Consider the following 56922-nt stretch of genomic DNA (forward strand, 5'->3'; position numbering starts at 1 on the left):
CGTGGCGGCGAGAACGTGCAGTCGGAGAACGCCGAAGAGCAGCGCCAGGCGCTGGAGAAGTACACCATCGACCTCACCGCGCGTGCCGAGAGCGGCAAGCTCGACCCGGTGATCGGCCGTGACGAGGAGATTCGCCGCACCATCCAGGTGCTGCAGCGTCGTACCAAGAACAACCCGGTGCTGATCGGCGAGCCCGGCGTGGGCAAGACCGCGATCGTCGAAGGCTTGGCCCAGCGCATCATCAACGACGAAGTGCCCGAAGGCCTGCGCGGCAAGCGCGTGCTGTCGCTGGACATGGGCGCGTTGATCGCCGGTGCGAAGTTCCGCGGCGAATTCGAGGAGCGCCTGAAGGGCGTGCTCAACGACCTGGCCAAGAGCGAAGGGCAGATCATCCTGTTCATCGATGAGCTGCACACCATGGTCGGAGCGGGCAAGGCCGACGGCGCGATGGATGCCGGCAACATGCTCAAGCCCGCACTCGCACGCGGTGAACTGCACTGCGTCGGTGCGACCACGCTGGACGAATACCGCAAGTACATCGAAAAGGATGCAGCGCTGGAGCGCCGCTTCCAGAAGGTGTTCGTGGGTGAGCCGACGGTGGAGGACACCATCGCGATCCTGCGCGGGCTGAAGGAAAAGTACGCAGTGCACCACGGGGTTGAGATAACCGACCCGGCCATCGTCGCCGCGGCCACCCTGTCCAACCGCTACATCACCGACCGCCAGCTGCCGGACAAGGCCATCGACCTGATGGACGAAGCCGCTTCACGCCTGCGCATGGAGATCGACTCCAAGCCGGAGGAACTGGATCGGCTGGAGCGTCGCCTGATCCAGTTGAAGATCCAGCGCGAGATGCTGAAGAAGGAAAAGGACGATGCCTCGCGGCAGCGTCTGGCCGACCTGGAAAACGATATCGACGCGCTGGAGCGCGAGTTCTCCGATCTCAACGAGGTCTGGAAGTCGGAGAAGGCCGCGCTGCAGGGCACGACCAAGCTCAAGGAACAGGTCGAGCAGGCCAAGGTTGAACTGGAGTCTGCCCAGCGCCGGCAGGATTTTGCGCGCATGAGCGAGATCCAGTATGGCGTGTTGCCGCAGCTGGAAAAGCAGCTGGCTGCCGCTCAGGAAGTGGAGAACCACGACTTCAAGCTGGTGCAGGACCGCGTCACCGACGAGGAGATCGCCGAGGTCGTCTCGCGTTGGACCGGCATCCCGGTCAACAAGATGCTCGAAGGCGAGCGTGACAAGCTGCTGCGCATGGAAGAGGTGCTGCACAACCGCGTGGTCGGCCAGGAAGAGGCGATCAAGGTGGTGTCCGACGCGGTGCGTCGTTCGCGCGCTGGCTTGTCCGATCCGAATCGACCGGGTGGCTCGTTCCTGTTCCTGGGCCCGACCGGCGTGGGCAAGACCGAACTGTGCAAGTCGCTGGCCGAGTTCCTGTTCGACAGCGCCGACGCGATGATCCGCATCGACATGAGCGAGTTCATGGAGAAGCACAGCGTCGCCCGCCTGATCGGTGCGCCCCCGGGCTATGTGGGCTACGAGGAGGGTGGTTACCTCACCGAGGCCGTGCGTCGTCGCCCGTATTCGCTGATCCTGCTGGATGAGGTGGAAAAGGCGCATCCGGATGTGTTCAACATCCTGTTGCAGGTGCTGGACGACGGTCGCCTGACCGACGGCCAGGGCCGCACGGTGGACTTCCGCAACACCGTCATCGTGATGACCTCGAACCTGGGCTCGCACCAGATCCAGGACATGAGTGGTGATGACACGCCGGAGGCCTACACGCAGATGAAGGCGGCGGTGATGGGCGTGGTGCAGGCGCACTTCCGTCCGGAGTTCATCAACCGTCTGGACGACATCGTGGTGTTCCATCCGCTGGACAAGCAGCAGATCAAGCAGATCGCGCGCATCCAGATGCGTGGCCTGGAAAAGCGCTTGGCCGAGCGTGGCCTGAAGCTGGTGGTGTCCGATGCGGCGTTCGATCTGCTCGGCAACGTCGGCTTCGATCCGGTCTACGGTGCGCGTCCGCTGAAGCGTGCGATCCAGGCACAGCTGGAAAACCCGCTGGCGCAGCAGATCCTGTCCGGTGCATTCGCCAACGGCGATACCATCGAAGTGGGCAACGACGGCGGCCATCTGGTGTTCGCCAAGGCCTGAACCAAGCGGGGCGCTGCATGATCGCAGCGCCCCGTTTCCGTTGTAGCGACCGGCCACATCCGGCGCATGCCGGCAATGCTCAGAACCGGTGCGTATACCCGGTCATCAAGCCGAACTGGTTGGCCTTCTGCACGATCGGGCTGTCTGCCGCATCGCCCAGCAGGCGGGTGCCTTCCACGGCGATGTACCAGTTGCCGTTGCGACCGGCGCGATGGCTCCATTTCATGCCCAGGCCGGCGCTGACCAGCCCGGCCTTGGGCTTGTGCTGGGCGAAACCGGTGCGAGCGGCCTGATCAGGGCTGACGCCGTACCAGGTCTGCATGTAGCCGCGGTTGCCGTAGTCGGTGGAGACGCTGCCGCTGACCACGCCACCGGCCAGATCGAACAACGGCATCTCCAGGTTCAGATGGATCTGCTGGGTGGCAAGGCCGTTGTCGCCCTTGTCGTCGTCTTTCAGCGTGTACTGCCACGAACCACTCAGTACGGCCTCACCCAGCGTATAGCCAGCTGCCAGGCCCACCAGGGGCCGGGTATCGATATCGCCCATGCCACGCAGGAAGTCCGAGCCGCCGAGGATCGAGTTCTTCTGGCGGCGGCTGCCGCTGCCACCGACGTAGGCACGCACGCGGGTGTGTTCGCCGATCGCCGTACCCCAACCCGCACCGCTGGTACCCAGAAACCAGCCGCCCGGCGAGGTCACGTCGAAGGACAGTGTGGGTGCGGCCTGGAATTCCTCGCTGCCACTGTAACGCGGGGCGACACCGCCGCCAGCAGCAAGCTCGAAGGTCCACTGGTCATCCTTGGCATGCGCTGCGGACGTTGCGAACAAGGGCAACAGGGCCAGGCCGAGCAGGGTGGGGAAACGGCGAAGGTGGGACATGGCAACTCTCTACATTGGGAGGAAGTGCAGCGCGCGCATCCGGCGCGTGCTGCAGGGTCGCCAGCGTGGCGGGACGCCGGCGACCAATCCGTCCGCAGTTGTGCGGGAGTTGTAAGCAACTGTAAGCGCGGCCTGCGCCGTTCAGCTGGCAGCCATTGGCCAGTGCATTTCCAGGCGCGCGCCACCGAGGGTTGCGCGTCCCACGCGGAGCTCTCCGTGGTGACGAACCGCGATGCGCCCGGCGATGGCCAGGCCCAGGCCGAAGCCACCCGTGTCGCGGCTGCGGCTGTCATCCAGACGGGTGAACGGGCGCAACACCTTCTCGCGATCGCCTTCGGCGATGCCGGGGCCATCGTCGTCCACGCGCAGGCAGGCCTTGCCGGCCACGCTGACCAGTGACACCTCCACACGGGTGCGTGCGTAGCGCATCGCGTTACCGACCAGATTGCTCAGGGCCAGCTGCAGCAGACGTGGCTCGGCATCCACGCGTGGCAGCGCACTGGGCCAGACCTGCAGTACCAGGCCCGTGCGCTCGGCATCGCGCCGCGCGTCTTCCATGCAGGCCTGCAGCCAATCGTTGGCTTCGATCCGCTGCATGGGCTCGGCGTCGTTGGGATGCTCCAGACGCTCGTAGGCCAGCAGCTCGCTGACCAACCGGTTGAGCTCGGCCAGATCGCCATGCAGGCCGGCAGCGAGGTGTGTCCGCCGCGCTTGGTCGTTGCTGTCCTGCATCAGGTCCAGGCCGAAGGCCAGGCGTGCGATCGGCGTGCGCAGCTCGTGGGAAATGGCATGGGTGAGATCGCGCTGCCGTTGCACCAGTTCGGCCACGCGCGCTGCCATGCGGTTGGAATGCTCGACGATGACGCGGATCTGCGAGCGCGGTGATACCTGCGCACGCGCCTGCAGGTCACCGGCACCGATGCGGTCTGCATGACCCCGCAGCGCCTCCAGGTCGCGCCACAGCAGGCGTACCCACGCGTAGAGGCAGGCGCCCACCAGCAGCAGGATGCACAGGTACGCGGCGACGGTCATGTACAGGGTCATCTGCACTTCGCCGGGAAAGCGCAGTTGCAGCCAGCGTCCATCAGCGCCGTCGATGGGCAGCAGTACCTGCTGGTAGCGGTTGCGGACGATGAAGCCGTCCCCTTGCAGGGCAGCGCGCTCTTCGTCATCGAGTTGCGGCGGTACATCCAGCAGTGACAGTGCAATGCCGTAGTGCGGTTGCCATTGCGCCACACGCTGCTCTTGCTGCTGGCGGTCCAGACCGGCCAGTCCGCTGCGCAGCGCGTACACCTGTCCGCGCACCTGTTCGGCGAAGACACGTTCCTGCAGGGGCGTGTAGATGCGGTCCAGCAGATGGTTGAGGCTGAACACCGACACCAGCAGGCAGGCACCAGTGACGAACCACAACCACAGGAACAGGCGCTTCACGCCGACCAGGCCGACGGGTTGAACTGATAGCCGCGGCCCCAGACGGTCTTGATCCGCCGCGGTTCGCGCGCATCGTCGCCCAGCTTGCGCCGCAGCTTGCCGATGCAGACATCCACGCTGCGGTCCAGGCCATCGAAGCCGATGCCACGTGCCGCCTGCAGGATCTGGTCGCGCGAGAGGATCTGCCCGGGCTGGCTGGCCAACAGCCATAGGATTTCGAATTCGGTGGTGCCCAGTTCCACCGGCTGCCCATGCAGGTGAACCTCGCGCTGCACGCGATCGATCAGCAGTTCGCCATGCATCAGCCGGCACGGCACCCCGGCAGGGCCGCTGCCATGGCGACGACGCAGCAGCGCGCGCAGGCGTGCCAGCAGCAGGCGCGGCTCGATCGGCTTGTGCACGTAGTCATCGGCGCCGGACTCCAGGCCCAGCACCTGTTCGATATCGTCCTCGCACGCCGTCAGCATCAGGATCGGCACGTCGGAAAAACTGCGGATCTGCCGGCACACATCAATGCCACCGAGGCCAGGCAGCATCAGGTCCAGCACCACCAGTTCCGGCGCGTGCTGGCGACAGGCCGCGCTGGCCAGGTCGCCACGCGGCACGTGCTGCACGGCAAATCCATGTTCGCGCAGATAGTCGCTGACCAGCTCGGCCAGGCGGCGGTCGTCCTCGACCAGCAGCACCTGGGTCGGGGTGCCGGCGGCGGGAGTCCACGGGGAGGGCTGCATTGGGTAGGGCGTCCTTGTCCGGGGCGAAGGGCCCGGCGGCGAAGCCTAGCAATGGCCCATGACGTCTGCCTGAATCCCGGGCAACCTGATAACCGCCGGTACTGGCGTCATCGCCAGGGGCTCTCAGTGGCGGTCGGAGGCTGGCCTATCGTGGGTGTTTCCCCGGATGGAGCCTGGCGCAATGAGCGACCCGCAGTGGCAACTGGAAACCCTGGCCGTGCACGGCGGCTACCGTCCCGACCCGACCACCCGCGCGGTGGCGGTGCCGATCTACCAGACCGTGGCCTACGCATTCGATGATACCCAGCACGGGGCGGACCTGTTCGACCTGAAGGTGCCGGGCAACATCTATACGCGCATCATGAACCCCACCACCGACGTGCTGGAGCAGCGCGTGGCGGCGCTGGAAGGGGGCATCGGCGCGTTGGCACTGGCCTCCGGACAGGCGGCGATCACCTATGCGATCCAGACCATCGCCGAGGCCGGTGACAACATCGTCGCCGCCAGCGCGCTGTATGGCGGCAGCCTCAATCTGCTGGCGCACACACTTCCGCAGTACGGCATCCAGACGCGTTTTGCCGATCCGGCCGACCCATCGGCGTTCGCCGCCCTGATCGATGAGCGCACCAAGGCCGTGTTCGTCGAGTCCATCGGCAACCCCCGTGGCAACGTCACCGACATTGCCGCGATTGCCGACGTCGCGCATGCGGCCGGCGTGCCGCTGATCGTCGACAACACTGTGGCTACGCCGTTCCTGCTGCGTCCGTTCGAACACGGCGCCGACATCGTGGTGCACTCGCTGACCAAGTACCTTGGCGGCCACGGCACCAGTCTGGGCGGGGCAATCGTCGATTCCGGCCGCTTCGACTGGACGGCGCAGCCGCAACGCTTCGCCCGCTTGAACCAGCCCGACCCGAGTTATCACGGTGTGGTCTACACCGAAGCACTCGGCGCGGCGGCCTACATCGGCCGCGCGCGGGTAGTGCCGCTGCGGAATACCGGTGCCGCGTTGTCACCGTTCAATGCCTTCCTGATCCTGCAGGGCATCGAGACCCTGGGCCTGCGCATGGAGCGGATCAACGCCAACGCGCTGGCCGTGGCGCAGTACCTGCGCGCGCATCCGAAGGTGGCGTGGGTGCGCTATGCCGGGTTGCCCGACGACCCCGAACACGCGGCGGCGCAGCGCTATCTGGGCGGCCACGGCTCCGGCGTGCTGACCTTCGGCCTGCCGGGCGGTCGCGTTGCCGGCGCGCGTTTCCTTGATGCACTGAAGCTGTTCACCCGGCTGGTGAACCTGGGGGACGCGAAGTCGCTGGCCACCCATCCGGCGTCGACCACCCATCGCCAGCTGGATGCGGCTGAGCTCGCCAGGGCAGGGGTCAGCGAGGACACCGTGCGCCTCTCGATCGGCATCGAGCACATCGGCGACCTGCGCGCTGACCTGGAGCAGGCCCTGGCCGGCACCTGAGGGCAGCCAATCGCGCAGGATCGGTTACGCACGCGGCCAGCGGATCAGGCAGGATCGCAGCCATGTCCTCGACCGGAGATGGTCATGAAGCGGCTTGCAGGCCTGCGCCAGGCGCAGGGAATCGAACGGGTCATCGACCATCTGCAGGCCTGCCTGCGTGAGCAGCAGGCGCTGCCGGATGTGGCGGCACTGGCGACGGTCGCGCATCAGTCGCCCTTCCATTTCCAGCGCCTGTACCGGGCGCTGACTGGCGAAAGCCCGGGGCAGACGCTGGACCGCCTGCGCCTGCTCAACGCCCTGCAGGCGCTGCAGCAGCCCGGTGCAAGTGTCACCGACGCCGCGTTGGCCGCAGGCTATGAAAGTGCGCAGGCCCTGGCGCGGCGCTGCCGGCAGCGCCTGGATACCACCCCGCGTGCCCTGCGTGCCGATGCAGCGCTGCGGCAGCAATGGCAGCAGGTTTTGGCACAGCCACCGGCCGACGTGGACGCAGAGACCGCTGCCCCGTTGAAGGTGGAAGTGCGCGCGCTGCAGCCATTCGAGGTCGTGCTGTTGCGCGCACAGGGTGCCTTCGGTGATCTCGACGCCAGCTTCGGTCGCCTGTTCGAATGGGCGCAGACGCAAGGCCTGGCCGACGATCTGCTGCACCTGGTGGGCATCGCCATCGATGACCACCGGGACGTATCGGCACGGGCGCACCGCTTCGACTGCGGCATGGGATTTGTCACGGGGTTGCCGTCACTGTCATCGCCATTGCGACGGCAGGCCCTCGGGGTCGGGCCGCATGCGGTTGTCCACCATGTCGGCCCCTACGAACAGCTGCAGGCGGTGGGTGATGCACTGCTGCGCGACTGGTGGCCCGACAGTGGGCACGCGCTTGCCGAAGCGCCCCTGTATTTCCACTTCCTGGATGATCCCGAACAGGTACCTGCCCACCAGCTGCGCGCCGACGTGTGCCTGCCGCTGGCCGGCTGATAGCCACCGGCTTGGTTGTCATCGCCAGAGGCGATCACCACCGCTGCAGGAACGCGCTACGGTAGAGACGCTCTCCAAGGGCGTGGCGATATCATCCCCGGCCGATGCGGGTCGGCCGGGGATTTTTTTGGGCGCAACGAATCCTGGTGGATTCACGCCATGCGTGGATGAATCTCAATCGAAATCTAATTCTTCTACGATTGAACGAAGAGCATCCACGCATGGCGTGGATCGACGTGTCGACCAAGGTCGACACCTACCAACAGCCACGGGAATCTGTCGAAGGCGGGGTGGGTCCGGTTGCGGGAGTGTCCGCGGCATGGATGCCGCGGCCAAGCCCCCATGGACGGGTTTACGGCGTCTCCCGCAACCGGACCCACCCCGCCAACCCACAGGAAGCCAGCTTCCGCTGTTGCTGTTGCTGTTGAGGTTGCCGGCCAGCGGCCGGCACTACCGCGGGTGCAGGGCGCAGCCCTGCCGCACACCTCTCACACCACCGGAATGCTGTGCTGCCCGAGGCTGCGATACGGCGGGGTCGCCATCACCATTTCCGCCAGCGAGTAAGCCAGCTCGCGCTCGGCCATCACCGTACCGTCGGCACCGTGTTCAAGCAGATGCTTCACTTCGGCATCGCTGTGAGCACGCGCCAGCAGGGTCAGGTTGGGGTTGATCGCACGCAGCTTGGCCAGTGTCTCACCGGCTTCCAGCGGCTGCGGGATCGCCAGCACCGCGATCTTCGCGCGCTCCGGATGGGCCTCGGCCAACACCTTGTCCGAAGCGGCGCTGCCACGGATGCCGGGCAGGCCCGCCGCATGCGCTTCGGCAACATGTTCCTTGTTGTCGTCGATGATCATCACCGGTACACCGCGATCGCGCAGCACCTGCGCCAACGCGCTGCCAACGCGGCCGTAGCCGATGACGATGGCGTGGTCGTGCAGATCAAGCGAGGGCCCGGGTGGCAGCTCGGTCTCCACCGCCGCAGGCGTGGTCTCCTGGTGTTTCAGCAGCCAGCGGTCAAGCAGGCCGAACACCAGCGGATTGAGCATGATCGAGATCAGCGCACCGGCCAGCACCAGCGCCTGGCCGGTGGGCGGCAGGATCTTCAGGGTCACGCCGAGGCCGGCGATGATGAAGGCGAACTCGCCGATCTGCGCCAAGCTGGCCGAGATCGTCAACGCGGTGCCGGTGGGATGGCCGAACGCGCGCACGATGAAGAACGCCGCCGCCGATTTGCCGAACATGATGATGCCGGCGGTGGCCAGCACCTGCCAGGGATGTTCGATCAGGATGCCGGGATTGAACAGCATGCCCACCGAGACGAAGAACAGCACCGCGAATGCATCGCGCAGCGGCAGTGAATCGCTGGCTGCCTTGTGGCTGAGTTCGGATTCATTGAGCAGCATGCCGGCGAAGAATGCGCCCAGCGCGAACGACACGCCGAACAGCATCGCCGAACCGAATGCCACGCCGAGTGCGATCGCCAGTACCGACAGGGTGAACAGTTCGCGCGAGCCGGTACCGGCGATGCGCTCCAGGATCCACGGAATGACCCGGCGGCCGACCACCAGCATCACCGCCACGAACAGGCCCAGCTGCACGAACGTCCAGCCGATGCTGGCCAGCACACTGCCGATGGTGTGGTGTTCGTTGGCCGCGTCGGGCCCGAACACCCCGGCCATCACCGGCATCATCACCAGTGCCAGCACACAGGCCAGGTCTTCGACGATCAGCCAGCCGACTGCGATCTTGCCGCGCTGGGTTTCCAGCAGGCGGCGCTCTTCCATCGCGCGCAGCAGCACCACGGTACTGGCCGTGGCCAGCGCGAAACCGAACACCACGCCATGGATGACCGGCCAGCCCATCAGCGCCGCGAGGCCCCAGCCAAGCAGGGTGGCGACCAGTATCTGGCCGATGGCACCGGGAATGGCGATGGCCTTGACCGCCATCAGGTCCTTCAGCGAGAAGTGCAGGCCGACGCCGAACATCAGCAGCATCACGCCCAGTTCGGCGAGCTGGTTGGCCAACGCCTGGTCGGCGACGAAGCCCGGGGTGAACGGACCGACGCAGATGCCAGCAACCAGGTAACCGACCAGAGGAGACAAGCGGAGCTTGTTGGCCAGCGCGCCGAAGATGAAGGCGAGCCCGAGACCAACGGCAACGATGTTGATCAGGTCGGTGTCATGGTGCATCGGCTCTCGCAGGAAACAGGGGGGGTACCCCGATTTTCACCGATGCGGCCAGATACGGCAAACCCGCAGGCCTCGATCCGTGCCCTGCGGGTTTGCGCTCGCCTTGTTGCCGGCCAGCGGCCGGCACTACCAGAGCAGCCGCCGGGCATGGCCCGGCGCTACCGCCACCGCTTACCAGTTGTACTTGATCCGCCCGTACACATACGCGCCGTTGAAGCCGAACGGCGAGTAGTTGCTGTACGGCAGCATGCCGAAGGTCGAGTTCTGCAGATCTTCGGTGCGGTCCGGGTACTCGTTCAGCAGGTTGTCGGCACCCACCGTCAGCGTCCAGTTCGCACTCGGCTTGTAGCTGGCCGAGGCATCCAGCACCCACTTGTCGCCGTAGGTCTGGTCACGGGCGGCAGTGGCCGAGTTGCGCACGGTGAACTTGCCGTAGCGGGTCGCCGCCAGGCCCAGCTCCCAGTGATCCGAACGCCAGGTGCCGCTGAGGATGGTCTTGTCGTGCGGGTAGCTGTCCTCGATGCGGCCGATTTCATCGCGGCCGATCAGCGACTGGGTCAGGCCCAGCGTGCCGAACACCGCCGGCGTGCCGCCCACGCGCTGCACTTCGGTGTCGTTGTAGCTGTACGCCGCGGTCAGTTCCAGGCTGCTGGCGCTGAACGGCACGGTGTAGCTGGACACGAAGTCGACGCCGCGGGTGCGGGTGTCCAGACCATTGGTGAAGTACGAGAACGCGGTCACCTGCGGCAGGCCCAGCCCGGACAGCAGCGCACTGGAAGCAGCGTTGGTGGTGATGCTGGACGACAGCGCGATGCGGTTGTCGATGTCGATCTGGTACGCATCGACGGTGATGTAGAGGCGGTCGACCGGCTGCAGCACCAGGCCCAGGCTGTAGGAGGTGGACGTCTCGGCCTTCAGCGGCGAAGCGCCCAGCGCCTGCGCGGCCTGGCTGGTGGTCGGGAAGGTGCCGCGTTCGACGAACACGCCGTTGGTGAACTGGCTGGTCACCGCCTGGTAGCCCTGCTGCGGCAGCGACGGTGCGCGGAAGCCGCTGGAGGCGGTGGCACGCAACGCGACCTTGTCAGTGAACGCGTAGCGCGCAGACAGCTTGCCGGAGAAGCGGTCGCCGAAGTCCGAGTAATCCTCGTAGCGACCGGTGATGCCGGCCGAGAACTTCTCGGTCAGGTCCGCTTCCAGGCCCGCATAGACCGCGTAGTTGTGGCGGTCGGTGTGTACTTCGTTGGTCGGGGTGAAGCCGGCGAAGCCCTGCGCGCCGGTGCCGGTGTAGGAGTTCAGTTCACCCGGGTTCTGGTCCCACTTCTCGCGACGGTACTCACCGCCGAAGGACAGGGTGACCGGATAGGCCAGGCCCCAGTCCAGCGACTTGGTCAGGTCGGCGTTGAAGATGTCCTGCTGGTACTTCAGCGTGCCGTCGTAGAACGAACGCGGGCTGGTGGCGCCCAGGCTGTAGTTGATGCTGTTGCGGGTGTGGAAATCCAGGGTGTTCTCGCCGTGGTTCAGGCTCAGGTCCCAGGTCCAGCCGTTGTCGGTGTTGCCTTTGACGCCGGCCACCAGCGAACGGTCCTTGGAGTACTGGTTGATCTGCGGCACGTAGCCATCCGGGTAGGTCTGCGCCAGCAGCGCGCTCTGCCCACTGTGGTTGCGCGAACGGTAGAACGCGAACGAGGTGATGTCGCGGTTGCTGAGCAGCGCGCTGGCGTAGCCGGTCACGTGGTCGCTGAAGTCATAGCTGGCATTGACCGAGGCAGCGGTGGCGTCGACCTTCGGGTCGCCGACAATGAAGGTGGTCTGGCCAACGCTGGGGAAGTTGCCGGTGTTCGGCGTGGTGCCGCGGTAGGGGCCGGCGCGGTCGCTCTCGTCCTGCTGGCTGATCTGGCCGGCCACGTGCACGCGACCACGGCCGTTGCCGAATTCCACGCCGGTATCGCCAGAGAGCTGGTACTTGTTGCCGTCGCCGGCCGAGTACTGGCCGTAGTCGACGGCCAGGCTGCCGCCACTGCCGCTGCCCTTCAGCACGATGTTGATGACGCCGGCGATGGCATCCGAACCGTACTGTGCGGAGGCGCCGTCACGCAGCACCTCGACGCGCTCGATGGCGGCGATCGGGATCGCGTTGATGTCCACCGCCGACGAACCACGGCCGATGCTGCCGTTGACGTTGATCATCGCCGAGGTGTGGCGGCGCTTGCCGTTGACCAGCACCAGCACCTGGTCCGGCGACAGGCCGCGCAGCTGTGCCGGGCGCACACCGCTGGTGCCGTCGGTCAGTGCCGGGCGCGGGAAGTTCAGCGACGGCAGCGCGCGCGACAGCGCGGTGGCCAGCTCACCGGTACCGGTGGACTGCAGGATTTCGGGGGTGATGATGTCGATCGGCGACTGCGATTCGGCGACCGTGCGGTCGGCCACGCGGGTGCCGGTAACGATCACCGTATCCAGGGTGTTGGCGGCGGTGCCGGCCTGCTGGGCGGCGGCAACGAACGGAGAACCACCGAGTGCGACAGCGACGGCGGCGGCGATCAGGCTGGTCTTGCGGGTCATCGGGAGGGGGCTCCGGTTGGCGGGATGGCACCGGAATCGACATCACGGAGGTGAGCGGACGACGGTTGTTGCGGTGCGCAATACAGGAATTAACGGGATATTCAGTGCCTGTCAAATGCCGGTCATCAGAAAAAACGTTGCAGCAGCAACCATTTAGCTGCGACAGGCAGTGACGGGGGAGGGGCCCGGGAGGCGCGCGGACAGGACGTGGGAGAGAGGAACGTCGCCCGCCGCGCATCCCGGGGCGCGTCAAGTATTCGTTAACGTTAGAATTGCGTCGCAGGAACAGTGCTTACCAGCACATTCCATTCGGTTATATGGACGCCTCCCCCCATGATTTCGCTTCGTAATTTCGCCTTGCGCCGCGGCGAGCGGCTGCTGTTGTCCAATGTCGACCTGACGCTGCACGCCGGTTACCGGGTGGGTGTGGTCGGCCGCAACGGTGCTGGCAAGTCCAGCCTGTTCGCGGCGGTGAAGGGCGAGCTGGAGGCCGACAAGGGTGACGTCGACCTGCCCGGCAAGATCCGCATTGCCAGCGTCGCCCAGGAAACCCCATCCCTGCCGGACCCGGCGCTGAGCTTCGTGCTCGGCGGTGACGTCGAGGTGGCAGCGGTGCTGGCCGCCGAGGCCGAAGCCACCGCCCGCGAGGATTGGGAAGCGGTGGCCGAAGCGCATACGCGCATGGCCGAGCTGAACGCCTACGACGCCGAAGCGCGCGCCGGCAAGCTGCTGCACGGCCTGGGTTTCCCGGCCGAAACGCACCACCGCGCGGTGTCCTCGTTCTCCGGCGGCTGGCGCGTGCGCCTGAACCTGGCCCGCGCGCTGATGATGCCCAGCGACCTGCTGCTGCTCGACGAACCGACCAACCACCTGGATCTGGACGCGGTGTACTGGCTGGAACAGTGGCTGCTGAAGTACCCGGGCACCCTGCTGCTGATCTCGCATGACCGCGAGTTCCTCGACAACGTGGCCACCCACACCCTGCACCTGCACGGTGGCGGCGCCAAGCTTTACCCGGGCGGCTACACCGACTTCGAGCGCCAGCGCGCCGAACAGCTGCGCCAGCAGCAGATCGCGCACGACAAGGAACAGGCCGAGCGCGCCCATCTGCAGAGCTTCATCGACCGCTTCAAGGCCCAGGCCAGCAAGGCCGCGCAGGCGCAGAGCCGGATGAAGCGCCTGGCCAAGCTGGCCGGTACCGAAGCAGTGCGCGCCGAGCGCGAGTTCCGCATCGAGTTCGCGCCGCCGGCCAAACTGCCGTTCTCGCTGATCCGTCTGAACCACGTCGAGGCCGGCTACGGCAGCGACTCGGTGATCCTGCACAACGTGGGCTTTGGCCTGGAAGCGGGCCAGCGCATCGGTCTGCTGGGCCCCAACGGCGCCGGTAAAACCACCCTGGTGAAGACCCTGGTGGGCGAGCTGGCACCGATCGCCGGCGAGCGCGCCGCGCACCCGGACCTGCGCATCGGCTACTTCGCCCAGCACACGGTCGAGTCGCTGCATGAAGGCCAGTCGCCGATGGAACACTTCCGCGACCTGGCCCCGGATGCACCGAACCAGTCGTTCCGCGATTTCCTCGGCAAGTGGAATTTCCCGGGCGACCGTGCCTTCGAACCGGTGGACGGCTTCTCCGGCGGCGAGCGCGCGCGCCTGGCGTTGGCGCTGATCGCCTACCAGCAGCCGAACGTGCTGCTGCTCGACGAACCGACCAACCACTTGGATCTGGAAATGCGCGAAGCGCTGGCCGAAGCACTGGCCGATTTCGACGGCGCGATCGTGATGGTCTCGCATGATCGCCATCTGATCGGCCTGGTCTGCGACACTTTCTGGCGTGTGGCCGATGGCGTGGTCGAGCCGTTCGACGGCGACCTCGACGCGTATGCCGCTTGGCTGCGTACGCGCCCGCAGGCGCAGGGCACCAAGGTACGCATGGAGCAGGTGGAGGAACCGGTGGTGGTCAAGACCGCACCGGTCGCGCAGATGGTGCAGAAGAAGCCGGTCAACCCGCACAAGCTGGCCAGCGCCGAAGCCAAGGTCGCCGAGCTGGAAAGTGTGCTGGCCGAACTGGATCGGCAGCTTGCCGACTCGAGCAACTACGCCGATGCCACGCGCATGGCCGTGCTCGGTCGCGACCGCGAAGCTACCGCCGCGCAGCTGGAAAAGGCCGAAGCGGCCTGGATGGAACTGCTGGAATCCTGATCGGTAGTGCCGGCCGCTGGCCGGCAATGCGATGCGCCCACAATGATCAAGGGGGTGCCGGCCAGCGGCCGGCACTACCTACGCGCCCTGCGCCTGCAGCCATTCACGGAACCGCTTGGCCGGTTCTCGCTCTGCACGTGAGCGCAGCCGGGTCAGCCAGTAGCGGCCCAATTCCAGCGTGGTGGCAAACGGTTGCAGCAGCCGGCCCTCGGCCAGATCCGCCTCGAACATGCGCAGCGGCAGCAAAGCCACGCCTGCGCCACCGGCCGCGGCCACGGCCAGCGTCAACGACGAATCGAACACCGGTCCGCGTGCTTCCACGCCGTTGACCCCCGCTATCTGCAGCCACCGTGGCCATTCGTCGCTGCGGTACGAACGCAGCAGCGGCAAGGTCGCCAGGTCGCGCGGATGCTTCAGCCGCCGCGCCAGTGCCGGTGCACACAAGGGGGCGAACGGCGCGTCCAGGATCGCCGTGCAGGTCTGCCCCTGCCAGTCGCCATCACCGAAACGGATCGCCAGGTCCAGGCCTTCACCGGCCAGGTCGATGCGGTTGTTGTGGGTCTGCAGCCGCAGCTCGATATCCGGGTGCGCGGCGTCGAACGCAGCAAGGCGCGGCAGCAGCCAGCCGGTGGCGAAGGTGCCGACCACGCCGATCGTCAGCACTTCCCGTGCCGGGCCGCCGGTGTAGCGGGCGATGCTGGCTGAAATGCGCTCGAAGGATTCATTCAGCACCGGGTACAGCGCTGCTCCTTCCTCGGTTAACGCCACGCCGCGGGGCAGGCGATGGAACAGGCGGACGCCCAGCCGGTCCTCCAGCCCGCGAATCTGGTGGCTCAGCGCGGCCTGGCTGACACACAGTTCCAGAGCCGCCCGGGTGAAGTTCTGGTGCCGGGCAGCGGCTTCGAAGGCGCGCAGCGCATTCAGCGGCAGGGTAGGGTGGAGCATGCGTGAGCCGTGAGCCGGAATGATGGCTGATCGTATCCGGTTGGCGGGTTGCTTTGGAATGGCGGCAGACTATTTGCGAAAGGCATGAATACAGCTCATGGCTTGTACTGAAAATTCGTGCTGGTAGTGGTCGCAGAAGGGCTTCAATAATCGGGATCACGCCCAGGAGAACTCCGAATGCTCGCTCGTCGCCGATTCCTGCAGTTCAGTGGTGCTGCCGCCGCTTCCGCGCTCGCGGCACCGCTGCTCGCCCGTGCCTCCACATCGACCATGGCCGCTGCGCCAGCCCCTGCCGCCATCGCCGCCGCCGCCGATTTCGCCGCATTGGAGAAGGCGTGCAGCGGTCGACTCGGGGTGACCCTGCTCGACACTGGCAGTGGTCGCCGCCTCGGTCATCGCCAGGATGAACGATTCCCGCTCTGCAGCACCTTCAAGAGCGTGCTGGCTGCCACAGTGCTCAAGCAGGCGGAGCGCGATCCGGCACTGCTGGACCGCCGCCTGCCGGTACGGGCCACGGACATCCTCGAGCACGCGCCGGTTACCCGCCGCCATGTCGGCAAGGACCTGACCGTGCGTGACCTGTGCCGGGCCACGCTGATCACCAGCGACAACACCGCTGCCAATCTGTTGTTCGCAGCGATCGGTGGGCCGCCGGCAGTGACTGCGTTCCTGCGCGTCAGCGGCGACACGATCACCCGCAGTGATCGCTTGGAGCCGGAACTGAACAGCTTCGCCATCGACGACCCGCGCGACACCACCACCCCGGCGGCCATCGCTGCGACGCTGCAGCGGCTGGTGCTGGGCGATGCGCTCAAGCCGGCCTCGCGCCAGCAGCTGGCCGACTGGCTGATCGACAACGAAACCGGCGATGCCTGCCTTCGTGCAGGCCTGGGCAAGCGCTGGCGGGTGGGCGACAAGACCGGCAGCAATGGCGAAGACGCCCGCAACGACATCGCCGTGTTGTGGCCAGTGCAGGGCGGTTCGCCGTGGATCCTGACCGCCTATCTGCAGGCGGGCGCGATCAGCTTCGAACAGCGCGCGGCGGTGCTTGCGCAGGTCGGCCGCATCGCCGATGGGCTGATCGCCTGACCGTAACAGCTGTGCACGGAGGCTGCGCAACAGGGGCCACTTTTCAGCAGTGTTCTACTTGTCGCGCCGCGCGCAGGCGTGCATCCTGCGCGCGTTCGATCCACACGGAAGTCCCCCATGAGTCATGAACTGGTCTACCTGCTGCTGATCTTCGCGCTGCTGGTGATCCCGCGCGCGCTGCAGCGCTTCAGCCTGCCCGCGCCGCTGACCTGCCTGCTGTTCGGCATCATCGGCATGCTCTGGCTGGGCGACCAGGCGCACGACGCGGTCATCGGACTGCTGGCCACGCTGGGCATCTCTTCGCTGTTCCTGTTCGCCGGCCTGGAAGTGGACCTGCAGGCTCTGCGCCGCGGCATGTGGCCGCTGCTGGCGCATCTGGTTATCCGCAGTGCGACCCTGTTCGGCGTCGGCTGGCTGGCTTGGCGTTATGCCGGTCTGCCATGGCAGGCAGCGGGGCTGCTGGCGCTGGCGCTGCTGACCCCGTCCACCGGTTTCATCATGGATTCGCTGTCGCGGCTGGGGCTGAGCGAGGACGAACGGTTCTGGGTCACCAGCAAGGCCATCGCCGGTGAACTGCTGGCCCTGGCGGCGTTGTTCATCGTGCTGCAGGCCGGCGATCCGGCGCACATGGCGCTGTCCAGCACGGCGCTGCTGGCGATGATGATCGGCCTGCCGTTGGTGTTCATCGCGCTTGGTCGCTGGGTTGCGCCGCATGCGCCGGGCTCGGAATTCTCGCTGCTGGTGATGGTCGGCATGGTGGCGGCGTACATCACCTACCTGCTGGGCGTGTACTACCTGGTCGGCGCCTTCATCGCCGGCCTGGTCGCGCGGCTGCTGCACCAGCGCATGCCGCTGCTGGCCTCGCACGAAAACCTGCATGCGCTGCGACTGTTCGCCTCCTTCTTCGTGCCGTTCTACTTCTTCAACGCCGGCACCAAGGTGCCCAGCGAAGCGTTGAGTTGGGAAGCACTGGGGCTGGGCATCGTCATCACCCTGGTGGTGCTGCCGCTGCGCATCGCGGTGGTCTGGCTGCAGCGCCGCGTGATGTTCGGCGAGAGCTTCCGCAGCAGCCTGCGCGTGTCGCTGGCGCTGGCACCGACGTTGATCTTCACGCTGGTGCTGGCCGCGATCATGCGTGATCGCTTCCAGATTCCGGCGGTGCTGTTCGGCGCGTTGCTGCTGTACGCCGCATTGACCACGCTGCTGCCCTCGCTGGTGTTCCGTACGCCGTTCGATGTCGACCCGGTGGAGCAGGAACCGGCAGGGCAGGGCGAAGATGCGCCGGTGGCGGCGACGGAAGTGGTTGCCGCCGCCCCTGCAGCCGAGCGCTGAGGCAGATCCAGGGAGTGCGGTTTGCGCGCATCGGCCATGGCCGTTAGGGTTGGGGCATGAAACTGATCGCCGCTGTTGCTTCCGCCATCGCCCTGCTCGGCCTCGCCGCCTGCTCGCAGCCATCGCACACGGTCAACCACGATCTGGCGACCGCGCCGGCCGACGCCTTCATGGCCGCCATCGCAGCCCATTGCGGCCAGGCCTACGAGGGCAAGGTGGTGGAAGACACGCCGGCACCGACCGGCGAGGATCCCTTTGCCGGGCAGAAGCTGGTGATGCATGTGCGTGGCTGTGCGGACCCGGGGCATGAGCTGCGCATCCCGTTCCACGTGGGCGATGACCATTCGCGCACCTGGGTATTGACCCGCACCGAGCACGGCGTGCGCCTGAAGCACGATCACCGCCACGCCGATGGCAGCCCCGATGCGATCACTCTCTACGGGGGCGACAGCAAGCCGCCGGGTACCGCCGAACGCCAGCAGTTCCCCGCCGATGGAGAGTCGGTGGCGATGTTCCGTCGTGCCGACATGCTGGCCTCGACCCACAACACCTGGGCGATGGAGATCGAGCCGGACCAGCGCTTCGTCTACGAGCTGACCCGTCCGGAGGGCCGTCGATTCCGGGTCCAGTTCGACCTCAGCAAGCCGGTCGCATTGCCGCCGGCGCCTTGGGGCGATCAAGCTTCGCCGGCACCCTGATTGCGGGGTCGGGTCCCTCCTGTGGAGGGCTCCGACCCCAGCATTGCACGCACCCGAGGGGCAGAGCGCTGGCCGTCGGCCAGGGTTCCGACCCTGCCCTCAACGCGTGCCGAAGCGCGCCCGGCAGCCATTGCTGACCCACACGTTGCCGCGCGAGTAACCCCAGGTCCGGCCTTCCTGGCAGGCACTGCCGGACAGCTGCTGCTGCAGCACCGGCCGGCCTTGGCGGTCGTCCCAGTTGCAGCTCTGCTGGCGGTTGTTGTTGCTGCTGCAGGTCACGGTGTAGTTGCTGTTACCGCCACCCCAGCCGCCGCCATTGCCCCCACCATTGCCGCCGCCCCAGCCACCGCGGGCTTCGGCGAACTCGGCGCGGCAGCCGCGGTTGACCCAGATCGCGCCGTTGCGCACGCCCCAGTTCTGGCCTTCCACGCATTGGGTACCGGAGATCTGCCGGACCACGCGCGCGTTGCGCCAGCCGACCGGGCAGCTGCGTTCGCGGTTGTCCTGGCTTTCGCAGCGGACGGTGCCGCCGTTGCCGTTGCCGCCGCCCCAACCGCCACCGTTGCCGCCACCCCAGCCGCCGCGGCCCTGGGTGAATTCGGCGCGGCAACCGTTGTTGACCCAGATGCTTCCATTGCGGGTGCCCCAGGTGCGGCCCTCCACGCAGGCCGAGCCGGACAGTTGGCGGACCAGCTGGGCGTCGCGCCAGCCGGTGTTGCAGACACGTTCGCGATTGTTCTGGCTCTCGCAGCGGACCACCCCGTTCTGCGCGGCGGCAGGGGCGGAGGGCAGGGCGAGCGCGGTAAAGGTACCGAGGATCACGGCCAGGCTGGCCAGGGACTGCGGTTTCATGGCGACATCCCCATACGGGAGTAGGTGCGCGACTATAAGGATCGGGGCGATCAAGCCCGCGTGACCGTCCGCATTTGCCCCGGCCGGGGCCTCGGCCGCAGAATAAGAGGCTTTCCGGCCCCCATCAGGCGTCGGCGTTCTCCAGCGGAGCTTTCCCCCCATGCGTACCCACTTCTGCGGCCTGGTCGATGAGACCCTGATTGGCCAGACTGTCACCCTCGCCGGCTGGACCGACGTGGCCCGTAACCAGGGCGGCGTCTGCTTCATCGATCTCCGCGATCATGAAGGCATCGTGCAGGTGACGGTGGAGCTCGACAACGCCGAAGTGTTTGCCGTGGCCGCCAGCCTGGGCTATGAGGACGTGCTGCAGGTGGAAGGCGTGGTGCGCGCCCGCCACGCGGTCAACGACAAGCTGCGCACCGGCAAGGTGGAAGTGATCGCCACCGCCATCACCGTGCTGAACAAGGCGGCACCGCTGCCGTTCCATGCGCACGAGAACCCAGGCGAAGAAACCCGCCTGAAGTACCGCTACCTGGACCTGCGCCGTCCGGAAATGCAGCGCATGCAGCGCACCCGCATCAAGCTGGTGCAGGCCCTGCGCCGCCACCTGGACGAAAAGGGCTTCCAGGACATCGAAACCCCGATCCTGACGAAGGCCACCCCGGAAGGCGCACGCGACTTCCTGGTGCCGGCGCGCATGCACCCGGGCGAGTTCTACGCCCTGCCGCAGAGCCCGCAGCTGTTCAAGCAGATCCTGATGGTGGCCGGCTTCGACCGCTACTACCAGATCGCCCGCTGCTTCCGCGACGAGGCCCTGCGTGCCGACCGCCAGCTGGAATTCACCCAGCTGGACATGGAGTTCGCCTTCGTCCGCGAGCGCGACGTGCAGGACTTCGTCGAAGACATGATCCGCGGCATCTTCAAGGAAGTGGTCGACGTCGAGCTGGAGGCCAGCTTCCCGCGCATGACCTGGGCCGAGGCGATGCGTCGCTACGGTTCGGACAAGCCGGATCTGCGCATCGCGCTGGAACTGGTGGACGTGGCCGAACTGGTCAAGACCAGCGAATTCCCGGTGTTCACCGCTGCTGCCAACGATGCCGATGGCCGCGTCGCCGCGCTGCGCATCCCGGGTGGTGCCAGCCTGTCGCGCAAGCAGATCGATGAGTACGCCGCGCACGCCGCCAAGTACGGTGCGAAGGGCCTGGCCTACATCAAGGTGGGCGAGAACGGTGAAATCAGCTCGCCGATCCAGAAGTTCTTCAGCGAAGAGGGCTTCGCTGCGCTGGTGGCCCACGTCGGCGCCGGCAACGGCGACATCGTGTTCTTCGGTGCCGGCGGCTACAACAAGGTGTCCGACTTCATGGGCGCGCTGCGCCTGAAGGCTGGCAAGGACTTCGGCCTGGTCGCCGACAGCTGGGCGCCGCTGTGGGTCACCGACTTCCCGATGTTCGAGTGGGACGAGGAAGCGCAGCGCTACGTCGCCCTGCATCACCCCTTCACCGCGCCGGCCGTGGACGACATCGCCGATCTGCGCGCGCACGCCAAGACGGCCGTTTCGCGCGGCTACGACATGGTGCTCAACGGCAATGAAATCGGCGGCGGTTCGATCCGTATCCACCGCCCCGACATGCAGAGCGCGGTGTTCGAGCTGCTCGGCATCGGTGCCGAAGAAGCCCGTGCCAAGTTCGGCTTCCTGCTCGACGCGCTGAACTACGGCGCGCCGCCGCACGGTGGCATCGCCTTCGGTATCGACCGCATCGCCGCGCTGATGGCCGGCACCGAGTCGATCCGCGACGTCATCCCGTTCCCGAAGACCACCGGTGCACAGGATCTGATGACCGACGCGCCGTCGCCGATCGTGGACGAGCAGCTGGCCGAAGTGCACATCCAGGTTCGCCCCAAGAAAAACTGATCAGGAGATCCAGGCAATGACCGAGTTTGCGTTTTCGCTGGAGTGGGAAAAGCTGGGCAATGAAGGCTCCGAGGCCAACCTGGTCACCGAGCGTGCACGTGTCTTCGGTGGTTGGCTGGTCCGCGTCGGTACCAACCCGTCGGCCATGGCCCTGACCTTCGTCGCCGACGGCGAAGGTCGCTGGGACGGTGAAGACTTCGGCGTCGAGGATTACGAAGACGACGAAGAGGAAGAGGAAGAGTACGACGAGGACGAGGAAGGCGAAGAAGAGGAAGAAGGCGAGGAAGAAGAGGACGACGAGGAATACGAAGAAGAAGAGGAAGAGGAAGAAGACGGCAAGGAACCGACGGAGCGGGCTTGACCCGAACCGTTGTCCTGACGTCAACTCGACCCATGTATTCGATCCGCCGCGCCACTGTGGACGACGCGCCGACCCTGTCGGCGCTGGCTGCGCGCACGTTCACTGAAACCTTCGGACATCTGTATCCGCCGCAGGATCTGCAGGACTTCATCGACGCGTCCTACACGGTCGAGCGCCAGCGCACGATCCTGGCCCACCCCGATTACGCGGTGTGGCTGCTGGAGCTGGATGGGGAGGCGGTCGGCCATGCCGCCGCCGGCCCCTGTGGTCTGCCGCATCCGGACGTGAAGCCCGGTGACGGCGAACTCAAGCGCCTGTATCTGGTGAAGACGCAGCAGAGCTGCGGCTGGGGCAGCCGCCTGCTGGAAACCGCGCTGGCCTGGCTGGAGCACGACGGCCCGCGCACGCTGTGGCTGGGTGTGTGGTCGGAAAACTTCGGCGCGCAGCGCTTCTACGCCCGGTATGGTTTTGAAAAGGCCGGCGAGTACCTGTTCCCGGTGGGCGATACCAACGATCTTGAGTTCATTCTGCGCCGTCTGCCGCATCCGGCCTGAAGTCGTTCACCGCCGCTTGCCCCTGGCTTCTGTTCAATCACCGTAGTTCCGCCCCGCTGACCGCCAGGCTGTTGCACATGACTCCCCCCGTTCTGTTGTTGCATGGCATCTGGAATGCCCGTGCCTGGGTCGGGCCGCTGGCCTGGCGCCTGCGCGCGCGTGGCTTCCAGGTCCATACGTTTGGCTACTCGTCCGTATTTGGCGGCCCCGATGTAGCCGTCCCGCAGTTGCTGGAGCGGCTGGCTGATGCAGGCCCGCTGTCGCTCGTCGGGCACAGCCTGGGCGGCCTGTTGGCGCTGGAAGCCCTGCGCCGGCAGCCGCAGCTGCCCGTGCAGCGCGTGGTCTGCCTGGGTTCGCCACTGCGGGGCAGTGGCACCGCACGCTCGTTGTCCGAACATGGTTGGGGCCTGGCCCTGGGCCGCAGCAGCGAACTGTTGCTGGATGGGCTGCCGGACTGGCAGGGCAAGGCCGCAGTCGGCCTGATCGCCGGCTCGGTGCCGCATGGGCTGGGCAGTCTGCTCGGGGCGCTGGATGATGATTCCGACGGCACCGTCGCGCTGGCCGAAACCCGCCTGCCGGGCCTGTCCGACCACTGCGTGGTGCGCACCAGCCACAGTGGCCTGGTGGTGTCGCCGGATGCCGCGCGGCAGACCGCACATTTCCTCCGCCATGGCCAGTTCGACCATGGCCGGGACGCCGCTGCAGCGTAAGACGGTTCACCGGGCATGGCCCGGCGCTACCGGCCTGCCTTGGTGGGTGTGAACCGTCCTGCCTTGGTGGGTGTGAACCGTCCTGCCTTGGTGGGTGTGAACCGTCCTGCCTTGGTGGGTGCGAACCGTCCTGCCTTGGTGGGTGCGAACCGTCCTGCCCTTGTGGGTGCGAACCGTTGGTTCGCACGCTCTTGGCCGGGCCATGCCCTGCGGCATCTGCCCACCCTCGACACGGTCACCGGGCCCGATCAGGTAGAATCCGCGGCCTTATCCATCAACGCACGTACGGAAAGACCCATGGGTAGAGGCCCCTCCATCGAGAACCGCAAAAACGCGTCTGACGCGAAGCGCGGCAAGATTTTCACCAAGATCATCCGTGAGATCGGCGTCGCCGCGCGCGGCGGTGGAGGCGACCCCAACAACAACCCGCGCCTGCGTGTGGCCGTGGACAAGGCGTTGACCGCGAACATGTCCAAGGACGTGATCGAGCGCGCCATCAAGAAGGCCACCGGTGAACTGGAAGGCGTCGAGTACGAAGAGATCCGCTACGAGGGCTACGCGCCTGGTGGCGTGGCCGTCATCGTCGATTGCCTGACCGACAACCGCGTGCGCACCGTGGCCGATGTCCGTCATGCGTTCAGCAAGTGCGGCGGCAACATGGGCACCGAAGGCTCGGTCAGCTTCATGTTCAAGCGCGTGGGCGTGCTGCATTACGCTGCCGGCGCCGATGAGGACGCCATCTCCGAAGCGGCCATCGAGGCCGGCGCCGATGACATCGTGGTCTACCCGGAGGATGGCGCGATCGACGTGCTCACCGCCGCGGACAGCTTCCACGCGGTCAAGGATGCGATGCAGGCCGCTGGCCGCACGCCGGACCATGCCGAGCTGACCTTCCGTGCCGACAACGACATCAAGGTTGAAGGCGACACCGTCCTGCAGGTCAAGAAGCTGCTGGACATGCTGGAAGACCTCGACGACGTGCAGGACGTTTACTCCAACGCCGATCTCGGCGCGGACGCCTACGCCTGAACGGACGCTCCGCCGGTCGCCTTTGGCGGCCGGTGAGCGGACAATGCGGACCATGATGACCCCAGACGTTTCCAGCCATCACCGCCGCATGCGTCCTTCCCGGATCAGCGGCGCCCGCGTGTGTGCCGCATGACCCGTATTCTCGGCATCGACCCGGGTTCACAACGGACCGGGGTCGGCATCATCGATGTCGATGCCAGCGGCCGGGTCAGCCACGTGCATCACCAGCCGCTGGTTCTGCTTGGGGCAGATGACTTCCCGCAGCGCATGAAGCTGCTGGTGCTGGGCCTGGCCGAGCTGTGCCACGAGTACCAGCCGCAGGAAGTGGCCATCGAAAAGGTGTTCATGGCGCGCAACCCCGATTCGGCGCTGAAGCTGGGCCAGGCCCGTGGCGCGGCGATTTCGGCGGTGGTGCTGCGCGACCTGCCGGTGCACGAATACGCCGCCAGCGAGATCAAGCTGGCGGTGGTCGGTCGTGGCGGCGCCGAAAAGCAACAGGTTCAACACATGGTCGGGCTCATGCTCAACCTGAAAACCAAGCTGCAGGCCGACGCGGCCGACGCGTTGGCCGTGGCCATCACCCATGCCCACGTAAGGGCAACGGCTAACCGCCTGGGGCTGACTGCCCGCCAGGCGTGGGGTCGCAAATGAGGAGCTGCACGCAATGATCGGTCGACTGCGCGGAATCGTCGCCTACAAGGCGCCGCCGTGGCTGGTGGTGGACGTCAACGGGGTGGGCTACGAGCTGGAGGCGCCGATGAGCACCTTCTACGACCTGCCCGAGCTGGGCCGTGAGGTCACGCTGTACACCCATTATTCGCAGAAGGAAGACAGCGTCTCGCTGTACGGCTTCCTGCGCGAGGGCGAGCGCCGCCTGTTCCGCGACGTGCAGAGGGTCAGCGGCATTGGCGCGAAGATCGCGCTGGCCGTGCTGTCCGGCGTCACCGTCGAAGAATTCGCACGCATGGTCCAGGCCGGTGACATCACCGCGCTGACCCGCATCCCGGGTATCGGCAAGAAGACCGCCGAGCGCATGGTGCTGGAACTGCGTGACCGCGCGGCGCAGTTCGGCGCCGGTGGCGCACTGCCGACCGGCAGTGGCCCGGCCCCGGCCGATCCGCTGTCCGATGCCACCGTGGCGCTGCAGCAGCTGGGCTACAAGCCGACCGAGGCGGCGCGGATGGCGCGCGAAGCCTTCAACGAGGGCGATGAAGTGGCCATGGTCATCCGCAAGGCCCTGCAATCGGCGCTGCGCTGAGCCGCTCCATTTCCCTTCCAATTACACCCTGAGCTTCGCCAGGAGCCCCATGTCCAGCAGTCAAACCCCGCACACCGCCGCCCATGGCGGCCATGGTCACGCTCCCCCCGCCGGGGGGCTGGCGCTGATCATCGGTGCGATCGGCGTGGTCTTCGGCGATATCGGTACCAGCCCGCTGTACACCCTGAAGGAGGCGTTCTCGCCCCACTACGGGCTTACCAGCGACCACGACACCGTGCTGGGCGTGCTGTCGCTGGCGTTCTGGGCGCTGAACATCGTGGTCACCCTGAAGTACGTGACCATCATCATGCGCGCCGACAATGACGGCGAGGGCGGCATCATGGCGCTGATGGCGCTGACCCAGCGCACGCTGCGCAACGGGTCACGCTCGGCGTACGTGGTCGGCATCCTCGGCATCTTCGGCGCCTCGTTGTTCTTCGGCGACGGCGTGATCACGCCAGCGATATCGGTGCTGGGCGCGGTCGAAGGCCTTGAGGTGGCGGCCCCCGGGCTGCACGCCTTCATCGTGCCGATCACCGTGGTGGTGCTGCTGGCGGTGTTCGCGGTGCAGCGCTTTGGCACCGAGAAGATCGGCAAGCTGTTCGGTCCCATCACCTCGATCTGGTTCATCTCGCTGGCGGCGATCGGCATCTACAACATCGTCGACGCGCCGGAAGTGCTGAAGGCGTTCAACCCGTGGTGGGCGATCCGCTTCTTCATGGAACACGGCTGGCACAGCATCTTCATCCTCGGCGCGGTGGTGCTGGCGGTGACCGGTGGCGAGGCGCTGTATGCCGACATGGGTCACTTCGGTGCCAAGCCGATCCGCCACGCCTGGTACTTCTTCGTGCTGCCGTGCCTGGTGCTGAACTACCTGGGGCAGGGCGCGCTGGTGCTCAATCACCCCGAGGCGGTGAAGAACCCGTTCTTCGAGGCGGTACCGTCGTGGGCGCTGTACCCGATGATCGTACTGGCCACGATGGCCGCAGTGATCGCCTCGCAGTCGGTCATCACCGGTGCGTTCTCGGTCTCGCGCCAGGCCATGCAGCTGGGTTACATCCCGCGCATGCGCATCAAGCACACCTCGCACGACACCATCGGCCAGATCTACATCCCCGGCATCAACTGGGGCATCGCGGTGATGGTGATCGGCCTGGTGCTGGCCTTCCGCAGCTCGTCCAACCTGGCCGTGGCCTACGGCATCTCGGTGTCGGCCACCATGCTGATCGACACCCTGCTGCTGGCCCTGGTCGCACGTTCGCTGTGGCCGAAGGCACGCAACTGGATCCTGCCGCTGTGCGTGGTGTTCTTCGTCATCGACCTGGGCTTTGTCATCGCCAACGGCGCCAAGCTGCTGCAGGGCGCCTGGTTCCCGGTGGTGCTGGGCATCTTCCTGTTCACCATGATGCGCACCTGGCGTCGTGGCCGCGAACTGCTGCGCGATGAGATCCGCAAGGACGGTATCCGCATCGACACCTTCCTGCCGGGCCTGATGCTGGCGCCGCCGGTACGCGTACCCGGCACCGCGGTGTTCCTCACCGCCGACCCGACCGTGGCCCCGCATGCGCTGATGCACAACCTCAAGCACAACAAGGTGCTGCACGAGCGCAACGTGTTCCTGCATGTGGTGACCCTGCCGGTGCCGTACGCAGCGGAGGGGCAGCGCCTCAAGATCGAATCGGTGGGCGATGAGTTCTACCGGGTCTACGTGCGTTTCGGCTTCATGGAGACCCCCGACGTACCGCTGGCTCTGATGCGCTCGTGCGACCACGGCGGCATCTACTTCGACCCGATGGACACCACCTTCTTCGCCAGCCGCGAAACCATCGTCGCCACCGCCAACCGCGGCATGCCGATCTGGCGCGACAAGCTGTTCGCCCTGATGCACAGGAACGCCGCCCCCGCGACCGGCTTCTTCCGCATTCCGGGCAACCGCCTCGTAGAGCTGGGTGCGCAGGTGGAGATCTGACCGCACGGGGTCGGATCCCTTTTCCACAGGAAAAGGGCTCTGACCCCATGTTCGGTTCGTGCCATCCAGCGCCATCCACGCATGGCGTGGATCTACCGTGTCGACCAAGGTCGACACCCACCAGGAGCAGGCCATGTCATTCCGACAGATTGCGCAGATCTGTCGAAGGCGGGGTGGGTCCGGTTGCGGGGGCGTGAGCGCCATGGATGGCGCGACCGAGCTTACATGGACGTACTCGCAGCGTCCCCCGCAACCGGACCCACCCCGCCATCCCACGGGTAGCCCGATTTTGACGTTGACGTTGACGTTGATTCGGCAGGTGCCGGGCGCAGCCCGGCCGAATCCCCCCGCTTTTGCCGCATAATCAGCACATGACCGACGACCGCATCATCGCCGCCGGCGCCACCCGCGAGGATGACGCCGCCGACGCCAGCATCCGACCCAAGCGACTTGCCGACTACCTCGGCCAGGTGCCGGTGCGCGAGCAGATGGAGATCTACATCCAGGCCGCCAAGGGTCGTGGTGATGCGTTGGACCACGTGCTGATCTTCGGCCCGCCCGGCCTGGGCAAGACCACGCTCAGCCATGTCATCGCCAACGAACTGGGCGTGGCCCTGCGCGTGACCTCCGGCCCGGTGATCGAAAAGGCCGGCGATCTGGCCGCTCTGCTGACCAACCTGCAGCCGCACGATGTGCTGTTCATCGACGAAATCCATCGCCTGTCGCCGGTGGTGGAAGAAGTGCTGTACCCGGCGATGGAAGATTTCCAGATCGACATCATGATCGGCGAGGGCCCTGCGGCGCGCTCGATCAAGATCGATCTGCCGCCGTTCACCCTGATCGGCGCCACCACCCGCGCCGGCCTGCTGACCGCGCCGCTGCGCGACCGCTTCGGCATCGTCCAGCGGCTGGAGTTCTACAGCGTCGAAGAACTGACCCGCATCGTGCGTCGCTCGGCCGCCATCCTGGCCATCGACTGCACCGCCGACGGGGCAGGGGAGATCGCGCGCCGCGCGCGTGGCACCCCGCGTATCGCCAACCGCCTGCTGCGCCGCGTGCGCGATTACGCCCAGGTGAAGGCCGGTGGCCACATCGACCAGACCGTGGCCCAGGCGGCGATGCAGATGCTCAAGGTCGACCCGGAAGGCTTCGACGAGCTCGATCGTCGGCTGTTGAAGACCATGGTCGACTACTTCGACGGTGGCCCGGTCGGCATCGAGTCGCTCGCAGCGGCGCTGTCCGAAGAGCGCGGCACGCTGGAAGACGTGGTCGAGCCCTACCTGATCCAGCAGGGCTACCTGGTGCGCACCGCGCGTGGCCGTATGGCGACCCACAAGGCGTACCGGCACCTGGGCCTGAAGCCGAAGAACCCGCCGCAGGATCTGTTTGCCGAGGTCCCCGATGTCGGTTGAACCCTCGGTTGAACCCCGATTCAGTTGGCCGACACGCATTTACTGGGAAGATACCGACGCTGGCGGGGTGGTTTACCACGCACGCTACGTGGCCTTCATGGAACGGGCCCGGACCGAATGGATGCGTGCGCTGGGTTACGGCCAGGAGCGCATGCGTACCGAGCACGGCATGGTCTTCGCGGTGCGCTCCATGCAGATGGACTTCATCAAGCCGGCACGGCTGGATGACCAGCTGCAGGTGAGCGCCAGCCTGGTCCAGCTGAGGAAGGCCAGCATGGTCTTCGACCAGCAGGTCCTGCGCGACGGCCAGCTGCTGCTGTCCGCGCAGGTCCGCATCGCCGCACTGGACGCGGCCAGTTTCCGCCCGCGTGGCATGGACGATTCCGTCCTTGCCGCGCTGCAACCCCACCTCCACCCCGAATCCGAACAGAACTCTTGAGGAACAACGGATGATCGCAACGCTCCTGGCCCTGCAGGCCACGGTCACCGAGGCTTTGCCGGCTGACGTCAGCAATGCCGCGACCCAGACCCTTGCCCAGGCCACCACCGGCGGCGGCATCAACTACCTCGAACTGATGGCCAAGGCCAGCCTGCCGGTGAAGATCATCGTGCTGGCGCTGCTGGTCGGCTCGTTCGTCAGCTGGGTGATCATTTTCCGCAAGGCCCGCATCTTCAAGCAGGCCACCCGCGAAGCCGACGAGTTCGAGAACCGCTTCTGGTCCGGTGCCGACCTGGGCAAGCTGTACAGCTCGGCCACCGACCGCAGCCGCAATGTCGGCGGCCTGGAAGCGATCTTCGAAGCCGGTTTCCGCGAATACACCCGCCTGCGCGACAAGCGCCGGCTGGATGGCCGTGCCCAGCTGGAAGGTGCCCAGCGCGCGATGCGCACCACCTACACCCGCGAAGTCGACCAGCTCGAACGCAACCTGGAACTGCTGGCCAACATCGGCTCGACCGCCCCGTACGTGGGCCTGGTCGGTACCGTGTTCGGCATCATGGTGACCATGCACGACATGATCAGCAGCGGTGCCCAGGCCGGTATCGCCGCCGTCGCCCCGGGCATCTCCGAAGCGCTGTTCGCCACCGCCATCGGCCTGTTCGTGGCGATTCCGGCAGTGTGGGCCTACAACCGCTTCACCACCCGCGTGGAGCGCATGTCGGTGCGTTTCGAGACCTTCGCCGACGAGTTCAGCTCGATCCTGCAGCGCCAGAGCGCTGGCGACGAGTAAGCGCCAGACCCGGGAGTCCAAGCCATGTCCGCTGCCATCGGTCGCCGCAAGCGCCGCAAGCTGAAATCGGAAATCAACGTCGTTCCCTATATCGACGTCATGCTGGTGCTGTTGATCATCTTCATGGTCACCGCGCCCATGCTCACCCTGACCTTCGACGTCGACCTGCCCAATTCCAACGCCAAGGCGCTGGAAAGCAAGCAGGATCCGTTGATCGTTTCGGTGCGCCAGGACGGTCAGCTGAGCCTGAAGCTGCCCGACGCCAAGGAACCCACCGCAGTCACCGCCGAGGAACTGCAGGGCCACCTGTCCGGCATCGCCGCGCAGGACAAGGACGTGCGCGTGATCGTCGCCGCCGACCGTGCCGTGGCCTATGAAAAGGTCATCGATGCGATGGATGTGATCAAGCGCGCCCACGTCGACAAGGTGAGCCTGGCCACCGATGCACGCTGACGCCCTGCCACCGCCGCATACGGAGGAACCGGGCTGGGGCCTGCCCCTGGTGCTGGCCGTGCTGGTGCACCTGCTGGTGGCGCTGATCTTCATCGGCGCCTGGCTGTGGTCACCCCAGCGCAACACCGACGCTGCGATCGGCGATCCCTCGGTGGAAGCCAGCCTCGCGCTGTCCGCCTCCGAGGCGGCTGCCGCGCGCCAGGCCCTGCGCCAGTCGGAGAAGCTGGAGGACCTGCCGCCACCGGTCGCCGAGCCGATTCCGGTACCCGAAGACACCATCCCGCCGCCGCAGCCGATTGAAGAGCCGCGCCCGCAGGACGCACCCACGCCGCAGCAGCAACAGGCGCAGGAGCGCGTCGCGCAGCCGGACACCAAGGACCAGGACGCAGTGAGCGCGCTGGCCATCTCGCAGGAGAAGGCCAAGCAGGAACAGGAAGCCAAGCGCCGCCAGGAACAGATTGACCTGACCGAACGCAAGCGCCAGGAAGAGGCAGAGCAGAAGCTGCGCCTGGCCAAGCAGCAGGAAGCGGACGCCAAGAAGAAGCAGGCGGACCAGGAGCGTCTGGCTGCCGACAAGGCCGAAGCCGAGAAGCAGAAGAAGATCGCCGACATCCGTGCCCGCCGCGAGCAGGCCGAGAAGGAAGCCAAGCTGGCCGAGCAGAAGCTGCGCCAGGTCGCTGCCGCGCGTAACGCTGCCGGCAGTGCTGCCGCAGGCGCCAGCGGCGCCGCACAGCCGGCCGCCGGTGGTGGTGGCAGCAGTGACGACCTGTCTGCCAAGTACGCTGCGGCCATCCAGGCCAAGGTGCTGGCGCAGTGGGTGCGTCCGGACAGCGTGCCGCTGGGCCAACGCTGCCAGATCACCATCAACCAGCTGCCGGGGGGAACGGTCCGCAGCGCTACGGTCAGCGCCGGCTGCCCGTTCGACGAGGCCGGCAAGCGCTCGATCGAAGCCGCCGTGCTCAACGCCCAGCCCTTGCCGTACCGTGGCTTCGAGCAGGTATTTGCGCGCACGATCAACTTCACCTTCACCGCCCAGGATCGCTGAGGCGCAGGGGCAGGGCAGCCCTTTGGGGTTGTCCCGTCATCCGATGACGCCTCTGACTCTGGATCGTACGGTGCCGTCCAAGCCATGCTTTGGACGAGTCATCCGCACGGAAGTTGGCCGCGACGTTAACGGCATGTGAGAGAACCGGCTGGCACTGACCCGGAATTCACGTACCCTTGGTTCATGATTGCGAAGCGGTTCACTCCCGTTTTGCTATCCCTCGTTCCGGTTTCCCTTTTTTGAGCTCTCCATGAAGAAGATGCCTCGCTGGCTTGCCGTGTTTGCGGCCCTGTTGTTGCCTTTCGCTGCCGTCGCGCAGCAGAAGGGGCTGGATATCGACATCATCGGCGGCAATGCCTCCGCGTTGCCGATCACCATCGTGCCGATGCCCTACCAGGGTTCGGCTGCCGCTCCGCAGACCGACGTCGCCGGCGTGGTCCGTGCCGACCTCGAACGTTCGGGCCAGTTCCGTACGCTGCCCGAAGCGCAGATCGTCGAAAAGCCGATCCGTGGCGGTGACATCCAGTTCGCCACCTGGCGCGCGCTGAAGCAGAACTACATCGTCGTCGGCCGGGTCATGGATGCCGGTGCCGGCGCCTACCGCGTCGAGTACGAGCTGTTCGACGTGCCCAAGGGCGAGCGCCTGCTGGGCCTGGCGATGACCGCACGCGGCAACGCCATGCGCGACGTCGCCCACCAGATGGCCGACGCCATCTACGAGAAGATCACCGGTGTCCGTGGCGCCTTCTGGACCCGCATCGCCTACGTGACCGCCAGCGGCAAGGGCGACGCCATGCGCTATGCGCTGATGGTCGCCGATTCGGACGGCTTCAACCCGCAGACCATCGTGCGTTCGGCCGAGCCGCTGCTGTCGCCGTCGTGGAGCCCGGATGGCAACAAGCTGGCCTACGTCAGCTTTGAGCGTGGCAACTCGGCCATCTACATCCAGAACATCTCCACCGGCGCCCGTGAACTGGTTACCAGCTTCCGCGGCATCAACAGCGCCCCGGCCTTCTCGCCGGACGGCCGCAAGCTGGCCCTGACCCTGTCGCGTTCGGGCAATCCGGAAATCTACGTGATGGACCTGGGCAGCAAGCAGTTGACCCAACTGACCAACCACTTCGCCATCGATACCGAGCCGACCTGGGCCCCGGACGGCAGCGCGGTGTACTTCACTTCCGACCGCGGCGGCCGCCCGCAGGTCTACAAGGTCGGTGCCGGTGGTGGCAGCGCCGAGCGCGTGACCTTCCAGGGCAACTACAACGCCAAGCCCTCGGTGTCCTACGACGGCAAGAAGATCGCCGTGGCCCAGGGTTCGGGCAACAGCTACAAGATCGCGCTGATGGACAGCTCGCTGGGCTCGCCGCGCTGGAGCACGCTGTCGCCGGGTTCGCTGGACGAGTCGCCGAGCTTCGCGCCCAACGCAAGCATGGTGCTGTATGCCGCCCGTGAGGGTGGTCGTGGTGTGCTGTACGCCGTCTCGGCCGACGCGCGCGTGCGCCAGCGCCTGGTTCTGGCAGACGGTGATGTGCGCGAGCCGGCATGGTCCCCATACCGTACCCAGCGCTAAAAGAGTGTTAATATTTTCTCTGTATTGAACCCCTCATCGGCTTAGGAGCCACAAAGGTATCGCCATGAACAAGTCCACCCGCGTTCTGCTTGTTTCCCTGCTGTCCGTGGCCGTCCTGGCCGGTTGCTCGAAGAAGGTCAAGGAAGAAGCCCCGGCTCCGGTCGATACCGGCACCTCGACCACCACCCCGACCGGTCCGTCCACCTCCGGCCTGTACGGCCCGGGCGATCTGGACACCGATGCCTGCCTGCGTCAGCGCGTTGTCTACTTCGACCTGGACAAGGAAGAAGTGAAGTCGGAATTCCAGGCCATCATGGCTTGCCACGCCAAGTACCTGCGTGACCGTCCGTCTTCGCGCATCACCCTGCAGGGCCACACCGACGAGCGCGGTTCGCGCGCGTACAACCAGGCCCTGGGCGAGCGTCGTGGCAACGGCGTCAACTCGGCGCTGCAGGCCAACGGTGGCTCGGCTTCGCAGCTGACCGTCGTGTCCTACGGTGAAGAGCGTCCGGTCTGCACCGAGTCGAACGAGTCCTGCTGGTCGCAGAACCGTCGCGTCGAAATCGTCTACACCGCGCAGTAATCCATGCGCCTTGGCATCAAACTGATGCTGGTCGTTGCGGCAGCCCTCGTGGCTGCCGCACCGGCGCATGCACAACGTCAGAGTCTGGCCGACCGCGTCGGTTCGCTCGAGCAGCAGATGTACAACAACAGTGCCAACCAGGACCTGTTGAACCAGATCAATCAGCTGCGGCAGCAGGTCACCAGCCTGCAGGCCTCGATCGAGCAACTCCAGCACGACAACGCCCAGCTCAAGCAGTCCGCCCAGGACCAGTACCTGGATCTGGACAGCCGCCTGAACCGGTTGGAAGGGGGCTCTGCCGCCCCGGCCCTGCCTGCTGTTCCGGCGAGCGCACCGAAGGCTCCTGCAGCCCCGGCAAAACCCGCAGCGGCGGCCACTTCCGAGCGGCCGCCCTCCGTCCATGGTGACCCGGGCAGCCTGGCCGTCACCGGTGACGAGCGTACCTCCTACAACGTGGCTTTCGATGCGTTGAAGGCAGGCAAGTACGATGATTCCGCGCAGCTGTTCCTGAGCTTCCTGGAGCTGTACCCGAACGGCGTCTACGCCCCCAATGCGCTGTACTGGCTGGGCGAGAGCTATTACGCCACCCGCAATTTCCCGATGGCCGAGTCCCAGTTCCGTGAACTGCTCTCGCGCTATCCCACCCACGACAAGGCCGCAGGTGGCCTGCTCAAGGTCGGCCTCTCGCAGTATGGCGAGGGCAAGGTCGACCAGGCCCAGCAGACGCTGGAGACCGTCGTGGCGCAATACCCAGGCTCGGATGCCGCGCGTACCGCGCAGGATCGCCTGCAATCGATCCGCCTCGGCAATCAGATCCGCTGATCCGCTGATCCGCTGACCGGGCGTACAATATGTGTCCCGTAGCGCCGAGCCCATGCTCGGCTGCTTTCGTTTCCGGCCAGGCCAGGCCTGCCCGGTTTCAGTAGAGCCGAGCCATGCTCGGCTGCTTTTGTCCCCGGCAGGGTCATCCCCGACCGGTTGTTTTTGTAGAGCCGAGCCATGCTCGGCTGCTTTCGTTACCGGCCACGGTAGCCCACCCGCCACGTGCCCCGCCAAGAAGTACCCGCCATGACCGCCGTTTCCCCGTCCGCCGCCGTCGCCACGCCCAGCGAGATCGTGCAGTCGCCACTGCCGCGCCTGAAGATCACCGAGATCTTCACCTCGCTGCAGGGTGAGGCCGATACCGCCGGTTGGCCGACCGTGTTCGTGCGCCTGACCGGTTGCCCGCTGCGCTGCCAGTACTGCGACACCGCCTACGCCTTCCACGGCGGCACTTGGTGGGACATCGACGACATCGTGGCTCATGTGCAGGCGCAAGGCGTCCGCCACGTCTGCGTCACCGGCGGCGAGCCGCTGGCACAGAAGCGCTGTCTGGTGCTGCTGCAGAAGCTGTGTGATGCCGGCCTGGATGTGTCGCTGGAAACCTCCGGTGCGCTGGACGTCAGCGCGGTCGATCCGCGCGTGTCGCGCGTGGTCGACATCAAGACCCCCGGCTCGGCCGAGGTCGCCCGTAACCGGCTGGAGAACCTGCCGCTGCTGACCTCGCGCGACCAGATCAAGTTCGTGATCTGCAACCGCGAAGACTACGACTGGGCCAAGGCCATGGTCGCCGAGCACCAGCTGGTACAGCGCACGATGGTGTTCTTCTCGCCCAGCAAGGGCGAGATCACTGCCCGCCAGTTGGCTGACTGGATCGTGGAGGACCGGCTGCCGGTGCGCTTCCAGATGCAGTTGCATAAGATTCTCTGGAATGACGAACCGGGCCGCTGAGCCCGTCCGTTGTTCCTTGATGTAGTTCCGGCGCGGGACAGCGTGCTGGCTTTTCCCCCAAACCGGATGATTTACCCATGAAGAAGGCAGTTGTGCTTCTCTCCGGCGGCATGGATTCAGCCGCCGTCATCGCCATGGCCCAGGAACAGGGCTTCGCCGTGCATGCCCTGAGCGTGCGTTACGGCCAGCGCCACACCTCCGAGCTGGACGCCGCCGCGCGCGTGGCCAAGGCCCAGGGCGTGATCGTGCACAAGACCGTGGATGTGGACCTGCGCAGCATCGGCGGCTCGGCGCTGACCGACGACATCGACGTGCCCGAGGCGGGCGGCGAGGGCATCCCGGTCACTTACGTGCCGGCGCGCAACACCATCATGCTGTCGCTGGCGCTGGGCTGGGCCGAAGTGCTCGGTGCCAACGACATCTTCTGCGGCGTCAACGCCGTGGACTACTCCGGTTACCCGGACTGCCGTCCCGAGTTCATCGCCGCCTTCCAGACGCTGGCCAACCTGGCGACCAAGTCGGGTGTGGAGGGCGCGGGTATCACCGTGCATGCGCCGCTGCAGTTCCTCAGCAAGGGCCAGATCGTCAGCGAAGGCGTGCGCCTGGGCGTGGACTTCGGCCTGACCGTGTCCTGCTACAACGCCGATGCCAACGGCGCCGCCTGCGGCCACTGCGACGCCTGCCGCCTGCGCGCGCAGGGCTTCACCGACGCCGGCGTGGCCGACCCGACGCTGTACGCCTGACCGCGCGGTAGAGCCGGCCGCTGGCCGGCTTCATCGGTGGGTGCGAACTCCACCCTGGTGGGTGCGAACCGTTGGTTCGCACTCCCTGTCCCGGCGCTACCGCTGCCTGGCTTCGGGTAGTGCCGGCCGCTGGCCGGCAGCTTCATTGGCATTCGCAAGCCGCAGCCACCCCGATGCTTCGATGAAGCCGCGTACCGCGCCAGGATCCTCGTAATCCAACTCGATCATCCGCGCGATCGCCGCCCGCTCATCGGGCTGCCGGCGCATGTACTCCTGCGCGATGCGATACCCCGCGTAGTAACCCAGATCGCCCACACCGAACGCATTGCGGGCGCTGTTGTACAGCCAGTTGTCCAGGTCATCGCCGTCCATCTCGGCGATGAAGCGAGCGCGGATCTCCGATTCGTGCAACGGCCCGTAGGCATACGGCGGCAGCGCCGGTCGGCGCCCGCTGATCCGCTCGGCGATGTACTCGGCCACGCCCTCGCGCACCGCGTACTGCGCGAGCGAACCGGTGGTCTCGCGCTGCTGGGTGTGCACGTACTCGTGCAGGTTGTTCTGCGCATTGTTCGCGCCCGGAATGCTGTCGTAGAAGATCCGCAGGCGGCTGCGCAACGGCTCCGGCAGTTCGCTGACATCCACGCTTGCATCGCCCAGTGCCATTTCCGCGCCGATCAGCACCCGGTTGCCCAGCGTGGTGCCGCCTGTGCGCAGCACGCCTATCGCATAGGTGATGATGGCCGGGCGCAGGGCCGGGTAGAGCGCTCGGAACGCCGCCAGATCCCGCTCCAATGTGGCGCTGGCCTGCTGCGCGTTGGCGGTCAGCGGCCGCACTGAGGCCCAGAAGCGTGGCCACGCCAGCATGGCGCCGGCGTACTCGGCGGCGGTGTAGTTGCGCACCTTCATCAGCGCATGCAGGCCGGGGCTGCCCGGCGCGATATAGCGCTGCTGCACCAGGGCCACCCGCTGCGCGGCATCGGGTTCGGCAACCACCGCATCGTAGGTAGCCCAGAAGCGGTCGATATCGTCGGTTCGCACCTGTGTAGGCGATGCCGCAGAGGCGGCAAACGGCAGCAGCAGGGCGAGCATCAGCGGCAGTGACAGGTGCATCCATCGCTCCGGGGCAGGGTCGCAGGTGAGATGCGGCGGGCGCCGGAAAGGTTTAGACGCCCGCAGCCGGGGTAGTGCCGGCCGCTGGCCGGCAACCTCATAGATCCCCGGCTTCACCCAGCCCGGAAAAGTACGGTAGAATGCCCACCCCGCCGAAAGGCCGGGGCCTTGCATGGGCCGTTAGCTCAGTCGGTAGAGCAGAAGACTTTTAATCTTTTGGTCGATGGTTCGAATCCATCACGGCCCACCATTGCAGGCAATAACTTCGGTCATCCAGGAAGGCATCGCTGAGCGGTGCCTTTTTTGTTGCACAACGGTGAGGTCCTACTTGGACTTCGCGCCCTGGGAACGGGCTGCCTTGCGGTCTGCCGCTTCCTGTGCGGCAACCGCGGCCGCGTTGGCAGCACGCTCCACTGCGGCGCGCTCTGCGTCGAACCGGGCCTGCCGCTGGGCGCTGTAATTGCGCTCCAGTTCCAGCGAGGCAATGAAGCTGTCGGGATGCTTGGCGGCGCACGCCTGCTGCACCAACTGCACGGCACGGTCGGACAGGCCGGGTTGGATATTGCCGAGCAGGCAGTCGGCGTACGGTACGGGCGCGGCTGGGCTTGCGGCCAGCGCGGCAATGATCATGGCATTCAACATGTGAACCTCCTTGTGTCAGTGTCGATGGAGATCGGGACGAGGCCGGCCCGGGTATGGGCCGGATTATGGTGCAGGTGCGCCTAATCTGGCCGGATATCCCGGCACACCAGCTCCGCCAGTCCGCGGAAGGCGAAGAACAGCCCTTCGACCACGCCGTCATCCAGATGCCGGTCCGGCGTTGCCATTGATCGGCAGCGTTCGGCGGCGTGCAGCATCTCTGCCACGGTCAGCATGCCGACGGCCGCCCGTTCTACGCGTGACAGTGCCACCCTGCGCCCTGCGGGAAGGCTTGCATCAGGCCAGGGCTGGCCGTCTGCACCTTCGCCTGCGCGGATGCGCTTGAGGCAACCCAGGAACGTGCTCAGTTCGGGCGCAGGGTTGTCATCGTCGTCATTGACGCTGGCGGCATATGAGGCATAGGGCGGACCTTCGGTCATCTCGGCTTCCTCGGCTCTGCGGTGGGAGTGCCACCGTGTGAGACGGGTGGCGGACGGTGCGTGGCTGCAAGCCGGAATGACATCAAGCAATTGACCGGCGGGCCCGAAGACCCCCACGCACCGCCCGCCATAGAGGCCGACGGATCACCCGCCGGCACCGATTCAGGACGGTGCCGACGGGCGAGCGCAAACAACGTGCTTGATAGTCGTTACGGGCTTGCAGGCCCGGTGCCACCCGTTGTCGGTGGCACTGCATGGTGTTTACGCCCGCGCTTGGATTTCAATCAGAATTTTCCGGAAGGAAATGCGGAATCCAGACGCGTGGCGATGGTGGCGCAGGCGTGTCTTGCGCAGCAAGCGTCAGCACACGACGTATTCGTTTCCCCGTTTGTTTGGTCCCGTTGGAAAATGGCGCAAATCGCATATGACGGCGCATCTGCCGTGAACCCGCGCGTGCAAAGCTGGATTCACTTTCTTTGTCAAAGTCCTCTGTGCGTGCCAGCCGCACCCGCCGAATTTCGGTTCAGGAGCGACTGTAGTGGCGTTCTTGGCGGTTCAAACGCGACACGTGGCAGTGCGCGCGCGGTATGGGGAGCGTACCCGGGCGTGAGTCACGGCAAGTCATCCACGCATCCGGCAGGGATGTTGAGCATGCCGCAGCCGCCAACGCTCGTGTCCGGGCGCTATGCTCGGCGTCTTTCTCCAGGATGGGTCGCCTCAATGCGCTTGATCGTGCTGTCGCTGTTGTTGTCTGCTGTCTCCGCAGCGCCGCTGATGGCCGCCGAACCGGCAGCGCAGCCGGCGCCCGCTTCGCCGCTGGTCATCGGCGAAACCTTCACCCTCCAATCCAAGGCGCTGGGCGAAACCCGCCGCATCAACGTCTATCGCCCGCAGCCGTGGGGCCTGGACCCGAAGACGCCGCTGCCGGTGCTCTACATGCCCGACGGCGGCATCGGCGAGGACTTCCTGCACGTGGCGGGGTTGCTGCAGGTGCTGACCGGCAATGGCAGCATGCGCCCGTTCCTGCTGGTGGGCATCGAAAACACCGAGCGCCGTCGCGATATGACCGGCCCCAGCAACGTGGCGGAGGATCGCAAGATCGCGCCTCGCATTGGTGGCTCGGCGGCGTACCGTGATTTCCTGCGCGATGAACTGATGCCGCAGGTGCGCCAGCGCTACCCGACCACCGACGAGCGGGCGCTGATCGGCGAATCGCTGGCCGGCTTGTTCGTGGTCGAGACGCTGTTGCAGGAACCGACGCTGTTCAACAGCTACATCGCGCTGGACCCCAGCCTGTGGTGGAACCGCGGCGCCTTGCTGTCTGGCGCAGGCAAGCAGTTGCCGTCACTTGCCCGCAGTGGCGCGCGGCTGTACCTGGCCAGCAGTGGTCAGCCGGAGCTGGCCGCGTCGAGCGCACGCTTGGCGGCGCTGTTGCAGCAGGCATCACCGGCAACACTGGTGAAGTACCAGCCGCTGCCGGAAGAGACCCATGCAACGATCTACCACCCAGCGGCGCTGCAGGCGCTGCGTACGCTGTTCCCGGCACCGCCGCCAGCCTCGCTCTGACAGTGGCTTGGCGTGTGGCAACGCGGCGTGTGAGGATGCGGTAGCGGTGCCACCTGCGTGCGCCGCCCGCAACAGGAGAGCGCGGATGCAGCGTGTGCGTAAGTGGAGTGTGCTGGCCTGCCTGGCCCTGGCAGGTTGCGCGATGTCGGTGGCGCCGCCGGCATCGAAGAATGAAGCCAAGGAAAGCGCGACGGCCGTGCCAGGCGTGGTGCTGCCCGATACCGAATCCCTGCGCGTGCATGACCCGATCGGGCGCGACTATGCCCTGTGGGTGGCGTTGCCTGCCGACTACGCGGCGCATCCGCAGAAGCGCTATCCGGTGCTGTACGTGACCGACGCGCTGTACAGCTTTCCGCTGGTGCGCAGTGTGCGCAACCTGGTGGGGCAGCAGGGCGTCAACATCGAGGATTTCATCCTGGTCGGCTTGCCGCCGCAGGAGGGCCTGACGTCGAAACAGAGCCGCTCGCGTGACTACACCCCCAGCGAGCCCGTGCGCGACAGGCCCGGTTACTACAGCGATGACGTCACCTATGGCGGCGCGGCCCACTATCGCGACTTCGTGGCCGACCACGTATTGCCGATGATCGATGCGCGCTACCGCACCGATCCGGCACGGCGGGCGTTCGCCGGCCATTCCTATGGGGCCCTGTTTGGCGCTTACGTGTTGACCACGCGGCCAGACATGTTCCGGACCTACATCCTGTCCAGTCCTTCGCTGTGGTTCGACCAGCACCTGCTGCCGCGCATGCAGGACGAGGCGAAGGCACCGGCGAACCCGACCCGCGTGTTGCTGTCAGTCGGCAGCTACGAGACAGTCAAGCCGGGCCCACGCTATTCAACCGGCAACGACATGCTGCGGCAGGCCGCTGACTTCACCGCCCAGCTTGAGCGGAGTGGCCGCACGCTGCAGGTGGACAATGTGGTGATCGACGGTGAGGACCATCTCACGGTGTATCCGCGCGTGATCACCCGTGCGTTGTTGGAGGTGTTTCCGGGTGAAGGGCCGTACACGGGCGGCTGATTGCCGATCTCATCCACGCCATGCGTGGATGAAGCAGTAGATCCACGCCATGCGTGGATGAAGCAGTAGATCCACGCCATGCGTGGATGAAGCAGTAGATCCACGCCATGCGTGGATGAAGCAGTAGATCCACGCCATGCGTGGATGAATGCCTCACGCTGCCTGTGCATGCGGGCCGGTCAACACGCCGACATCCGCATGGCGGAAGCACAGCCGGATCGCATCCAGCAGCTCGCTCATGTTGTAGGGCTTGGGCAGGAAGTGGATGCCGTCGCGCAGCTGCGGCAGCACGGCGTGCTGATCCATGCCCGACGTCACCAGGATCGGCAGCTGGGGATAGAGGCTGCGAACCCGGTTGGCCGCTTCAATGCCGCTGATCAGGCCAAGGTTGACGTCGGTGAACAACAGATCGAAACGTTCACCGGCCGCCAGCAGGCCCAGTGCCGCTTCGGCAGAGCTCACGCCCACCACGTGGCAGGCCTGGCTTTCCAGCGCCATCCGGCTCAGTTCACGGGTTTCCTCGGCGTCTTCAATCAGCAGGACGCGTGGTTCAACGTGGCGCTTGGACAGCAGCATGACGCAACAACTCCGGACGGCAGGGCATGAAAGGCGCGCAAGTATGCGCAAGCACCCAGTGAGCCCCGTGTGCAGGATTGGCTAAGTGGGCGTTACAGGAGGTAGCTGCGCTGGCGGCGCGCATGCCAGGCCCGTGCTGCCACCGCCAGCAGGTGCAGTGCGCTGGGCGGCCGGGGGCGGCGGCACGCGCCGGAAGTCCCTGTACCATCGGTCATGCGTTGCCGCACAGTCATCCGCACGCAGGTACAGTCGAGGTCAGACCGACAGGAGCAATGCGCATGTTGTGCCCCGTGTGTACGACCCAGACCCTGCAGATGGCCGAGCGCCACGGCATCGAGATCGATTACTGCCCGGGTTGCCGTGGCGTGTGGCTGGACCGTGGCGAGCTCGACAAGATCATCGAGCGCGCCAATGCCGGTGCTGCGGTGCCGCCGCCCGCTGCGGTGCAGGCACAGCCGGCCGCCGCGCCGCCGCCGGTGATGCATCGCGACACCCGCCACCTTGGCCAGCGCTACGAGGACAACCGTGGCCAGTACAGCGATGGCTACAAGAAAAAGAAGAAGGAGAGCTTCCTCTCCGAGCTGTTCGATTTCTGATGCCGCTCAGGGCCGGCGCAGGATGAACTCGCGGTCGCGGCTGTCGCCGACGATGAAGTCATACTCGCCGGCCTTGCTGCAGCCATAACGCGCGTAGAAGCGCTGCGCGCCGAAGTTCTCTTCCCACACGCCCACCCACAGGGTGCGGCGCTGTGGCTGGTCCAGCCAGGCCATGAACGCATCCATCAGCCGCGCGCCGTGGCCACCGTTCTGGTGGCTGGCCAGGATGTACAGGCGTTTCAGCTCGATGTCGCCGTCGCGCGCGTCCGCATGCGGCAGGGTGTTGGCGCCGGCGGCCAGATAACCCACCACCGTTTCGCCATCCAGCAGCAGCCACACCGCGCTGCGCGGGTCGGACAGTTCGACCCGCTGCGGTGCGGGGCCGTAGTGATCCTGCAGGAAGGTGTGCAGGTCCTGCGGCGGATAGGAATCGCCCCAGGTTTCGCTATAGGTGGCGATGGCGATTGCCGACAACGCGTCGACGTCGGCCAGGGTGGCACGGCGGATATGCAACGACATGGCGCAGCCTGCAATGGAACGTGCGGCAGTGTAGCCGGCCCCGGTGGTTGCCGGGGCTGGCTAGTGCTCACGATTGCCTGCTTAGAACCACATGCGGATGCCGGCGACCCAGCGCGTATCGCGTGCATGGTCGCCGGCATAGTCTGCCGTGTCGCCGAACGCGCGTTCGTGGCTGATGCCGATGTACGGCGCGAAGCGGCGGCTGAACTCGTAGCGCAGGCGCAGGCCGGCTTCGACCTTGTTGAGGCCGCGGCCGATGCCGTACTCGGGTTCATCCTTGCTGGCCACGGTCGCTTCCAGCAGGGGCTGCAGGATCAACCGGTTGGTCAACAACACGTCGTATTCGATTTCGGCCTTGGCCATCAGCTGGCCACCGGAGCCGGCATACAGCGTGGCCGAGCTTTCGAACTTGTACGGCGCCAACCCCTGGATGCCGATCGCCGCCCAGGTGCGTGAGTCGGCGGGGCGGAAGTCCTGGCGTACGCCGACCAGCACGTCCCACCACGGCGAAATGGCACGCCCGTAGAGTGCTTCCACGCCCGACGATTCCGTGCGACCTTCGCTGCGTTCGCCATCTGTACGCAGCCACAGGCGGTTGATGTTGCCGCCGATCCAGCCGCTGGCCTCCCAGGCCTGGCCGGTGCCGTTCTTTCCATCCCAGTGCTCCAGGCGATCAATCAGCAACAGGCTGTGGATTTCCGGCGCGTGCTCCATCGCACCATGCGCGATGGGCGGGAACGCGGCCGCACGATCGGCATCGGTGGGGACAGGGATGGGTACGCGCGGCTCAGTCGGCGCGGGTGTGCCGTGACCCATTTTCGAATGATCCATCGCGCCATGGTCCATCGTGGAATGGTCCATCGCGCCGTGATCCATCTTCGAGTGGTCCATCTTCGAATGATCAACGTCGGCAGCTGCCGCTGGCGTGGTATCGGCAGGAGGCGAGGGCACTGTCATGTCATGGCCGGCATGGGACTGCGCGAACGCGGGCAGCGCGGCCAACAGGCCGAGGGTCAACAGGCTGGGAGCAAGCAGGGAACGGCTCATTCTTCGATCCTCACTTCGCGCATCATGCCTGCTTCCATGTGGTACAGCAGATGGCAGTGGTAGGCCCAGCGACCGAGTGCATCGGCGCGAACGCGATAGGTGCGGCGTGTGCCGGGCGGCATGTCGATGGTGTGCTTGCGCACCTGGAATTCACCCTGTGCGTTTTCCAGGTCGCTCCACACGCCATGCAGATGGATCGGGTGCTGCATCATGGTGTCGTTGACCAGCACGATGCGCATGCGCTCGCCGTAGTTCAGCCGCAGCGGTTCGGCACCGGCGAAGGGAATGCCATCGAACGACCAGGAGAACTTCTCCATGTGGCCGGTCAGGTGCAGCTCGATCTCGCGACTGGGCTCGCGGCCATCGGGGTCCTCGAACAGGCTGCGCATCGCGCCGTAGGTCAGCACCTGGCGGCCGTTGTCGCGCAGGCCGATGCCGGGGTCGTCCAGTTTCGGCTCGGTGGCCGAGCTCTGCATGTCCACCAGCGGGTTGTTGCGCTCGCTGGCCGGATGCTTTGGCGCTTTGCTGGCAGCATCGCTGCCGCCGCCATGCGCGCCGTGGCCCATGCTGGCACCACAGCCGCCTTCCATGCCCTTCATCGCCGCCATGTCGTGGACACCATGGCCAGCGCCGCCCATGTCATGGCCCATATCGCTCATCGTCAGCAACGGGCGCGGGTCGCGCGCGGGAATCGGTGCCTGCAGCCCGTGGCGCACGGCGAGGGTGCCGGCGGCATAACCGGTGCGGCCCATGTCCTGGCAGAAGATGGTGAAGGCATCCTGGCCGCTGGGTTCCACCAGTACGTCGTAGGTTTCGGCCGGGGCGATGCGGAACTCGTCGATGCTGACCGGATGGATGTACTGGCCGTCGGCGGCGACCACGGTCATTTTCAGGCCGGGGATGCGCACGTCGAAGTAGGTCATCGACGCACCATTGATGAAGCGCAGCAGCACCTTTTCGCCGCTGCGGAACAGACCGGTCCAGTTGCCGGCCGGCGCCGTGCCGTTCATCAGGTAGGTGTAGGTGTGCGCGTTTATGTCGGAGATGTCGCTGGGCGTCATCCGCATCCGGCCCCACATGCCGCGGTCGGACAGCGCGGCCGACCAGCCATCGCGACGGGCGTCGCGCAGGAAGTCAGGCAGGGTGCGCTTGTAGTAGTTGTCGTGCTCGGCGAGCTTCTTCATGCGCCGGAACAGCGCGCCAGGATCCATGTCGGTCCAGTCGGACAGCATGATCACGTGCTCGCGGTCATGCCGGTAGGGCGCGGGCTCTGCCGGATCGATGATCAGCGCACCGTACAGCCCTGCCTGTTCCTGGAACAGCGAATGGCTGTGATACCAGTAGGTACCGGACTGCTTGAGATCGAAGTGGTAGTGGTAGGTCTCGCCGGGGGCGATGCCGTTGAAGCTCAGGCCCGGTACGCCATCCATGTTGGCCGGCAGCAGGATGCCGTGCCAGTGGATGGAGGTGGGGTGCTGGCCGAGCGTGTTGCGCACGAACAGGTCCACGGTCTGGCCTTCGCGCCAGCGCAGGATCGGTGCCGGCAGCGAGCCGTTGACGGTGATCGCCGGGCGGGTGCGGCCGGTGAAGTTGGCCAGCGACTCGCCGATGGCCAGTTCGACGCGGGTATCGCTGATGACCGCTGGCGCGCCGGCCAGGCGTGGCGTGGCGTAGGCGGCGGCGAGCGCGCGCTGCGGGACGCCGGCTGCGGAGATGCCGGCAACCACGCCGCCAGCGGCGATGCCCTGCACGAAAAGACGGCGCGACGGCATGGGCACAGCGCCCGGGCCGGGAGGAATACGGGTACTCATGGTGGTGACTCCAAACACGGAAAGACGCCAGCGCAGGGCCGGCTTCGGTGCGCAGCGCGCACGAGGCGTGTTGGATCAGCCGATGGGAGGGCGTGAGATCGGCGGCAGCGGCGGTGCCGGGCGGCCGTTGGCAGGCATCGGCTGCGGGGTCAAGGAAAGACTCGGGCCAGCCAGGAACGGCAGTGCCTGCACCGCCAGCAGCGGGTGCTGGGCGCAGCTGCGCACGCAGTCCTTGATCTGGCAGTGCGCGTCATGAGCGGGCGCCTTGGCCTGCGGCGTCTCGTCGGCGGTCATGCCGGCATGGTGGTGACAGTCCGCGTCACCCTCGTCGGTCATCGCCGAGGTCATCGCGTGGGCCATGCGGCCCATCTCTTCGTGTCCGCTGGCCATGGCCGCGTTCAGCCCGTTGAGCAACAGGCTGAGCATGAGCACGACACGGAGCAGGGTCGAGGCGAGGGACATGGCGCCAATTTAGCCGCAAGTGGGGCGGGATGCACATCCGCCTGAACGGCTGGTTCAAGGTTGGAGCTACGCCAAGGTGGAGCCGGGCGCATGCTCAGCTGCTTCTGCTGCAACGGCAGCCGAGCATGGCTCGGCTCTACAGCGGCGCGGTTGCCCGTTGCCTGGCGGCGTTCAACCTTCCTCGCGAACGATCTCCACCAGGCGCGGGCCGTAGCGGCTGAGTTTGGTGCCACCGATGCCGCCGACCCGGGCCAGTTCGTCCAGCGAGGTCGGGCGCTGTTCGGCGATGTTGCGCAGGGTGCTGTCGTGGAAGATCACGAAGGCCGGCACATTTTGCTCGCGCGCCAGCTCGGCGCGCAGGCCACGCAGGGCATTGAACAGGGCCAGGTCCTGTGGGAGCACCGATAGGCCGGTGCGCTGCGCGCTGCGTTCGCGACCGGTGCTGGCACTGACCGCATCACGGCGCATGCTGATCTGGCGGCGCCCGGTCAGCACATCGCGGCTGGCATCGGTCAGGCGCAGGCCGCCGTGGCCCTCGCTGTCCACTTCCAGCAGGCTGGCGGCCACCAGCTGCCGGAACACACTGCGCCAGGTGCGCGCATCCAGATCGCGGCCGATGGCGTAGGTGCTGAGTTTGTCGTGGCCCTGCTGCTTGACCTTCTCGTTCTCGCTGCCACGCAGGACGTCGATCAGGTGGCCGACGCCGAAGCGCTGGCCGCTGCGGTACACGCAGCTGAGTGCCTTCTGGGCGGGGATCGTCGCGTCCCAGGCGGCCGGCGGGGTCAGACAGTTGTCGCAGTTGCCGCAGGGTTTGGGGTAGGTTTCGCCGAAACCGGCCAGCAGTACCTGGCGGCGGCACTGCATGGATTCGCAGTAGCCCAGCAGGTGATCCAGCTTGGAGCGCTCCAGCTGCTTGCGCTCCTCGCTGGCCTCGGACTGCTCGATCATCTGCTTGAGCAGCACCACATCGCCCAAGCCGTAACAGAGCCAGGCCTCGGCGGCTTCGCCATCGCGGCCGGCGCGGCCGGTCTCCTGGTAGTAACCTTCCATCGACTTGGGCAGGTCGGTGTGGGCGACGAAGCGTACGTCCGGCTTGTCGATGCCCATGCCGAAGGCGATGGTCGCGCACATGACGATGCCGTCTTCGCGCAGGAAGCGGCGCTGGTTGTTGGCACGTACTTCCGAGGGCAGGCCGGCGTGGTAGGGCAGGGCGTTGAAACCCTGCGTGCACAGGAACTCGGCGGTTTCCTCCACCTTGCGGCGTGACATGCAGTAGACGATGCCGGCCTCGCTGCGATGGCTGCGCAGGAAATCGCTCAGCTGCTTGCGGGCGTTATCCTTCTGCACCACGGCGTAGCGGATGTTGGGGCGGTCGAAGGAGCTGACGAAGTGACGTGCTTCGGCCAGGTCCAGGCGCTCGGCAATCTCGCGCTGGGTCGGCGGGTCGGCGGTGGCGGTCAGGGCGATCCGCGGAATCTCCGGCCAGCGCTCGTGCAGGACGGTCAACTGGCGGTATTCGGGGCGGAAGTCATGGCCCCATTGCGACACGCAATGGGCTTCGTCGATGGCGAACAGGGCGATCCGGCTGCGCGACAGCAGCGACAGGAAGCGGCCGGTCAGCAGACGCTCGGGGGCGACATAGAGCATGTCGAGCTCACCGGCGAGCAGTTCGCGTTCGACCCGGGCGGCCGTTTCGGCATCCAGGGTCGAGTTCAGGAATTCGGCGCGCACGCCGAGCTGGCGCAGGGCTTCGACCTGGTCCTGCATCAAGGCGATCAGCGGCGAGATGACGATGCCACAGCCGTCACGCAGCAGGGCTGGCACCTGGTAGCACAGCGACTTGCCGCCACCGGTGGGCATCAGCACCAGGGCATCGTGACCGGCAGCCACATGCTCCACGATGTCCTGCTGCGGACCACGGAAATCGTCGTAACCAAAGACGCGTTGGAGCAGGTCGTGCGCGGGACGGGAAGCCATCCGGCTAGTTTACCCCGGCGGGGGAGTCGGCAGGGCTGCGCCCTGCACCTGCTACAAGCCAGTGCAACGTCAACGTCAACGTCAAAGGCAACAGCCGGCTCTGGGCTGTCTGCTGGCTGGGCGGGTCGGTGTTGGCTTGCAGGACACGCCGTAAACCCGTCCATGGGGGCTCGATGGCGCCATCCATGGCGCCAACGGTCCTGCAAGCCCACACCGCCCCACCCCCGATAGATCGCCAATGACGGTGGGGCCATCCACGCCATGCGTGGATCAAATCTGTCAGATATCGACAAACAAAATGGGGTCGGATCCGTTTTCCTGCGGAAAACGGATCCGACCCCAAGAACTGGCCCGACAGATCGCGGAGGTCTGTTAAGGGCGGGGTGGGTCCGGTTGTGGGAGTGTCAGCCGCATGGATGCGGCTGCCAAGCCCCCATGGAAGGGTTTACGGCGTCTCCCACAACCGGACCCGCCTCGCCAACCCACAGGAAACCAGCTTTTGCTTCGGCCGTTGCGGTTGCAGTTGCCTGTGCGGGTGCAGGGCGCAGCCCTGCCGAGAACCCCCAACCCTTACTGGAGAAGGGAGCGCAGCATCCAGGCGTACTTCTCGTGGGTCTGCAGGCGCTGGGTCATCAGATCCTCGGTCGGGGCGTCGTCAGCGTCGTCGGCGACATCCAGCACTTCACGTGCCGTACGGCATACCGCTTCGTTGGCGACCACCAACTGGCGTACCATTTCACGCCAGTCCGCACTGTCGGTCAGGCCCGGCTCCTCGACGATCGAGGTCAGCGCAGCAAATTCCCGGTAGGAGCCCGGGGCATTGAAGCCCAGTGCGCGGATGCGCTCGGCCACATCGTCCAGTGCCGCCCACTGCTCGGTGTACTGCGTCTCGAACATGGTGTGCAGCGAGTTGAACATCGACCCGGTGACATTCCAATGGAAGTTGTGGGTCTTCAGGTAGAGCGTGAACGCATCCGCCTGGAACCGCGCCAACCCATCGGCGATCTTCTTGCGGTTGCCCTGGGTGATCCCGATATCGATATTGGGCGCCGACGGCGCGGAGGCCGCAAGCTTCTGCTTGCCGGTCTTGGGCTTGGTCGTGCTCTTGGTCTTCGCCATGGGGTTGCTCCTTGTGGAATCGTTGGCCTTCACAATAAATCAGTCTTGATGACTGGTTGCATTCAAAGTTTTAAACGAACCGATTGATGAACGCTATCGACAAAATGCCGCAGTCCCGCCAGCGCCAACAGCGTGCCGCCATCGACGGCGCCATGAGCCGCGACCGTGGACGATTGCTGGGAATGCTCTCGCGTTGCCAGGCCAAGCCACAGGATGCGGCGCTGGCCGCCAGCTTCGAGCAGGCCTTGCAGGTTTCGGTGCAGCGCCGGCAGGCGCGGGCGCAACAACAGCCGGCCATTACTCTGGACCCTCAGCTGCCGATTGCGCGTGAAGCCGAGACCATCACCCAGCTGATCCGCGACCATCAGGTGGTGGTGATCGCCGGTGAAACCGGCTCGGGCAAGACCACGCAGCTGCCGAAACTGTGTTTGGCCGCCGGCCGTGGCCAGGCCGGCATGATCGGCTGCACGCAGCCGCGCCGGATCGCCGCACGTGCGGTGGCCAGCCGTGTCGCGCAGGAACTGCAGAGCGAACTGGGCCAGCTGGTCGGCTATCAGGTGCGCTTCAATGACAAGGTCGGCGAAGACACCCGCATCAAGTTCATGACCGACGGCATCCTGCTGGCGGAGATCGCCAGCGATCGCTGGTTGTCGAACTACGACACGATCATCGTCGACGAAGCGCATGAGCGCAGCCTCAACATCGACTTCCTGCTCGGCTATCTCAAGCAGCTGCTGCGCAAGCGTCCGGACCTGAAGCTGATCGTCACGTCGGCGACCATCGACACCGAGCGTTTCGCCCAGCATTTCGACAACGCGCCGGTGATCAGCGTCGAAGGCCGCACCTATCCGGTGGACGTTCGCTATCGCGCGCTGGAAGGCGAGGGCGAAGAGCAGGGCGAACGCACGGTCAACGATGCCATCGTCTCGGCCATCGATGAAATCACCCGCCTGGATTCGCGCGGTGACGTGTTGATCTTCCTGCCGGGCGAGCGCGAGATCCGCGATGCGCACCAGTCGCTGGAACGGCGCAAGTACCGCAATACCGAAGTGCTGCCGCTGTACGCGCGGCTCTCCAACCAGGACCAGGACCGGGTGTTCAACCCCGGCCCGAACCGGCGCATCGTGCTGGCCACCAACGTGGCCGAGACCTCGTTGACGGTGCCGCGCATCCGCTATGTGGTTGACCCCGGTTTCGCCCGCGTCAAGCGTTACAGCCCGCGCAACAAGCTTGATCGCCTGCACATCGAGCCGATCTCGCAGGCCAGCGCCAACCAGCGCAAGGGCCGCTGTGGCCGCGTGGCCGAGGGCATCTGCTATCGCCTTTATGCCGAGGCTGATTTCCAGGCACGGCCCGAGTTCACCGATCCGGAAATCCGTCGTTCCAGCCTGGCCGGGGTGATCCTGCGCATGCTGCAGCTCGGCCTGGGTCGCATCGAGGACTTCCCGTTCCTTGAGGCACCGGATGAGCGGGCTGTCGCTGACGGTTGGCAGCATCTGACCGAGCTGGGGGCGATCGACAGCGAGCGCCATCTGACCGCGATCGGCAAGCAGATGGCGCGCCTGCCGGTGGACGTGAAGCTGGCGCGCATGCTGGTGGCTGCGCAGGCCGCGGGGTGCCTGCGGCCGATGCTGGTGATCGCCTCGTTCCTGGGTATCCAGGATCCGCGCGAGCGCCCGCCCGAGGCGCGTGGCGCGGCTGATAACGCGCATGCGCAGTTCGCTGACGGCCGCTCTGAATTTGTCGGTGTGCTGCGCCTGTGGGATGCCTATCGTCAGTCCCATGAGGATCTGACGCAGTCCAAGCTGCGTGATTGGTGCGGCCGCCACTTCCTCGGTTTCCTGCGCATGCGTGAATGGCGCGAGCTGCATCGGCAGCTGCGCCTGTTGTGCGAGGAACTGGGCTGGAAGGAAGAGGGCAACGAGGCGTCGATGGCGCCGTTGCTGGCCGGTAGCAGCGCACCACCGGCGGCCCGCGATGACGCCGCCGCAGTAAAGGCAACCCGTGGCCAGCTGCACCGTGCCGCGCGCCTGGCCCGCGAGGGCAAGGCCGAAACGGCGCCCGCGCCGGTCGCTGCCCGCGCGCAGAAGGACCAGGTGCCCGACGGCGGTGGCTACAGCGAACGCGTTCGCGCTGCTGCCTACCAGACCCTGCATCGGGCGCTGGTGGCGGGCCTGCCCACGCAGATCGGCCATCGCAGCGAAAAGGGCGATTTCCAGGCGCCGCGCCAGCGCCGCTTCCTGCCGTTCCCCGGCTCGACGCTGTCCAAGCGGCCGCCGCCGTGGCTGCTGGCAGCCAACCTGTTGGATACGCAGAAGGTATGGGGCATGACCCTGGCGGCAATCGAGCCGGACTGGGTGATTGCCGAACTGCCGCACCTGCTGCTGCGCAAGCACTTCGATCCACACTGGTCGCGTGCGCAGGGCCAGGTGCTGGCCTCCGAACAGATCAGCCTGTTCGGGCTGGTGCTGGCACCGAAGAAACCGGTGCATTACGGCCGCATCAATGCCGGCGAAGCGCACGACATCTTCGTGCGCCAGGCGCTGGTGACCGGTGAGATCAACACCCGCGCCAGCTTCGTGGCTGACAACCAGAAGGTGCTGGAGCAGGCCCGCGAGGAAGAAGCCAAGCTGCGCCGTGCCGGTATCGTCGCCGACGAGGACTGGCAGGCACGCTGGTACCTGGACCGGGTGCCGCCGCAGATCCACTCCGCGTCCGGGCTGGATGCGTGGTGGAAGGCGCTGCCGCCGGAACAGCGCAAGGGAGTGCACTGGTCGCTGGTGGATCTGCTGCCGGGCGAAGGCAGTGAACAGGAGCGCTACCCGAAGTACCTGGCATTGGGCCAGGCGCGGCTGCCGTTGCACTACCGTTTCGAGCCGGGTGCCGAGGATGACGGCGTGACCCTGGACGTTCCGCTGCATCTGCTCAATGCATTGGATGCGGTGCAGTTGGGATGGCTAGCGCCCGGTTTCGTTGCCGACAAGGCGGCGGCGTTAATCCGCAGCCTGCCCAAGGCGATGCGGCGCAACTACGTGCCAGCGCCGGATTTCGCGCGCGCCTTCTACGAAGCGTTCTCACAACCCAGCGCCGATGCGATCACCGGTGAGCTGGCGCGCTTCCTGTCACGGGCAACCGGGGCAACCGTGGCCGCGACCGATTTCGAGCCCGCTTCAATCGAACCGCACCTGCACATGAACCTGCGCCTGCGCGATGAGCAGGGCAAGGTGCTGGCAACATCGCGCGACCTCGATGTGCTGCGTGCGAAGTTCGGCGGCCAGGCCGGCGATGCGTTCGCAGCACGAGCCGGGCGCGAGATGGCAGCCGATGGCCTGCGCACGTTCCCGGCAACGCCTATTCCGCTGCAGGTACCGGGCGAAGCCGGCGTGCCGGCCTATCCCGCGCTGAAGGATGAGGGTGACAGCGTCGCATTGCGCATCTTCGCTGATCGCCAGCAGGCCGAAGAAGTACACCCGCTCGGCGTGCGCCGATTGCTGGAGATCGGTCTGGGCGAGAAGATCAAGCAGGCACGCAAGCAGTTGCCGGTCGCAGCGAAAACCGGCCTGTTGTACGCCTCGATCGAAACCCAGGAACGCCTGCGCGGCGATCTGGTCGATGCGGCGATGAATGCCGTGCTGGCCGACGGTCTGGGCGATATCCGCGATGCAGCTACATTCGAGCAGCGTCGCGAACACGCCGCAAAAACGCTGTTCGGCGAAGCCATGCAGCGGTTGAAACTGGCCGAGTCGATCCTTGCCCTGGTGGCCGAGTTGAAGCCGATGCTGGAGGCGCCGTTGATGGGCTGGGCGCGCGGCAATCTGGATGACATGGAAGCGCAGCTGGTCGGGCTGATCCATCCCGGCTTCCTGCGCGACACGCCGGCCGATGCCCTGGCGCAGTACCCGCGTTATCTGAAAGCGATGATCCTGCGCACCGAGCGTGCCAAACGCGATCCGCCACGCGACCAGGCGCGCATGCTGGAACTGCATCCGTTCCTGGAGGCGTTGCAGGTGGGCGAGCAGCAGGGCCTGCGCGAGCGGCCGCAGTGGCAGGCATTGCGCTGGGACCTGGAAGAACTGAGGGTGTCGTTGTTCGCGCAGGAACTGGGCGCACGTACTGGTGTTTCAGCCAAGAAGCTGGCGCAGCGGGTGACCGCACTGCGGCAGGCCTCGTAAGCCCTGGCCTGACCCCGCCGGTTGCTCGCCGGTGGGGTCAAGCGGAATGCCATTCACGCATGGCGTGGATCTACTGCGGGTCTCGGCGGTAGCGGCCGATGGCGCCGTTACTTGGTGCGACGCACCTTGGGCTGGGTGTTCACGCCTTCGACCTTCAGGTACCACACGCCCATCACCCCGGGGCTGATGCTGACCTTCGGCGATTGCTTGCGTACGCCGGAAACCGAGGTGGTATCGGTCTGTTCCCACTGCTGGCCATTGTCCAGCACGTAGATCCGGCCCTTGCCGAAACCGCGGAACTCGCCCTGCAGCACGCCGCTGATCGGTTCGTTGCTGCCGAAGTCGAAGAAGCCGCGGTTCTTCACGATCACTTCCTGGCGGCCTTCCTCACGCGCTTCTTCGCGCACCGCAGCGACGGCTTCGGTAGTGGCGGCTTCGACCTTGCCCTGCAGCCAGCGGTTCAGCGTAGCCAGCTCGGCGGCATTGAGCTTGTCCAGGCCTGCGGCCTTGAACTCGGCCGGCGACATCTGCTGTTGCAGGTCGCCCTGCACCACTCGCTGGGCCAGCGCGGGCGCCGACAGGGACAGGAGCACAGCGGCACAGGCCAGCAGGTGAGGGCGGAAAGGCAGGGTGATCGAAGGCATGCGGAACTCTCCCGTGGATGTCGGCGAGTGTAGCGGCATGTCCACATTCCCGGCGATGGTGGCCGTGGCGATTGTTCCTGAACGGCTGCGGCGCTAGTGTAGGGGCTTCTGTCTTGCCTGCTCGATGCTGTGAACCGCGCTTCCGTCCCCGGCCTGGATGCCTTGTTGAACCGCCCCTCGGCAGCCGTGCTGCCTGCTCCGCTGCGCCAGGCCCTGCGCGGGCACTGGGAAGCGCCGGACTGCGACCCGCAGATGCGTGCCAGCTGGTCGGTGCTGGGCGATACCCTGGACGCGCTGGCACTGCTCTCGGCAGACGAGGGCGCCGTGGTGGCGGCCCTGCTGTTCGATCTGCCGGGCCTGCGCGTCCACCTCGACACACTGCCGTTGGGCAGCCACAAGGCGGCGGTGATCGGCCTGCTCGATGGCCAGGATGCGGCCGACCCCGTTTGGGCCCTGCATGCCGGTCGCGAGGCGGGCCGCAACAGCGAAGGCCTGCGCCGGTTGCTGCTGGCCATCATCCGCGACCTGCGGGTGGTGCCGATCCTGCTGGCGCGGCAGCTGGCGCGCATGCGCGCGGCCGACAAGCTCGATGAGGAGCAGCGCCGCGCGCTGGCCCAGTTGACCCGCGACATCCATGCGCCGCTGGCCAACCGGCTGGGTATCTGGCAGTTGAAATGGGAACTGGAAGACCTGGCATTCCGTCACCTGGAACCGGACACCTACCGGCGCATCGCGCGTGAGGTCGATGAAACCCGCATCGCCCGCGAACGTTACGTCGAGAACGTGAAGAAGGTGCTGTCGCGCGAACTGGGCGTGCAGGGCATCCGCGCCGAGGTCAGTGGCCGACCCAAGCACATCTACAGCATCTGGCGGAAGATGCAGAAGAAGCGCCTGGCCTTCGACCAGCTGTATGACATCCGTGCGGTACGGGTGATGGTCGATGACGTTGCCGCCTGCTATGCCGCGCTCGGCGTGGTGCATGCGCTGTGGGCACCGGTGCCGAGCGAGTTCGACGATTACATCGCCCGGCCCAAGGCCAACGATTACCGCTCGCTGCACACGGCGGTGGTTGGCCCGGAAGGGCGCACCATCGAAGTGCAGATCCGGACCCACGACATGCACGCGCAGGCCGAGCTGGGCGTGGCCGCGCACTGGAAATACAAGGAAGGCGGCAAGGGCGCGGAGAAGTCGTTTGATCGCAAGATCACCTGGATGCGCCAGCTGCTGGAGCAGGCACAGGACGGGCAGGGCAACGAACTGGCCGGGGCGCTCGATGCCGAGCTCACCGAGGACCGGGTCTACGCGCTGACCCCGAAGGACGAGGTGCTGGACCTGCCGCAGGGTGCCACACCGCTGGATTTTGCCTACCAGGTGCACACCATGGTCGGGCACCGCTGCCGTGGCGCCAAGGTCAACGGCCGCATCGTGCCGTTGACCTACCGGCTGCGCAGCGGGGATCGGGTCGAGATCCTGACCGGCAAGGAGGCCGACCCGCGTCGCGACTGGCTGATGCCGGCCAACGGCTTCCTGGCCAGCAACCGCTCGCGCGAGAAGGTGCGCAGCTGGTTCCACAAGCTGGACCGTGCGCGCAACGTGCAGGCAGGGCGCGAGCTGCTGGAGCGCGAACTGAAGCGGTTGGGCCTGCAGCATTCGGACCTGTCGGCGGCAGCGAAGAAGTTCCATGCCGACAGTGTCGACGACCTGTACATCCAGGTCGCCCTGGGCGATACCGGCCCCAACCAGGTCAGCCGATCTCTGCTGGAAGCCGAGCGTGCGGCCAGCCAGCCGGTCGCACCGCCGACCCTGCCGCGGCCGACCGCCCGCCGCGAGAACCTGGGCAAGTCCAAGTTCACCGTACAGGGCGTAGGCAACCTGCTGGTGCAGTTGGCGCGCTGCTGCCAGCCGGTGGCGGGCGAACCAATCGTCGGCTACCTGACCCGTAGCCGGGGTGTCACGGTGCATCGTGCAGACTGCGTCGCACTGGCGCGGCTGGCAGCGACCAGCCCGCAGCGGATCCTGCCGGTGGAATGGGGCCAGGCCGGCGGTGGCTATGAAGTGGACGTGGTGGTCGACGCGGTCGACCGCCGCTGGCTGCTGAAGGACATCACCAACCTGATCGCACAGGAAGACGCCTACGTGCTGGACATCCACAGCGACAACGTCCGCAACAGTGGCCGCGCGCATCTGCGCCTGCGGCTGAAGGTCAGCGACTACGGCCAGTTGTCGAACCTGCTGGGCAAGCTCGATGCGTTGCCGGGTGTCAGCGAGGCGCGTCGTCTGGGCTGAGCTTCACGCTGCCCCGGCTACCCTGCACGCATGGAACGCGAGCCCCCGCATCGCTCACACGGCGCCGCACATCCGGCGCTCGATCGCGTTCGCCGTGAAAGCCGTTGGTGGTGGCTGCAGGCGCGCCACGCGCGTCGGGTGTGGCGTTGGGCGCTGTTGGCGGCTGCAGCGGTGTTCGTGCTGCTGGTGCTGGTGCGCAAGCCGCTGGCGGACTGGTTCTGGGACGAGCCACAGATAGAACAACTGCTGGCTGAGGGCGATCGCGCGCTGGCCGAAGGGCGCCTGACTGTCGCCGACGGCAGCGGCGCACGCGAGCGCTACCAAGCGGTGCTTGCCCTGGATGGCGACCGCCCGCAGGCGCGGCAGGGCCTGGCCCGCACCGGCGCGGCAGCGTTGCAGCAGTCGCGTGAGCGGCTGCAGGCGGGCGATCTGGACGGCTGCACGCAGGCGCTGGCGCTGGCGCGTGAGCTGCAGGTGCCGCGCGCCGAAGCGGACGCGGTGGCCCAGCAGCTGCAAGCGCGTCGTCGCGCTGGAGCTGGCATCGGCGCGTTGCTTGCACAGGCCCGCAATGCCTTTGCAGCGGGGCGACTGGACGACGGCGACAGCAGCGCGTTGCCGTTGTTCCAGCGTGTGCTGACGCTGCAACCGGACAACCTGCCTGCGCTGGAAGGCCGCGAGGATGCATTGAGCGACTTGCTGCAGCAGGCGCGCGCACAGGCCGCGCGCGGCGAACTGGCCACGGCGGCTGCCATCCTGCAGCGTGCACGCCAGTTCGATGCAGGTCATTCCGAGCTTCCTGTCAGCCAGGAAGCGCTGGCCCAGGCCGTCGACCAGCGG

Annotated in this window: 49 protein-coding genes and 1 tRNA gene (2 of these 50 only partly in view); 32 read left to right on the plus strand and 18 right to left on the minus strand. The window is 66.4% G+C overall.

The window, feature by feature from the left end:
* On the plus strand, positions 1-2157 hold the 3' portion of the coding sequence (gene clpB / locus ACQ5SA_RS11485) for an ATP-dependent chaperone ClpB (protein ID WP_100553365.1). 429 nt of this gene lie to the left of the window's left edge; 2157 of the gene's 2586 nt are visible here — the last part of the coding sequence; its start codon lies beyond the left edge, outside the window; its stop codon occupies positions 2155-2157.
* 79 nt (positions 2158-2236) lie between these two features.
* On the opposite strand, the gene ACQ5SA_RS11490 is transcribed toward clpB, so the two are convergent.
* From ACQ5SA_RS11490 to ACQ5SA_RS11500, 3 genes are all read right to left on the minus strand, one after another.
* Complete coding sequence (locus ACQ5SA_RS11490; protein ID WP_230112861.1) at positions 2237-3037, minus strand: MipA/OmpV family protein; 801 nt, start codon at positions 3035-3037, stop codon at positions 2237-2239.
* A 141-nt stretch (positions 3038-3178) separates the two neighbouring features.
* Positions 3179-4468 carry an ATP-binding protein gene (locus tag ACQ5SA_RS11495; protein WP_353101110.1) on the minus strand — a complete coding sequence of 430 codons (1290 nt, stop codon included), beginning with the start codon at positions 4466-4468 and terminating at the stop codon, positions 3179-3181.
* Positions 4465-5199, minus strand: a complete 735-nt coding sequence (locus ACQ5SA_RS11500; RefSeq protein WP_089236580.1) for a winged helix-turn-helix domain-containing protein — start codon at positions 5197-5199, stop codon at positions 4465-4467. Before ACQ5SA_RS11500 ends, ACQ5SA_RS11495 begins: the two co-directional genes overlap by 4 nt.
* 181 nt (positions 5200-5380) lie before the next feature.
* On the opposite strand from ACQ5SA_RS11500, the gene ACQ5SA_RS11505 reads away from it, so the two are divergent.
* Positions 5381-6667 (plus strand): O-acetylhomoserine aminocarboxypropyltransferase/cysteine synthase family protein, encoded by a 1287-nt coding sequence (locus ACQ5SA_RS11505; protein ID WP_499314301.1) that lies wholly within the window; start codon positions 5381-5383, stop codon positions 6665-6667.
* A gap of 84 nt (positions 6668-6751) precedes the next feature.
* Positions 6752-7639 (plus strand): AraC family transcriptional regulator, encoded by an 888-nt coding sequence (locus ACQ5SA_RS11510; RefSeq protein ID WP_499314302.1) that lies wholly within the window; start codon positions 6752-6754, stop codon positions 7637-7639.
* A 488-nt stretch (positions 7640-8127) separates the two neighbouring features.
* Here the strand turns inward: ACQ5SA_RS11510 and ybaL are convergent, their stop codons facing one another.
* Positions 8128-9828, minus strand: a complete 1701-nt coding sequence (gene ybaL / locus ACQ5SA_RS11515) for a YbaL family putative K(+) efflux transporter (protein WP_353101117.1) — start codon at positions 9826-9828, stop codon at positions 8128-8130.
* Between the two features lie 171 nt (positions 9829-9999).
* On the minus strand, positions 10000-12387 hold the full coding sequence (locus ACQ5SA_RS11520) for a TonB-dependent receptor plug domain-containing protein (protein WP_499314303.1): 2388 nt from the start codon (positions 12385-12387) through the stop codon (positions 10000-10002).
* 333 nt (positions 12388-12720) lie between these two features.
* Between ACQ5SA_RS11520 and ACQ5SA_RS11525 the strand changes: the two genes are divergently transcribed.
* A complete protein-coding gene (locus ACQ5SA_RS11525) occupies positions 12721-14586 on the plus strand; it encodes an ABC-F family ATP-binding cassette domain-containing protein (RefSeq protein WP_230112870.1) in 1866 nt (621 codons plus the stop codon).
* Between the two features lie 78 nt (positions 14587-14664).
* Here ACQ5SA_RS11525 and ampR read toward each other — a convergent pair whose 3' ends face one another.
* Positions 14665-15531 (minus strand): LysR family transcriptional regulator AmpR, encoded by an 867-nt coding sequence (gene ampR, locus ACQ5SA_RS11530; RefSeq protein ID WP_230112871.1) that lies wholly within the window; start codon positions 15529-15531, stop codon positions 14665-14667.
* A 177-nt stretch (positions 15532-15708) separates the two neighbouring features.
* On the opposite strand from ampR, the gene blaL2 reads away from it, so the two are divergent.
* The 3 genes from blaL2 to ACQ5SA_RS11545 all read left to right on the plus strand — a co-directional run bounded on the left by blaL2 (position 15709) and on the right by ACQ5SA_RS11545 (position 18650).
* Positions 15709-16620 carry a L2 family extended-spectrum class A beta-lactamase gene (gene blaL2 / locus ACQ5SA_RS11535; RefSeq protein ID WP_499314304.1) on the plus strand — a complete coding sequence of 304 codons (912 nt, stop codon included), beginning with the start codon at positions 15709-15711 and terminating at the stop codon, positions 16618-16620.
* A gap of 117 nt (positions 16621-16737) precedes the next feature.
* Positions 16738-17952 (plus strand): cation:proton antiporter, encoded by a 1215-nt coding sequence (locus ACQ5SA_RS11540; protein ID WP_165377910.1) that lies wholly within the window; start codon positions 16738-16740, stop codon positions 17950-17952.
* A 56-nt stretch (positions 17953-18008) separates the two neighbouring features.
* Positions 18009-18650, plus strand: a complete 642-nt coding sequence (locus ACQ5SA_RS11545; RefSeq protein ID WP_499314305.1) for a hypothetical protein — start codon at positions 18009-18011, stop codon at positions 18648-18650.
* 99 nt (positions 18651-18749) lie between these two features.
* Here ACQ5SA_RS11545 and ACQ5SA_RS11550 read toward each other — a convergent pair whose 3' ends face one another.
* A complete protein-coding gene (locus tag ACQ5SA_RS11550) occupies positions 18750-19502 on the minus strand; it encodes a DUF3011 domain-containing protein (protein ID WP_499314306.1) in 753 nt (250 codons plus the stop codon).
* A 160-nt stretch (positions 19503-19662) separates the two neighbouring features.
* Here ACQ5SA_RS11550 and aspS point away from each other — a divergent pair, with 160 nt between their 5' ends.
* The 18 genes from aspS to queC all read left to right on the plus strand — a co-directional run bounded on the left by aspS (position 19663) and on the right by queC (position 36100).
* Positions 19663-21414 carry an aspartate--tRNA ligase gene (aspS, locus tag ACQ5SA_RS11555; RefSeq protein ID WP_089236568.1) on the plus strand — a complete coding sequence of 584 codons (1752 nt, stop codon included), beginning with the start codon at positions 19663-19665 and terminating at the stop codon, positions 21412-21414.
* 16 nt (positions 21415-21430) lie between these two features.
* Positions 21431-21775, plus strand: coding sequence for a DNA primase (locus tag ACQ5SA_RS11560; protein WP_353099847.1), 345 nt, complete (start codon positions 21431-21433; stop codon positions 21773-21775).
* A gap of 32 nt (positions 21776-21807) precedes the next feature.
* Positions 21808-22329, plus strand: coding sequence for a GNAT family N-acetyltransferase (locus tag ACQ5SA_RS11565; protein ID WP_251476657.1), 522 nt, complete (start codon positions 21808-21810; stop codon positions 22327-22329).
* Between the two features lie 77 nt (positions 22330-22406).
* A complete protein-coding gene (locus ACQ5SA_RS11570; RefSeq protein ID WP_089236565.1) occupies positions 22407-23039 on the plus strand; it encodes an esterase/lipase family protein in 633 nt (210 codons plus the stop codon).
* A 297-nt stretch (positions 23040-23336) separates the two neighbouring features.
* Positions 23337-24068, plus strand: a complete 732-nt coding sequence (locus ACQ5SA_RS11575) for a YebC/PmpR family DNA-binding transcriptional regulator (protein WP_089236564.1) — start codon at positions 23337-23339, stop codon at positions 24066-24068.
* A 129-nt stretch (positions 24069-24197) separates the two neighbouring features.
* Positions 24198-24719, plus strand: coding sequence for a crossover junction endodeoxyribonuclease RuvC (gene ruvC, locus ACQ5SA_RS11580; protein WP_089236563.1), 522 nt, complete (start codon positions 24198-24200; stop codon positions 24717-24719).
* Positions 24720-24732: 13 nt separating this feature from the next.
* Positions 24733-25326 (plus strand): Holliday junction branch migration protein RuvA, encoded by a 594-nt coding sequence (gene ruvA, locus ACQ5SA_RS11585; protein WP_099818801.1) that lies wholly within the window; start codon positions 24733-24735, stop codon positions 25324-25326.
* Between the two features lie 49 nt (positions 25327-25375).
* Positions 25376-27295 (plus strand): potassium transporter Kup, encoded by a 1920-nt coding sequence (locus ACQ5SA_RS11590; RefSeq protein ID WP_089236561.1) that lies wholly within the window; start codon positions 25376-25378, stop codon positions 27293-27295.
* 371 nt (positions 27296-27666) lie between these two features.
* Positions 27667-28707: a Holliday junction branch migration DNA helicase RuvB gene (ruvB, locus tag ACQ5SA_RS11595; RefSeq protein WP_100460134.1), complete on the plus strand. Its 1041-nt coding sequence runs from the start codon at positions 27667-27669 to the stop codon at positions 28705-28707.
* Entirely contained in the window at positions 28697-29146 is a 450-nt protein-coding gene (gene ybgC / locus ACQ5SA_RS11600; RefSeq protein WP_499314307.1) for a tol-pal system-associated acyl-CoA thioesterase, read from the plus strand. The genes ruvB and ybgC overlap by 11 nt, the downstream gene beginning before the upstream one ends.
* Positions 29147-29156: 10 nt before the next feature.
* Positions 29157-29936: a protein TolQ gene (gene tolQ, locus ACQ5SA_RS11605; RefSeq protein WP_025874672.1), complete on the plus strand. Its 780-nt coding sequence runs from the start codon at positions 29157-29159 to the stop codon at positions 29934-29936.
* Between the two features lie 24 nt (positions 29937-29960).
* Positions 29961-30389, plus strand: a complete 429-nt coding sequence (tolR, locus tag ACQ5SA_RS11610; protein ID WP_100553348.1) for a protein TolR — start codon at positions 29961-29963, stop codon at positions 30387-30389.
* Entirely contained in the window at positions 30379-31434 is a 1056-nt protein-coding gene (tolA, locus tag ACQ5SA_RS11615) for a cell envelope integrity protein TolA (protein WP_499314308.1), read from the plus strand. The genes tolR and tolA overlap by 11 nt, the downstream gene beginning before the upstream one ends.
* A 250-nt stretch (positions 31435-31684) precedes the next feature.
* A complete protein-coding gene (tolB, locus tag ACQ5SA_RS11620; protein ID WP_100460130.1) occupies positions 31685-33004 on the plus strand; it encodes a Tol-Pal system beta propeller repeat protein TolB in 1320 nt (439 codons plus the stop codon).
* A 64-nt stretch (positions 33005-33068) separates the two neighbouring features.
* Complete coding sequence (gene pal, locus ACQ5SA_RS11625) at positions 33069-33587, plus strand: peptidoglycan-associated lipoprotein Pal (protein ID WP_100553345.1); 519 nt, start codon at positions 33069-33071, stop codon at positions 33585-33587.
* A 3-nt stretch (positions 33588-33590) separates the two neighbouring features.
* Positions 33591-34409, plus strand: coding sequence for a tol-pal system protein YbgF (gene ybgF / locus ACQ5SA_RS11630; RefSeq protein ID WP_088100990.1), 819 nt, complete (start codon positions 33591-33593; stop codon positions 34407-34409).
* A 246-nt stretch (positions 34410-34655) separates the two neighbouring features.
* Entirely contained in the window at positions 34656-35357 is a 702-nt protein-coding gene (queE, locus tag ACQ5SA_RS11635; RefSeq protein ID WP_499314309.1) for a 7-carboxy-7-deazaguanine synthase QueE, read from the plus strand.
* Positions 35358-35434: 77 nt separating this feature from the next.
* A complete protein-coding gene (gene queC / locus ACQ5SA_RS11640; RefSeq protein ID WP_180165665.1) occupies positions 35435-36100 on the plus strand; it encodes a 7-cyano-7-deazaguanine synthase QueC in 666 nt (221 codons plus the stop codon).
* A gap of 96 nt (positions 36101-36196) precedes the next feature.
* Here queC and ACQ5SA_RS11645 read toward each other — a convergent pair whose 3' ends face one another.
* Entirely contained in the window at positions 36197-37210 is a 1014-nt protein-coding gene (locus ACQ5SA_RS11645; RefSeq protein WP_499314310.1) for a DUF2268 domain-containing putative Zn-dependent protease, read from the minus strand.
* A gap of 174 nt (positions 37211-37384) precedes the next feature.
* On the opposite strand from ACQ5SA_RS11645, the gene ACQ5SA_RS11650 reads away from it, so the two are divergent.
* A tRNA-Lys gene (locus ACQ5SA_RS11650) sits at positions 37385-37460 on the plus strand.
* 74 nt (positions 37461-37534) lie between these two features.
* Here the strand turns inward: ACQ5SA_RS11650 and ACQ5SA_RS11655 are convergent.
* Positions 37535-37852, minus strand: coding sequence for a hypothetical protein (locus ACQ5SA_RS11655; RefSeq protein WP_499314311.1), 318 nt, complete (start codon positions 37850-37852; stop codon positions 37535-37537).
* 80 nt (positions 37853-37932) lie between these two features.
* On the minus strand, positions 37933-38289 hold the full coding sequence (locus ACQ5SA_RS11660) for a hypothetical protein (RefSeq protein WP_353101179.1): 357 nt from the start codon (positions 38287-38289) through the stop codon (positions 37933-37935).
* Between the two features lie 720 nt (positions 38290-39009).
* On the opposite strand from ACQ5SA_RS11660, the gene ACQ5SA_RS11665 reads away from it, so the two are divergent.
* Positions 39010-39855: an alpha/beta hydrolase gene (locus ACQ5SA_RS11665; RefSeq protein ID WP_499314312.1), complete on the plus strand. Its 846-nt coding sequence runs from the start codon at positions 39010-39012 to the stop codon at positions 39853-39855.
* Between the two features lie 85 nt (positions 39856-39940).
* Entirely contained in the window at positions 39941-40876 is a 936-nt protein-coding gene (locus ACQ5SA_RS11670) for an alpha/beta hydrolase (protein ID WP_499314313.1), read from the plus strand.
* A gap of 153 nt (positions 40877-41029) precedes the next feature.
* Here ACQ5SA_RS11670 and ACQ5SA_RS11675 read toward each other — a convergent pair whose 3' ends face one another.
* Complete coding sequence (locus ACQ5SA_RS11675) at positions 41030-41452, minus strand: response regulator (RefSeq protein WP_499314314.1); 423 nt, start codon at positions 41450-41452, stop codon at positions 41030-41032.
* Between the two features lie 278 nt (positions 41453-41730).
* Between ACQ5SA_RS11675 and ACQ5SA_RS11680 the strand changes: the two genes are divergently transcribed.
* Positions 41731-42048 carry a TFIIB-type zinc ribbon-containing protein gene (locus ACQ5SA_RS11680; protein WP_499314315.1) on the plus strand — a complete coding sequence of 106 codons (318 nt, stop codon included), beginning with the start codon at positions 41731-41733 and terminating at the stop codon, positions 42046-42048.
* A 6-nt stretch (positions 42049-42054) separates the two neighbouring features.
* Here ACQ5SA_RS11680 and ACQ5SA_RS11685 read toward each other — a convergent pair whose 3' ends face one another.
* The 6 genes from ACQ5SA_RS11685 to ACQ5SA_RS11710 all read right to left on the minus strand — a co-directional run bounded on the left by ACQ5SA_RS11685 (position 42055) and on the right by ACQ5SA_RS11710 (position 48983).
* Entirely contained in the window at positions 42055-42567 is a 513-nt protein-coding gene (locus ACQ5SA_RS11685; protein ID WP_499314316.1) for a GNAT family N-acetyltransferase, read from the minus strand.
* Positions 42568-42648: 81 nt separating this feature from the next.
* Entirely contained in the window at positions 42649-43614 is a 966-nt protein-coding gene (locus ACQ5SA_RS11690) for a copper resistance protein B (RefSeq protein WP_499314317.1), read from the minus strand.
* Positions 43611-45425 (minus strand): copper resistance system multicopper oxidase, encoded by a 1815-nt coding sequence (locus ACQ5SA_RS11695; RefSeq protein WP_499314318.1) that lies wholly within the window; start codon positions 45423-45425, stop codon positions 43611-43613. The genes ACQ5SA_RS11690 and ACQ5SA_RS11695 overlap by 4 nt, the downstream gene beginning before the upstream one ends.
* 75 nt (positions 45426-45500) lie before the next feature.
* A complete protein-coding gene (locus ACQ5SA_RS11700) occupies positions 45501-45887 on the minus strand; it encodes a CopL family metal-binding regulatory protein (protein ID WP_353101164.1) in 387 nt (128 codons plus the stop codon).
* 171 nt (positions 45888-46058) lie between these two features.
* Entirely contained in the window at positions 46059-47864 is a 1806-nt protein-coding gene (gene recQ, locus ACQ5SA_RS11705; RefSeq protein ID WP_499314319.1) for a DNA helicase RecQ, read from the minus strand.
* A 570-nt stretch (positions 47865-48434) separates the two neighbouring features.
* Positions 48435-48983, minus strand: a complete 549-nt coding sequence (locus ACQ5SA_RS11710) for a Dps family protein (protein WP_089236539.1) — start codon at positions 48981-48983, stop codon at positions 48435-48437.
* 86 nt (positions 48984-49069) lie between these two features.
* Here ACQ5SA_RS11710 and hrpA point away from each other — a divergent pair, with 86 nt between their 5' ends.
* A complete protein-coding gene (gene hrpA, locus ACQ5SA_RS11715; protein ID WP_499314320.1) occupies positions 49070-53155 on the plus strand; it encodes an ATP-dependent RNA helicase HrpA in 4086 nt (1361 codons plus the stop codon).
* A 107-nt stretch (positions 53156-53262) separates the two neighbouring features.
* Here the strand turns inward: hrpA and ACQ5SA_RS11720 are convergent, their stop codons facing one another.
* Positions 53263-53799: a hypothetical protein gene (locus ACQ5SA_RS11720; RefSeq protein ID WP_499314321.1), complete on the minus strand. Its 537-nt coding sequence runs from the start codon at positions 53797-53799 to the stop codon at positions 53263-53265.
* 129 nt (positions 53800-53928) lie between these two features.
* Here ACQ5SA_RS11720 and ACQ5SA_RS11725 point away from each other — a divergent pair, with 129 nt between their 5' ends.
* Both ACQ5SA_RS11725 and ACQ5SA_RS11730 read left to right on the plus strand, forming a co-directional pair.
* Positions 53929-56085, plus strand: coding sequence for a RelA/SpoT family protein (locus tag ACQ5SA_RS11725; protein ID WP_499314322.1), 2157 nt, complete (start codon positions 53929-53931; stop codon positions 56083-56085).
* Positions 56086-56115: 30 nt separating this feature from the next.
* A protein-coding gene (locus ACQ5SA_RS11730; RefSeq protein ID WP_499314323.1) for a hypothetical protein crosses the window boundary here: on the plus strand, positions 56116-56922 show its 5' portion. It continues 759 nt past the right edge of the window; the window shows 807 of its 1566 coding nt (coding positions 1-807); it begins with the start codon at positions 56116-56118; its stop codon lies off the right edge, out of view.

The sequence above is a fragment of the Stenotrophomonas indicatrix genome (genome assembly GCF_050573115.1).
Classification (GTDB): Bacteria; Pseudomonadota; Gammaproteobacteria; order Xanthomonadales; family Xanthomonadaceae; genus Stenotrophomonas; species Stenotrophomonas lactitubi_A.

Coding starts and splice junctions, on each gene's coding strand:
- ACQ5SA_RS11490 (WP_230112861.1), bottom strand. CDS start 3,037: ATGTCCCACCTTCGCCGTTTCCCCACCCTGCTCGGCCTGGCCCTGTTG.
- ACQ5SA_RS11500 (WP_089236580.1), bottom strand. CDS start 5,199: ATGCAGCCCTCCCCGTGGACTCCCGCCGCCGGCACCCCGACCCAGGTG.
- ACQ5SA_RS11505 (WP_499314301.1), top strand. CDS start 5,381: ATGAGCGACCCGCAGTGGCAACTGGAAACCCTGGCCGTGCACGGCGGC.
- ACQ5SA_RS11510 (WP_499314302.1), top strand. CDS start 6,752: ATGAAGCGGCTTGCAGGCCTGCGCCAGGCGCAGGGAATCGAACGGGTC.
- ybaL (WP_353101117.1), bottom strand. CDS start 9,828: ATGCACCATGACACCGACCTGATCAACATCGTTGCCGTTGGTCTCGGG.
- ACQ5SA_RS11520 (WP_499314303.1), bottom strand. CDS start 12,387: ATGACCCGCAAGACCAGCCTGATCGCCGCCGCCGTCGCTGTCGCACTC.
- ACQ5SA_RS11525 (WP_230112870.1), top strand. CDS start 12,721: ATGATTTCGCTTCGTAATTTCGCCTTGCGCCGCGGCGAGCGGCTGCTG.
- ampR (WP_230112871.1), bottom strand. CDS start 15,531: ATGCTCCACCCTACCCTGCCGCTGAATGCGCTGCGCGCCTTCGAAGCC.
- blaL2 (WP_499314304.1), top strand. CDS start 15,709: ATGCTCGCTCGTCGCCGATTCCTGCAGTTCAGTGGTGCTGCCGCCGCT.
- ACQ5SA_RS11540 (WP_165377910.1), top strand. CDS start 16,738: ATGAGTCATGAACTGGTCTACCTGCTGCTGATCTTCGCGCTGCTGGTG.
- ACQ5SA_RS11545 (WP_499314305.1), top strand. CDS start 18,009: ATGAAACTGATCGCCGCTGTTGCTTCCGCCATCGCCCTGCTCGGCCTC.
- ACQ5SA_RS11550 (WP_499314306.1), bottom strand. CDS start 19,502: ATGAAACCGCAGTCCCTGGCCAGCCTGGCCGTGATCCTCGGTACCTTT.
- aspS (WP_089236568.1), top strand. CDS start 19,663: ATGCGTACCCACTTCTGCGGCCTGGTCGATGAGACCCTGATTGGCCAG.
- ACQ5SA_RS11560 (WP_353099847.1), top strand. CDS start 21,431: ATGACCGAGTTTGCGTTTTCGCTGGAGTGGGAAAAGCTGGGCAATGAA.
- ACQ5SA_RS11565 (WP_251476657.1), top strand. CDS start 21,808: ATGTATTCGATCCGCCGCGCCACTGTGGACGACGCGCCGACCCTGTCG.
- ACQ5SA_RS11570 (WP_089236565.1), top strand. CDS start 22,407: ATGACTCCCCCCGTTCTGTTGTTGCATGGCATCTGGAATGCCCGTGCC.
- ACQ5SA_RS11575 (WP_089236564.1), top strand. CDS start 23,337: ATGGGTAGAGGCCCCTCCATCGAGAACCGCAAAAACGCGTCTGACGCG.
- ruvC (WP_089236563.1), top strand. CDS start 24,198: ATGACCCGTATTCTCGGCATCGACCCGGGTTCACAACGGACCGGGGTC.
- ruvA (WP_099818801.1), top strand. CDS start 24,733: ATGATCGGTCGACTGCGCGGAATCGTCGCCTACAAGGCGCCGCCGTGG.
- ACQ5SA_RS11590 (WP_089236561.1), top strand. CDS start 25,376: ATGTCCAGCAGTCAAACCCCGCACACCGCCGCCCATGGCGGCCATGGT.
- ruvB (WP_100460134.1), top strand. CDS start 27,667: ATGACCGACGACCGCATCATCGCCGCCGGCGCCACCCGCGAGGATGAC.
- ybgC (WP_499314307.1), top strand. CDS start 28,697: ATGTCGGTTGAACCCTCGGTTGAACCCCGATTCAGTTGGCCGACACGC.
- tolQ (WP_025874672.1), top strand. CDS start 29,157: ATGATCGCAACGCTCCTGGCCCTGCAGGCCACGGTCACCGAGGCTTTG.
- tolR (WP_100553348.1), top strand. CDS start 29,961: ATGTCCGCTGCCATCGGTCGCCGCAAGCGCCGCAAGCTGAAATCGGAA.
- tolA (WP_499314308.1), top strand. CDS start 30,379: ATGCACGCTGACGCCCTGCCACCGCCGCATACGGAGGAACCGGGCTGG.
- tolB (WP_100460130.1), top strand. CDS start 31,685: ATGAAGAAGATGCCTCGCTGGCTTGCCGTGTTTGCGGCCCTGTTGTTG.
- pal (WP_100553345.1), top strand. CDS start 33,069: ATGAACAAGTCCACCCGCGTTCTGCTTGTTTCCCTGCTGTCCGTGGCC.
- ybgF (WP_088100990.1), top strand. CDS start 33,591: ATGCGCCTTGGCATCAAACTGATGCTGGTCGTTGCGGCAGCCCTCGTG.
- queE (WP_499314309.1), top strand. CDS start 34,656: ATGACCGCCGTTTCCCCGTCCGCCGCCGTCGCCACGCCCAGCGAGATC.
- queC (WP_180165665.1), top strand. CDS start 35,435: ATGAAGAAGGCAGTTGTGCTTCTCTCCGGCGGCATGGATTCAGCCGCC.
- ACQ5SA_RS11645 (WP_499314310.1), bottom strand. CDS start 37,210: ATGCACCTGTCACTGCCGCTGATGCTCGCCCTGCTGCTGCCGTTTGCC.
- ACQ5SA_RS11655 (WP_499314311.1), bottom strand. CDS start 37,852: ATGTTGAATGCCATGATCATTGCCGCGCTGGCCGCAAGCCCAGCCGCG.
- ACQ5SA_RS11660 (WP_353101179.1), bottom strand. CDS start 38,289: ATGACCGAAGGTCCGCCCTATGCCTCATATGCCGCCAGCGTCAATGAC.
- ACQ5SA_RS11665 (WP_499314312.1), top strand. CDS start 39,010: ATGCGCTTGATCGTGCTGTCGCTGTTGTTGTCTGCTGTCTCCGCAGCG.
- ACQ5SA_RS11670 (WP_499314313.1), top strand. CDS start 39,941: ATGCAGCGTGTGCGTAAGTGGAGTGTGCTGGCCTGCCTGGCCCTGGCA.
- ACQ5SA_RS11675 (WP_499314314.1), bottom strand. CDS start 41,452: ATGCTGCTGTCCAAGCGCCACGTTGAACCACGCGTCCTGCTGATTGAA.
- ACQ5SA_RS11680 (WP_499314315.1), top strand. CDS start 41,731: ATGTTGTGCCCCGTGTGTACGACCCAGACCCTGCAGATGGCCGAGCGC.
- ACQ5SA_RS11685 (WP_499314316.1), bottom strand. CDS start 42,567: ATGTCGTTGCATATCCGCCGTGCCACCCTGGCCGACGTCGACGCGTTG.
- ACQ5SA_RS11690 (WP_499314317.1), bottom strand. CDS start 43,614: ATGAGCCGTTCCCTGCTTGCTCCCAGCCTGTTGACCCTCGGCCTGTTG.
- ACQ5SA_RS11695 (WP_499314318.1), bottom strand. CDS start 45,425: ATGAGTACCCGTATTCCTCCCGGCCCGGGCGCTGTGCCCATGCCGTCG.
- ACQ5SA_RS11700 (WP_353101164.1), bottom strand. CDS start 45,887: ATGTCCCTCGCCTCGACCCTGCTCCGTGTCGTGCTCATGCTCAGCCTG.
- recQ (WP_499314319.1), bottom strand. CDS start 47,864: ATGGCTTCCCGTCCCGCGCACGACCTGCTCCAACGCGTCTTTGGTTAC.
- ACQ5SA_RS11710 (WP_089236539.1), bottom strand. CDS start 48,983: ATGGCGAAGACCAAGAGCACGACCAAGCCCAAGACCGGCAAGCAGAAG.
- hrpA (WP_499314320.1), top strand. CDS start 49,070: ATGAACGCTATCGACAAAATGCCGCAGTCCCGCCAGCGCCAACAGCGT.
- ACQ5SA_RS11720 (WP_499314321.1), bottom strand. CDS start 53,799: ATGCCTTCGATCACCCTGCCTTTCCGCCCTCACCTGCTGGCCTGTGCC.